Origin of the sequence: Rhizobium sp. AN73, assembly GCF_030757975.1 — a bacterium.
GTDB lineage: Bacteria > Pseudomonadota > Alphaproteobacteria > Rhizobiales > Rhizobiaceae > Agrobacterium > Agrobacterium arsenijevicii.
In genome coordinates this window covers 1,175,515-1,233,185 of sequence record NZ_JARWME010000001.1, presented here as the reverse complement: position 1 = coordinate 1,233,185, position 57,671 = coordinate 1,175,515, and the positions used below count along the sequence as shown (strand labels likewise).

46 protein-coding genes and 2 pseudogenes (2 of these 48 only partly in view) are annotated in these 57,671 nt (G+C 59.4%); 15 read left to right on the top strand and 33 right to left on the bottom strand.

Translation table 11 applies throughout. The annotated features are described in order from the left end of the window. Window positions 1-385: the beginning of a GGDEF domain-containing protein gene (locus RBH10_RS05435; protein ID WP_281038817.1), read on the bottom strand. The gene continues 524 nt to the left of window position 1, outside the view; only the first 385 of its 909 coding nucleotides appear in the window; the start codon lies at window positions 383-385; the stop codon falls past the left edge of the window. A 341-nt stretch (window positions 386-726) separates the two neighbouring features. Between RBH10_RS05435 and RBH10_RS05430 the strand changes: the two genes are divergently transcribed. The 6 genes from RBH10_RS05430 (at window position 727) to RBH10_RS05405 (ending at window position 7,820) form a co-directional block, all read left to right on the top strand. Next, window positions 727-2,172, top strand: a complete 1,446-nt coding sequence (locus RBH10_RS05430) for a homospermidine synthase (protein WP_281038816.1) — start codon at window positions 727-729, stop codon at window positions 2,170-2,172. A 148-nt stretch (window positions 2,173-2,320) separates the two neighbouring features. After that, entirely contained in the window at window positions 2,321-2,695 is a 375-nt protein-coding gene (omp10, locus tag RBH10_RS05425; protein WP_003511448.1) for an outer membrane lipoprotein Omp10, read from the top strand. A gap of 216 nt (window positions 2,696-2,911) precedes the next feature. Further along, window positions 2,912-4,849: a 5'-nucleotidase C-terminal domain-containing protein gene (locus RBH10_RS05420; RefSeq protein WP_281038815.1), complete on the top strand. Its 1,938-nt coding sequence runs from the start codon at window positions 2,912-2,914 to the stop codon at window positions 4,847-4,849. A 357-nt stretch (window positions 4,850-5,206) separates the two neighbouring features. Next, window positions 5,207-6,241 (top strand): ferrochelatase, encoded by a 1,035-nt coding sequence (hemH, locus tag RBH10_RS05415; protein ID WP_281038814.1) that lies wholly within the window; start codon window positions 5,207-5,209, stop codon window positions 6,239-6,241. Between the two features lie 59 nt (window positions 6,242-6,300). Next, the gene (locus RBH10_RS05410; RefSeq protein ID WP_045023695.1) at window positions 6,301-7,350 is read left to right on the top strand and encodes an SPFH domain-containing protein; all 1,050 of its coding nucleotides are present in this window, start codon (window positions 6,301-6,303) and stop codon (window positions 7,348-7,350) included. A gap of 2 nt (window positions 7,351-7,352) precedes the next feature. Next, a complete protein-coding gene (locus tag RBH10_RS05405; RefSeq protein ID WP_281038813.1) occupies window positions 7,353-7,820 on the top strand; it encodes an NfeD family protein in 468 nt (155 codons plus the stop codon). Between the two features lie 3 nt (window positions 7,821-7,823). On the opposite strand, the gene RBH10_RS05400 is transcribed toward RBH10_RS05405, so the two are convergent. Next, window positions 7,824-8,819, bottom strand: a complete 996-nt coding sequence (locus RBH10_RS05400; RefSeq protein WP_281038812.1) for an SIS domain-containing protein — start codon at window positions 8,817-8,819, stop codon at window positions 7,824-7,826. A gap of 61 nt (window positions 8,820-8,880) precedes the next feature. Next, complete coding sequence (locus RBH10_RS05395; RefSeq protein WP_281038811.1) at window positions 8,881-9,246, bottom strand: PAS domain-containing protein; 366 nt, start codon at window positions 9,244-9,246, stop codon at window positions 8,881-8,883. 419 nt (window positions 9,247-9,665) lie between these two features. On the opposite strand from RBH10_RS05395, the pseudogene uppP reads away from it, so the two are divergent. Further along, window positions 9,666-11,142: pseudogene (uppP, locus tag RBH10_RS05390) on the top strand (polysaccharide biosynthesis protein UppP). A 60-nt stretch (window positions 11,143-11,202) separates the two neighbouring features. Here the strand turns inward: uppP and galU are convergent. Beyond that, on the bottom strand, window positions 11,203-12,090 hold the full coding sequence (gene galU, locus RBH10_RS05385) for a UTP--glucose-1-phosphate uridylyltransferase GalU (protein ID WP_281038809.1): 888 nt from the start codon (window positions 12,088-12,090) through the stop codon (window positions 11,203-11,205). Between the two features lie 195 nt (window positions 12,091-12,285). On the opposite strand from galU, the gene RBH10_RS05380 reads away from it, so the two are divergent. The 4 genes from RBH10_RS05380 to RBH10_RS05365 all read left to right on the top strand — a co-directional run bounded on the left by RBH10_RS05380 (window position 12,286) and on the right by RBH10_RS05365 (window position 17,035). Then, window positions 12,286-13,509, top strand: coding sequence for a lytic murein transglycosylase (locus tag RBH10_RS05380; RefSeq protein WP_045023777.1), 1,224 nt, complete (start codon window positions 12,286-12,288; stop codon window positions 13,507-13,509). Between the two features lie 64 nt (window positions 13,510-13,573). After that, window positions 13,574-14,806 (top strand): SGNH family hydrolase, encoded by a 1,233-nt coding sequence (locus RBH10_RS05375; RefSeq protein ID WP_281038808.1) that lies wholly within the window; start codon window positions 13,574-13,576, stop codon window positions 14,804-14,806. Between the two features lie 202 nt (window positions 14,807-15,008). Beyond that, complete coding sequence (locus RBH10_RS05370) at window positions 15,009-15,683, top strand: response regulator transcription factor (RefSeq protein ID WP_281038807.1); 675 nt, start codon at window positions 15,009-15,011, stop codon at window positions 15,681-15,683. Continuing rightward, entirely contained in the window at window positions 15,680-17,035 is a 1,356-nt protein-coding gene (locus tag RBH10_RS05365) for a HAMP domain-containing sensor histidine kinase (protein WP_281038806.1), read from the top strand. Before RBH10_RS05370 ends, RBH10_RS05365 begins: the two co-directional genes overlap by 4 nt. A gap of 113 nt (window positions 17,036-17,148) precedes the next feature. On the opposite strand, the gene RBH10_RS05360 is transcribed toward RBH10_RS05365, so the two are convergent. From RBH10_RS05360 to gltB, 3 genes are read right to left on the bottom strand one after another with little or no spacing between them, the layout of a single operon-like run. After that, window positions 17,149-18,603, bottom strand: coding sequence for a glutamate synthase subunit beta (locus tag RBH10_RS05360; RefSeq protein WP_281038805.1), 1,455 nt, complete (start codon window positions 18,601-18,603; stop codon window positions 17,149-17,151). A gap of 15 nt (window positions 18,604-18,618) precedes the next feature. Beyond that, window positions 18,619-18,777 (bottom strand): hypothetical protein, encoded by a 159-nt coding sequence (locus RBH10_RS05355; protein WP_281038804.1) that lies wholly within the window; start codon window positions 18,775-18,777, stop codon window positions 18,619-18,621. A gap of 8 nt (window positions 18,778-18,785) precedes the next feature. Then, window positions 18,786-23,531: a glutamate synthase large subunit gene (gene gltB / locus RBH10_RS05350; protein ID WP_281038803.1), complete on the bottom strand. Its 4,746-nt coding sequence runs from the start codon at window positions 23,529-23,531 to the stop codon at window positions 18,786-18,788. Window positions 23,532-23,904: 373 nt separating this feature from the next. On the opposite strand from gltB, the gene RBH10_RS05345 reads away from it, so the two are divergent. Further along, window positions 23,905-24,957 carry a low specificity L-threonine aldolase gene (locus tag RBH10_RS05345; protein ID WP_281038802.1) on the top strand — a complete coding sequence of 351 codons (1,053 nt, stop codon included), beginning with the start codon at window positions 23,905-23,907 and terminating at the stop codon, window positions 24,955-24,957. A 36-nt stretch (window positions 24,958-24,993) separates the two neighbouring features. On the opposite strand, the gene RBH10_RS05340 is transcribed toward RBH10_RS05345, so the two are convergent. From RBH10_RS05340 to RBH10_RS05295, 10 genes are all read right to left on the bottom strand, one after another. Continuing rightward, complete coding sequence (locus RBH10_RS05340) at window positions 24,994-25,683, bottom strand: response regulator transcription factor (RefSeq protein ID WP_045023675.1); 690 nt, start codon at window positions 25,681-25,683, stop codon at window positions 24,994-24,996. A gap of 60 nt (window positions 25,684-25,743) precedes the next feature. Then, entirely contained in the window at window positions 25,744-28,446 is a 2,703-nt protein-coding gene (locus RBH10_RS05335) for a sensor histidine kinase KdpD (protein ID WP_281038801.1), read from the bottom strand. 55 nt (window positions 28,447-28,501) lie between these two features. Then, window positions 28,502-29,068 (bottom strand): potassium-transporting ATPase subunit KdpC, encoded by a 567-nt coding sequence (gene kdpC, locus RBH10_RS05330; protein WP_281038800.1) that lies wholly within the window; start codon window positions 29,066-29,068, stop codon window positions 28,502-28,504. Between the two features lie 12 nt (window positions 29,069-29,080). After that, on the bottom strand, window positions 29,081-31,165 hold the full coding sequence (gene kdpB, locus RBH10_RS05325; RefSeq protein ID WP_281038799.1) for a potassium-transporting ATPase subunit KdpB: 2,085 nt from the start codon (window positions 31,163-31,165) through the stop codon (window positions 29,081-29,083). A gap of 44 nt (window positions 31,166-31,209) precedes the next feature. Further along, window positions 31,210-31,374 carry a hypothetical protein gene (locus RBH10_RS05320; RefSeq protein WP_281038798.1) on the bottom strand — a complete coding sequence of 55 codons (165 nt, stop codon included), beginning with the start codon at window positions 31,372-31,374 and terminating at the stop codon, window positions 31,210-31,212. Window positions 31,375-31,383: 9 nt separating this feature from the next. After that, window positions 31,384-33,087: a potassium-transporting ATPase subunit KdpA gene (gene kdpA / locus RBH10_RS05315; protein WP_281038797.1), complete on the bottom strand. Its 1,704-nt coding sequence runs from the start codon at window positions 33,085-33,087 to the stop codon at window positions 31,384-31,386. Window positions 33,088-33,171: 84 nt separating this feature from the next. After that, window positions 33,172-33,261 (bottom strand): K(+)-transporting ATPase subunit F, encoded by a 90-nt coding sequence (kdpF, locus tag RBH10_RS05310; protein WP_006313429.1) that lies wholly within the window; start codon window positions 33,259-33,261, stop codon window positions 33,172-33,174. A 12-nt stretch (window positions 33,262-33,273) separates the two neighbouring features. Then, window positions 33,274-33,411, bottom strand: coding sequence for a hypothetical protein (locus RBH10_RS05305; protein WP_281038796.1), 138 nt, complete (start codon window positions 33,409-33,411; stop codon window positions 33,274-33,276). A 167-nt stretch (window positions 33,412-33,578) separates the two neighbouring features. After that, window positions 33,579-34,532: an asparaginase gene (locus RBH10_RS05300; RefSeq protein ID WP_281038795.1), complete on the bottom strand. Its 954-nt coding sequence runs from the start codon at window positions 34,530-34,532 to the stop codon at window positions 33,579-33,581. Further along, the gene (locus RBH10_RS05295; protein ID WP_045020051.1) at window positions 34,529-35,989 is read right to left on the bottom strand and encodes an amino acid permease; all 1,461 of its coding nucleotides are present in this window, start codon (window positions 35,987-35,989) and stop codon (window positions 34,529-34,531) included. The genes RBH10_RS05300 and RBH10_RS05295 overlap by 4 nt, the downstream gene beginning before the upstream one ends. A gap of 273 nt (window positions 35,990-36,262) precedes the next feature. On the opposite strand from RBH10_RS05295, the gene RBH10_RS05290 reads away from it, so the two are divergent. Continuing rightward, window positions 36,263-37,690, top strand: a complete 1,428-nt coding sequence (locus tag RBH10_RS05290) for an aspartate ammonia-lyase (protein WP_281038794.1) — start codon at window positions 36,263-36,265, stop codon at window positions 37,688-37,690. Here RBH10_RS05290 and RBH10_RS05285 read toward each other — a convergent pair. The 4 genes from RBH10_RS05285 to RBH10_RS05270 form a co-directional block, all read right to left on the bottom strand. Continuing rightward, complete coding sequence (locus tag RBH10_RS05285) at window positions 37,659-38,375, bottom strand: FadR/GntR family transcriptional regulator (RefSeq protein WP_281038793.1); 717 nt, start codon at window positions 38,373-38,375, stop codon at window positions 37,659-37,661. The two genes, RBH10_RS05290 and RBH10_RS05285, sit on opposite strands and share 32 nt — an antisense overlap. Before the next feature lie 212 nt (window positions 38,376-38,587). Continuing rightward, entirely contained in the window at window positions 38,588-41,659 is a 3,072-nt protein-coding gene (locus RBH10_RS05280; protein ID WP_281038792.1) for an efflux RND transporter permease subunit, read from the bottom strand. Further along, window positions 41,656-42,741 carry an efflux RND transporter periplasmic adaptor subunit gene (locus tag RBH10_RS05275; RefSeq protein WP_281038791.1) on the bottom strand — a complete coding sequence of 362 codons (1,086 nt, stop codon included), beginning with the start codon at window positions 42,739-42,741 and terminating at the stop codon, window positions 41,656-41,658. The genes RBH10_RS05280 and RBH10_RS05275 overlap by 4 nt, the downstream gene beginning before the upstream one ends. Further along, window positions 42,741-43,817, bottom strand: a complete 1,077-nt coding sequence (locus RBH10_RS05270; RefSeq protein ID WP_281038790.1) for an efflux RND transporter periplasmic adaptor subunit — start codon at window positions 43,815-43,817, stop codon at window positions 42,741-42,743. Before RBH10_RS05270 ends, RBH10_RS05275 begins: the two co-directional genes overlap by 1 nt. Before the next feature lie 305 nt (window positions 43,818-44,122). On the opposite strand from RBH10_RS05270, the gene RBH10_RS05265 reads away from it, so the two are divergent. Continuing rightward, entirely contained in the window at window positions 44,123-44,737 is a 615-nt protein-coding gene (locus RBH10_RS05265) for a TetR/AcrR family transcriptional regulator (RefSeq protein WP_045020039.1), read from the top strand. A 118-nt stretch (window positions 44,738-44,855) separates the two neighbouring features. On the opposite strand, the gene glnT is transcribed toward RBH10_RS05265, so the two are convergent. From glnT to RBH10_RS05220, 9 genes are all read right to left on the bottom strand, one after another. Continuing rightward, window positions 44,856-46,163, bottom strand: coding sequence for a type III glutamate--ammonia ligase (gene glnT, locus RBH10_RS05260; protein ID WP_281038789.1), 1,308 nt, complete (start codon window positions 46,161-46,163; stop codon window positions 44,856-44,858). 89 nt (window positions 46,164-46,252) lie between these two features. Next, complete coding sequence (locus RBH10_RS05255) at window positions 46,253-47,581, bottom strand: FMN-binding glutamate synthase family protein (protein WP_281038788.1); 1,329 nt, start codon at window positions 47,579-47,581, stop codon at window positions 46,253-46,255. A 16-nt stretch (window positions 47,582-47,597) separates the two neighbouring features. After that, window positions 47,598-48,284 (bottom strand): GXGXG domain-containing protein, encoded by a 687-nt coding sequence (locus RBH10_RS05250; protein WP_281038787.1) that lies wholly within the window; start codon window positions 48,282-48,284, stop codon window positions 47,598-47,600. A gap of 36 nt (window positions 48,285-48,320) precedes the next feature. Then, the gene (locus tag RBH10_RS05245) at window positions 48,321-49,226 is read right to left on the bottom strand and encodes a glutamine amidotransferase family protein (RefSeq protein WP_281038786.1); all 906 of its coding nucleotides are present in this window, start codon (window positions 49,224-49,226) and stop codon (window positions 48,321-48,323) included. A 95-nt stretch (window positions 49,227-49,321) separates the two neighbouring features. Beyond that, on the bottom strand, window positions 49,322-49,999 hold the full coding sequence (locus RBH10_RS05240; RefSeq protein WP_045020031.1) for an XRE family transcriptional regulator: 678 nt from the start codon (window positions 49,997-49,999) through the stop codon (window positions 49,322-49,324). A 172-nt stretch (window positions 50,000-50,171) separates the two neighbouring features. Further along, on the bottom strand, window positions 50,172-51,680 hold the full coding sequence (gene hutH / locus RBH10_RS05235; RefSeq protein ID WP_281038882.1) for a histidine ammonia-lyase: 1,509 nt from the start codon (window positions 51,678-51,680) through the stop codon (window positions 50,172-50,174). Beyond that, window positions 51,673-52,515, bottom strand: a complete 843-nt coding sequence (locus tag RBH10_RS05230; protein WP_281038785.1) for a glycine betaine/L-proline ABC transporter ATP-binding protein — start codon at window positions 52,513-52,515, stop codon at window positions 51,673-51,675. Before RBH10_RS05230 ends, hutH begins: the two co-directional genes overlap by 8 nt. Beyond that, on the bottom strand, window positions 52,508-53,365 hold the full coding sequence (locus RBH10_RS05225) for a proline/glycine betaine ABC transporter permease (RefSeq protein ID WP_045020029.1): 858 nt from the start codon (window positions 53,363-53,365) through the stop codon (window positions 52,508-52,510). The genes RBH10_RS05230 and RBH10_RS05225 overlap by 8 nt, the downstream gene beginning before the upstream one ends. A gap of 105 nt (window positions 53,366-53,470) precedes the next feature. After that, window positions 53,471-54,508, bottom strand: a complete 1,038-nt coding sequence (locus RBH10_RS05220; protein WP_372339769.1) for an ABC transporter substrate-binding protein — start codon at window positions 54,506-54,508, stop codon at window positions 53,471-53,473. 703 nt (window positions 54,509-55,211) lie between these two features. Between RBH10_RS05220 and hutC the strand changes: the two genes are divergently transcribed. Then, window positions 55,212-55,952, top strand: a complete 741-nt coding sequence (hutC, locus tag RBH10_RS05215; protein WP_281038784.1) for a histidine utilization repressor — start codon at window positions 55,212-55,214, stop codon at window positions 55,950-55,952. Window positions 55,953-55,974: 22 nt separating this feature from the next. Here the strand turns inward: hutC and RBH10_RS05210 are convergent, their stop codons facing one another. The 3 genes and pseudogenes from RBH10_RS05210 to RBH10_RS05200 form a co-directional block, all read right to left on the bottom strand. Then, complete coding sequence (locus RBH10_RS05210; RefSeq protein ID WP_281038783.1) at window positions 55,975-56,256, bottom strand: DUF3858 domain-containing protein; 282 nt, start codon at window positions 56,254-56,256, stop codon at window positions 55,975-55,977. Between the two features lie 130 nt (window positions 56,257-56,386). Beyond that, window positions 56,387-57,085 carry an SDR family NAD(P)-dependent oxidoreductase gene (locus RBH10_RS05205; protein ID WP_306180454.1) on the bottom strand — a complete coding sequence of 233 codons (699 nt, stop codon included), beginning with the start codon at window positions 57,083-57,085 and terminating at the stop codon, window positions 56,387-56,389. A gap of 19 nt (window positions 57,086-57,104) precedes the next feature. Next, window positions 57,105-57,671 (bottom strand): annotated as a pseudogene (locus RBH10_RS05200) (NAD(P)/FAD-dependent oxidoreductase); it runs 757 nt beyond the window's last position.

Genomic DNA, 57,671 nt, shown 5'->3' with positions numbered 1-57,671 from the left:
GCAGGGTTCTGTAACCCTGACGCAATTCGGTGACATCACTTGCGACACACAGCATCCAGCCATCCTGCTGCACCGTCTCCGTCATCCAGAACCAGCGACCGTCATACATGTCCATCTCAAAGGCACGGTACGGCAGCTTGCCGCGCCTTGACTGCGCCGACAGGAGCCATCCCTCGAAATCATTGTTTCTGACCACAACGCCTGTGCGCAGACGGTGGTTCATGCGCATGATATCCGCCCAGGTCGAAAAATCATCGGCAGCAAGCTGAAAGCTTTCCCGAAACGACGGATTGGCATGCCGCAACCGGTCCTCGGAATCGTAAAGCGCAATAAGAACGGGGGTGGCACTCTGAAGCGCTGCGACACGCTCGATAAGACTGTTCAACAGGCAACACTCCTGTGATGGCGAAAAGCCCCCCTTTCGTCATCCAGCCAAAACCCCCAAGTCTCTGGACATATACACGAAAAGAAGAACTTAATTATAAACGTACTCTCTAAAATGCGAAGAGGCAGAATGCGGTCGGAAGGTCGCACCTTCAATCTCGCCAGATCTTAAGCCCGCAGAACGGGATCATCACACGCAAACCGATCGCAATTTTCACATCCCCGTCTTGTTTCACATCCTCGTCTTGCGCCACCGTCATATGTCCGTCATCCACCTGCCCTTTATTGTGGCACGCTTTTATGATCTAGCTTACTTATTGGCTTAAAAAGGAAAAATGACGAATGACGGACGCAAACCATCCGATTTACGGCGATATTGACGGCCCCATCATCATGATCGGCTTCGGCTCCATCGGGCGCGGCACTCTTCCGTTGATCGAACGTCATTTCAACTTCGACAAGACCCGGCTCGTCGTTATCGACCCGCGCGAGGATATCGCAGCGTATCTGGCCGAGCGGAACATTCGTCATATCCGCACGCATCTGACCAAGGAAAACTACAAGGAAGTGCTCAAGCCGCTCCTTAAAGGGGTCCAGGGCCAGGGCTTCTGCGTCAATCTTTCGGTCGATGCCGCATCAGTCGATCTGATGAGGCTCTGCCGCAAACATGGCATGCTCTACATCGACACCGTGGTGGAGCCATGGCCCGGCTTTTATTTCGATGCCGATGCCGACAATGCCTCAAGAACCAATTATTCGCTGCGCGAGACCCTGCTGAAAGAAAAGGCGCGCAAACCGGGCGGTGCAACGGCGGTTTCCACCTGCGGCGCAAATCCGGGCATGGTATCCTGGTTCGTGAAACAGGCGCTGATCAATCTCGCCAAGGATACCGGCCTCGAGATCGAAGAGCCGCAACCGCATGACCAGCAGGCATGGGCAAAGCTCATGCAACAGCTCGGCGTCAAGGGCGTGCATGTGGCCGAGCGCGATACGCAGCGTGCAAAGGAGCCAAAGCCTTTCGGCGCTTTCTGGAACACCTGGTCCGTCGAAGGTTTTATCGCCGAAGGTTTTCAACCCGCCGAACTTGGCTGGGGGACGCATGAAAACTGGCTGCCGAAAAACGCGAAAAAGCAGAAAAAGGGCAGCAAGGCGGCAATCTATCTCGATCAGCCTGGCGCCAACACCCGGGTGCGGACATGGTGTCCGGGTCAGGGCCCGCAATATGGCTTTCTGGTCACCCACAACGAAGCCATCTCGATTTCTGACTATTTCACCGTCCGCAATGACGATGGCGGCGTGATCTACCGCCCCACCTGTCATTATGCGTATCACCCCTGCAACGACGCCATTCTTTCCCTGCACGAACTCTTCGGCAATGGCGGCACACCGCAGGCGATCCAGCATGTGCTTGGCGAAGACGAGCTTGTCGATGGCGCCGACGAGCTGGGCGTTCTTCTCTATGGTCATGACAAAAACGCCTATTGGTACGGTTCGCGGTTGACCTTGCAGGAGGCACGCTCGCTTGCCCCCAGCCAGAACGCGACCGGATTGCAGGTCAGCTCCGCCGTGCTGGCCGGAATGGTCTGGGCGCTTGAAAATCCGCAAGTGGGCATCGTCGAGGCGGATGAAATGGATTATCGCCGTTGCCTTGAAGTGCAGCGTCCCTATCTCGGCCCGGTCGAGGGACATTATACGGACTGGACGCCGCTCGACGGCCGCCCGGGCCTGTTTCCCGACAATATCGACACCTCGGACCCCTGGCAGTTCCGCAACATCCTCGTGCGCTAAGGGCATGGCGTCTCATATTTGTCACGCCGGTGTTTTCATACGGGACGTCAGGAACCCGGGAGAGCAAACAACGTTGCCTTGAAATAAATAACGCTTCACGGCATGGTCGAAGCATAAGGGTTTCATCGGATCGCAGGAGAACAGGCTCATGAACTTCAAGACAAGCGCTGCTTTGCTTTGTGCCGCAATCGCGGTGTCTTCATGCGTCGCGCCGGGTCCCTCCCAGCAGACGTCGATGGCCCCCTCGCTTGCCCGCGGGCCGGCCGTGGACGGCCGCTGGATCGACCGCAACGGCATCGTATCGACGTTCCAGAACGGCGCTTTCTCTACCCGTTCGACCGATACCAACACGCTTCTGGCCTCCGGCACCTATGTCACGATCTCGCCGACGCTCTATGAAATCAACATGACGTCGCTGGTGCGCAACACGCAATCTCGCGTCAACTGCGCGCTCGTCTCCCCGTCACAATTGAACTGCACGACAGACAGCAACAGCCAGTTCTCGCTGACACGTCAAGGCTGATAACATCACCTTTTCAATGAGATGACCTTCTGGAACGCACGCTTTACGCGTGCGTTTTTCTTTATTGCGCGCCTGTCATAATTTCACTTGCGGCAGCTGCCGCTAAATGGAAACATCGCGCATTGAAAGACTGACATACTTTCAGATTAGAGAATGAGCACGGCCGGATGATGATCGACCAGCCGGGGCTTCCGCTTTGAACAGGAGAGAGGGACCATGAAGAAAATTTTGGGACTGGGCATGCTGAGCGTTTCGGCGATAACGCTTTCGGCCGGAGCGGCTCTGGCCGATTACGAACTCAACATTCTTCACATCAACGATTTTCACTCCCGTATCGAATCAATCAATAAATTCGACTCGACCTGCTCGGCGGAAGAGGAAGGCAAAAACGAATGCTTCGGCGGTGCTGCGCGCCTCCTGACCGCAATCAACCAGACCCGTGACGCGCTCAAGGCTCAAGGCAAGAACGTTCTCCTGCTCAATGCCGGCGACAATTTTCAAGGATCGCTGTTTTACACCACCTACAAGGGCACTGTTGAAGCCGAGGTGCTGAACGCCATGAAGTTCGACGCCATGACCGTCGGCAACCATGAGTTCGACGACAGTGAAGACGGGCTTGCCGGCTTCCTCGACAAGGTTCAGTTTCCGGTCGTAACCGCCAACGTGGTTGCCAGCGCCGCCTCGAAAATCGGCGATCGCGTCAAGCCTTCCATCGTACTTGAAGTCGGTGGACAGAAAATCGGCATCGTCGGCGCCGTTGCCAACGACACGGCGGAACTTGCAACGCCCGGTCCCAATATCACCATTGCCGAAGACGTCGCGAAAATCACCGAACAGGTTCAGAAGCTGAAACAGGAGGGGGTCAACAAGATCATCGCCCTCACCCACGTCGGATATCCGCGCGACCTCGAATTCATTGCCAAGATTCCGGATGTGGATGTCGTGGTCGGCGGCCACTCGCATACGCTGCTCTCCAACACCGACCAGAAAGCCGAAGGGCCTTATCCGACACTCGTCGACAATCCCGGCGGCTACAAGGTTCCGGTCGTTCAGGCCGGGCAGTACAGCAAATATCTGGGCGACCTGCGCGTCGTCTTCGACGACAGCGGCGTTGTGAAGGAAAGCAAGGGTGATCCCATCCTGATCGACTCGTCGTTCAAACCCGATGAAGCTACGCTCAAGCGCATCGATGAGTTGAAGGCGCCGATCGAGGCACTGAAAACCAAGGTCGTCGGCTCTTCTGAAGGCCCGATCGAAGGGGACCGCAAGATTTGCCGCGTCAAGGAATGCTCGATGGGCAATCTGGTCGCGGATGCGACGCTTGCCCGCGTCAAGGACCAGGGCGTTACCATCGCTTTCGCAAACAGCGGCGGCCTGCGCTCCTCCATCGATAGCGGTGACGTTTCTATGGGCGAGGTTCTGACGGTTCTGCCGTTCCAGAACACCGTTGCGACCTTCCAGCTGAAGGGCGAGGATATTCGCGCTGCGCTGGAAAACGGCGTCAGCCAGATCGACGACGGTGCTGGCCGTTTCATGCAGGTTTCCGGTATGAAATATTCCTTCGACCGCTCGAAGCCGGCAGGCAGCCGCGTCGTATCGGTCGAGGTCAAAGAAGGTGACGCCTTCGTGCCGCTCGACCCGGCAAAGATCTATATCGTCGCGGCCAATAATTACGTGCGCACCGGCGGTGACGGCTTCAAGGTTTTTGCGACCAAAGCAATCAACGCCTATGACTTCGGACCCAACCTCGAAGAGGCTGTAGCCGCCTATATCGCCGCCAACAGCCCCTACAAGCCCTTCACGGACGGCCGTATCAGCGAAGTGACCCCGGCCGGTTACGTGGCTCCGGCAAAACCCGCAGCACCGGCACCGGCAGCAAGTGCACCAGCGCCGGCTGCAAGTGCACCCGCTCCGGCCGCCACACCGGCCCCGGTTCCCGCAGCACCTGCGGCGAACGCACCTGCCACCACCACGCCCGCAGCAGCTGCTGCTGCCGCCAGCAAATATGTCGTCGAAAAGGACGATTCGCTCTGGAAGATCGCGGCGGAGAAGTATGGCGACGGCGCGCTTTGGACGAGGATCGCCAAGGCGAACACGCTGAAGCATCCGAACCATATCGAGATCGGTGAGGAGTTGGAGGTTCCGGCTCAATAAGCCGGGAACGGACAGACAGGGCAATTTGCCGCAGATAGGAAGCCGGCCCTCAAAAATGGGGGCCGGCTTGTTATTTATCCATTAAATACAGTTCGTTACCGGCGGCTTGTTGTCAAAAAACATCGCGCCCGGCCGCCAATCTCGGAAATCACCCGCGCTGGTGGTTCAATCCTGAAAAATTTCGTCTAGAACACGTGAACCAATTGACGGCACGAGCGTATAGCTTGAGCATTTCCGGCAAAACCGCGCCACGGCTTGGCGTCCGGCCATGCATAAAAACAAAAGATGGAGCGTTTCCGCCCTTTATCCGAAACGGAAACGCTCTCACGCAACCAGTCCGAGTTTCAGGTGTCATTGATGACGACAGAACTATCCGCGCTTCCCGCAAACCATCCCCGCACAAGTTTTGGCAAGGTCGGCGTACTGCTCGTCAATCTTGGAACGCCTGATGGTACCGACTACTGGCCGATGCGCCGTTATCTGGCGGAATTCCTGAGCGACAAACGCGTGATCGAATGGTCACGGCTTTACTGGTATCCGATCCTTTACGGCATCGTCCTAAACAAGCGCCCGCAGAAGGTCGGCAAGGCCTATGAGGCAATCTGGAACCAGGAGCGCAACGAAAGCTATCTGCGCACCTATACCCGCAGCCAGGGCGAACTGATGGCAGAGGCGCTGAAGGATTTGCCCAATGTCGTCGTCGACTGGGCCATGCGTTACGGCCAGCCTTCCATCGCCTCGAAAATCGACGCGCTGAAGGAACAGGGATGCGAGAAAATCCTGCTTTTCCCGCTTTACCCGCAATATGCCGCATCAACCACGGCAACGGTGAACGACAAGGCTTTCGAACACCTGATGAAGCTGCGCTGGCAGCCTGCACTGCGCACCGTGCCGCCCTATCACGACGATCTGGCTTATATCGAGGCGCTTGCCACCTCCGTTCAAAACCATCTGGCAACGCTGGACTGGGAGCCGGAGATGCTGATCACCTCCTTCCACGGCATTCCGCAATCCTATTTCAAAAAGGGTGATCCCTATTATTGTCATTGCCAGAAAACCGCCCGCCTGCTGCGGGAAGCGTTGGGACGGACAGACAAGAACTTCATGATCACCTTCCAGTCACGTTTCGGACCGGAAGAATGGCTGCAGCCCTATACCGACAAGACCGTGGAAAAGCTGGCATCCGAGGGCATCAAACGCATCGCCGTCATGAATCCCGGTTTTGTATCGGATTGTCTTGAGACGCTGGAGGAAATAGCCGGTGAAGCCGGTGAGATTTTCCTGCATAATGGTGGCGAAAAATTTACCCATATCCCGTGCCTGAACGACAGCGTCGAAGGTATAAATGTTCTCGAAAAGGTTGTACGACGGGAGTTACAAGGCTGGGTGTAATCTTGCCATGACGATGCTGGGGTAAAATCCCGGACGGTTCTTACCCTGGAGGAAAAGTGATGATTGCATTGGGCGGTTTCGATATTGTCGTTCTGGTGGCGGTGGTTCTGGTCATTCTGGTGCTGTTTGCCGGTATCAAGACCGTACCGCAAGGCAACCGCTATACGGTGGAGCGGTTCGGACGCTACGTCCGCACGCTGGAGCCGGGCCTCAACCTGATCGTGCCATTCTTCGAACGGACCGGCGCACGCATGAATGTCATGGAGCAGGTGCTGACCATTCCGACCCAGGAAGTCATTACCCGCGACAACGCCAGCGTTTCGGCCGATGCCATCGCCTTCTACCAAGTGCTGAACGCCGCCCAGGCCGCCTACCAGATTTCCAACCTGGAGGGCGCCATCCAGAACCTGACCATGACCAACATCCGCTCGGTCATGGGTTCCATGGATCTCGACGAGTTGCTGTCAAACCGCGACACCATCAACGAGCGGTTGCTGCGCGTGGTGGACGAAGCTGTCGGCCCATGGGGCATTAAGGTCACCCGCATCGAGATCAAGGACATCGCGCCGCCGAAGGATCTGGTCAACGCCATGGCGCGCCAGATGAAGGCCGAGCGCGAAAAGCGCGCCCAGGTGCTGGAAGCGGAAGGCGCACGCAATGCGCAGATCCTGCGCGCCGAAGGCACGAAGCAGTCGGCCATTCTGGAAGCCGAAGGCCAGCGCGAGGCCGCCTTTCGCAATGCCGAGGCCCGCGAACGCCTCGCCGAGGCCGAAGCACAGGCGACGCGCATGGTTTCTGAAGCCATCGCCGCTGGCAATGTCCATGCCATCAACTACTTCGTCGCCCAGAAATATACCGAAGCACTCTCCAATATCGGCACAGCCAAAAATTCGAAAATCGTGTTGATGCCGATGGAGGCTTCCGCGTTGATCGGTTCGCTCGGCGGTATAGGGGCAATCGCCCGCGACGTCTTTGGCGACAAGGGCGATACGCCATCCACTCCGGCGCCACCCTCATCGCCCCGCTCGGTGCCGACGACGCGCCCCTCAGGCCAGCCCATCAAAGTGGCGGCTCCCGGTAATCCCTTCGGCTCTTCATCGGAGGAATGACGATGCTGCAACGGCTTGCCTCAGAACTCGGGCCATGGAGCTGGTGGATCGTCGGTTTCGTTCTGCTGGCCGCCGAGCTTGTCGCTCCGGGCGTGTTCCTGATCTGGATCGGCCTTGCCGCGCTGGTGATCGGTGCAGCCTCCCTGCTGTTGTGGGACACGGCATTCTGGGTATGGCAGTTGCAGCTTGTCTTGTTTGCCGCACTCTCCATCGCTTTCGCCCTGCTTGGCCGGAGGTATTTCGCACGGAATGGTGAGACAAGCGACGAACCCTTCCTCAATCAGCGGGAAGCAAGCCTTATCGGCCGCACCGCGACCCTGCAGGAGCCAATCGTTGAAGGACGCGGCCGGATACGGCTTGATGACACCTGGTGGTCCGTCAACGGCGAGGATATGCCGGCAGGAACGCGCGTCAGGATCGCGGCAGCGCGTGGCCGCACCCTGACGATAGAGCCGCTCGACCGGTCATAACAATTAGGCGACGCCAATCCTCAGAAGATCGTGGAAGTGCACCAGCCCGATCGGTCGGTTATCGTCATCGACCACGATCAGCGCACCGATGTGGAATTTTTCCAGCGTCGCCAGAGCGCCGGTCGCCAGCACCGATTTTTTGACCGTTTTCGGGTTGCGGGTCATGATGTCGTCCACCGTCAATTCGGCGAGATTGCGCGACAGGTTTCGCGCCATATCGCCCTCGGTGATAATGCCGCAGAGACGGCCATCCTCATCCAGAATGCCAACGCAGCCGAAATGCTTGCGAGAGAGAACACCGACTGCTTCCGGCATGGCCGTTCCCTTGCCGACAAGCGGCACCCGGTCGCCGATATGCATGATATCGCTGACCAGCGTGAGGCCGGCACCCAGTTTGCCACCGGGGTGAAACACCTTGAAATCGCCCGCAGTGAAATTGCGCGCTTCCAGAAGCGCAACGGCAAGGGCATCGCCAAGTGCCAGTTGCATCAGGGTGGAGGTGGTGGGCGCAAGACCGAGCGGGCAGGCTTCCTGTTCATTGGGAACCAGAAGCACGACATCGGAGGCTTTCGCTAGCGATGAATTCTCGGAACAGGTAAGCGCGATCAGCGGAATGGAGAAGCGGCGCGAATAATTGATGATGCTGCGCAGCTCAGCACTTTCGCCGCCTTTGGAGATCGCCAACACCACATCGTCACCGCCAATCATGCCCAGATCGCCGTGGTTGGCCTCCGCCGCATGCACAAAGAACGCAGGCGTTCCCGTGGAGGCGAAAGTCGCCGCAAGCTTGGCGCCTATGTGGCCGCTTTTGCCGACACCGGTAATGATAAGGCGGCCATTCGACTGGCCAATCGTCTCGATCGCCTTGCAGAAAGGCTCGGAAAGACCGCTCCTGAGAGCCTCTTCAAGAGCGGCAAGGCCAGCCCGCTCCATCGAAATCGTCCGCACGGCGGATTCGATGGCATTGTCTTCGACGAGTTTGACGGCGCGCGTAATCATGGCCGACTGTTACTATTTCAACCGGAATAAGTCTACTCTTCAGCCGGAAGAGTGCCGTGTTTTAGTGGCGACGGTCTGGCGGAGAAATTTCCTCCATCGTTCCCAACCGCTTGAAAGGGATGTTTTCTTCGTCAACCAGATATCGCCCGACCGTCCTTACCCATGAGATCGAGCCATCGTTACGGCGCACGGCATATTCCTGGCTGTAAAAGCTTGCGGCCTTCAGAGTGGTCAGGGCGGTTTCGATGACATGGTTTCGATGACCAATGTCCACTTTTTCGAGCATCTGGAAAATGCTGATGCCCTGCATCGCCTGCCTCAGCGGAATGCCGAAAAGTTCAGCGCATACTTCGTCTAGATAGAATCGGTCATTGGTAATATCCCAGCAATAAAAACCGACATGCTTGATGTTCAAAACGGGATTCATGAAACGACGCTGTGACACAATATAAGAAATTAATGGATTGCTAAAGTAACTGGATCAGTTGAGCTCAATTATAGGACAATTCCGTGCCAAATTGAAACGTTTAAATCTGATCATATTAGAAATATTTTGAATTGCGGCATATTTGCTCCAGTACTCCAGCAGAAGAAATGCGACTTACGGACTGGATAGTAAGGGTTGCTGATTTCTTCAGCCGTCACCGGCGCGCTGAAATTTCGGCAATCTTTATCAACTGTTAACCATAAAAATCCTATTGTTAAAGCGATGTTAAAACTTGCGTCGCGTGTCTGGTCCCTCAGTTTGTCCACGTCATTTCATCGGTCCGCCGCTCATTCGGCCCCAAGGAAATGCTTAGACGGACTTTCGATCCGGCATCGGCCAAATGCGCCGGGTGAAGAGGAATGATTGTGAAGGGCACCGCCACACGTCTGCCGACGTCGCGGAAAGCAGCAACCCTGCTGCTGCTCGCCTGCACGCTTCTTTACACCCCGGGAACTGCTTTCGCGCAGACTGCGGCCACGCGGCTGCCGGTCGCGGTTCCATCCAGCGACGAAACACCACCGCCAGAGAACCCGGCGACGGAAACCGAGGCAGGTGCGGTGCGAGCGGCACCCGCTCAGCAACTATGGCGTCCCTCGAACAATCCCGGCGACGCAATCTCCGAACAGCAGGAAGATGCGGGCCAGCCTTATGCCGACGCCGACAACCCCTATGAGCCGACGGTAGACGGCGGTGAAAATCCGCGAATAGCGACCGAACCCGGCCAAACGCCAGGTATCAGGATCGGCACATTCCTGCTGCGGCCTTCGATCAGCCAGACGATCAATACGGAAAAGCAGACGAACACCGGCGGTCCCTCCAGACGCAACTATCTGACGACGGGCATCCGTGGCACGCTGACCAGTGACTGGTCCCGCCACGCGCTGACGGTGACAGGCGACAGCGCCTGGGAGAAAAATTTCGGCAGCAAGAATGGCGAAGAGCCGAGGGCGAGGGTAGAAGCCGATCTGCGCCTCGACCTCGGCGAAGAAACGAGGGCCAATCTCAAGGCCGGTTACGAATTCAGTCGTGAAGGCACGACGGACCCCAACGCTTTGACCGGCGCTTCCGTGCAGGGCGGAGAACACCGCTTCACGACAGGCGCATCGATCCAACGGGATTTCGGCAAGCTGCGCGGGCTGGCGGCACTCGATCTCTCGCGCACGGTCTACACGGATGCAAAGGGCGTAAACGGCCAGCCGATCAGCCTCAGCGATCGTGACCAGAATGGCGCAAACCTGCGCGGTCGCATCGGCTACGAATTGTCGCCGGCCCTGATCCCGTTCCTCGAACTGAACGCGGGAACGACCAAATATGACAAGCGTCTGGACAATACCGGTTACGCCAGGTCTTCGAATTCCTACGGCGCGAAGATCGGAGCCGAGGTCGATCTTGGCGAGAAGACCCGTGGCGAGGCCGCCATCGGTTATTTGCGCAAGCAATATGACGACGACCGCATCGCTTCCATCGGCGCGTTGACACTGGACGGCGAACTGAACTGGTCGCCCCAGCGCGGCACCAACGTTAATCTCGGCCTGCGTACGATGATAGAGGATTTCGCTGGCGGACCGCAGGGCGGCTGGGTTTCCTATCGGCTGGATGCCGGGCTGACCCACGAATTGCGCAGCAACCTCGTCGCGCGACTGACGGGACAGATCGTGCACCGGACATTCCCCCTCCTCCGACATTGAGAATGCCGTGGAATATACCGCAGGCGCGGGCCTGACCTGGGGGCTGAACCGCTATCTCGATCTGACGGCTGATGTCAGTTATCAGTGGACGCCGGTTTATGACAGCAACGAGCTGCGCGTCGGCGCGGGGCTTGTTCTGAAACGATAACGTTGCCCGAAACAGAAATCCCGGCGCGAAGGCCGGGATCCCGTCGTATATTCTGGTGAATTACTTCAGCCCGTCGATCAAAGCCTTGATCGGCTCCTCGATCGCGGGGCGGATATCGGCGCGTTCGAGAGCGAAGGCGACGTTGGCAAGAATGAAACCATCCTTAGCGCCGCAATCGAATGTCTGGCCACGGAAATGATAGCCGGCGAATTCCTGCGACTTGGCAAGCGTCAACATGCCGTCCGTCAGCTGGATTTCGTTGCCGGCGCCCCGTTCCTGATTTTCGAGAATATCGAAAATCTCGGGCTGAAGGATGTAGCGACCGTTGATGTAGAAATTCGACGGTGCCGTACCCTTGGCAGGCTTCTCGACCATTTCGGTGATCTTGAAACCTTCGCCCACGGCGTTACCCACGCCAACAATGCCGTATTTATGCGTCTGATCAGGGGCGCATTCCTGCACCGCGATGACGTTGCCGGCGGTCTGGTCGTAAAGTTCGACCATGCCCTTGAGGCAGCTTTTCTGCGAGTGCATGATCATGTCAGGCAACAGCACGGCGAAAGGCTCGTCGCCGACGATATCACGCGCACACCAGACCGCATGGCCAAGACCAAGCGGCACCTGCTGGCGCGTGAAGCTTGCCGTGCCCGCCTTGGGCAGAAGGCCGGCCAGCAATGTCAGCTCGGCATTCTTGTTGCGCTCGCGCAGCATTTGTTCGAGTTCAAATTGAATATCAAAATAATCTTCGATCACCGCCTTGCCGCGGCCGGTGACAAATACAAAATGCTCGATGCCCGCTTCCGCCGCCTCGTCGACGACGTATTGAATGACCGGCTTGTCAACGACAGTGAGCATTTCTTTCGGAACCGCCTTGGTTGCAGGCAGGAAACGTGTACCGAGACCTGCGACCGGAAATACGGCCTTCCGAATTTTCTTCTGTTCTACCACATATCCCTCCTGAGAGATAAAACTTGATCACAATCCCCGCACGACGTTGTTATTTCAAAAATAACAACGTTTTGTAAAGGGTGACGCTACCATCTATTAATGGTAAAGAATTTGTTGACATTCTTTTGTTATCCATGACGACGCCCGATGCGTTTTCGCAATCGAAATGATATTCGAGAGAACGAAAGACTGACGATGACAAAGACGATCCTTTCAAATGTCCGCAAATTCGGCTGCATGATGGTTGCAGGTCTGGCGATCTCGCTGGCCCCCGTCTCGGCCCGGGCCGATGCAGGGTTCAAGCAGTGGATCAACCAGTTCTACGCAACAGCCGCCAAAGAAGGCATTAGCAAGGCGACCTACCAGAAAGCCTTTGCCGGCGTCAGCGAACCGGATCCGGACGCGCTGCGCAAGGCGACCTTCCAGCCGGAATTCACCACCCAGATCTGGGATTATCTCGATTCCCGCGTCAACCCGTACACGGTGCGCATCGGCCGGGAAATGAAGATGAAACACGCGACGACGCTCAACTGGATCGAGCGCAACTTCAACGTCGACAAACATATCATTCTCGCCATCTGGTCGATGGAATCGAATTACGGCGCGGTTCTCGAAAAGCCGGAGCGCCTGCACAATATTCCGCAGGCACTCGCCACACTCGCCTATTCCGACCCCAAACGCGCCAAGTTCGCGCGCACGCAATTGATCGCCGCGCTCAAAATCCTTCAGGCGGGCGATGTGACGCCAAAGCAGCTGACGGGTTCCTGGGCAGGCGCGATGGGCCACACCCAGTTCATTCCGACCAGCTACCTGCTTTATGCTGTGGATGCTGATGGCAACGGCAAGCGCGACATCTGGCACTCGGTTCCGGACGCACTGGCGACGGCCGCCAATCTTCTCGCGAAGAACGGTTGGGAGCCAGGCCGGACCTGGGGTTATGAAACCGCTGTGCCGCGTGGCGGCGCCCGTTACGAGGGGCAGACGAAGTCCATCGCAGAGTGGACGAAGCTCGGTTTCGCCCGCCCGAACGGCAAGAATTTCACGCGCGGCTCCGATCGCGCCATGCTGAAACTGCAGGGTGGAGCAAACGGCCCCGGTTTCCTGATGATGAAAAACTTCTTCACCATCAAGAAATACAATGCATCCGACAGCTATGCGCTGGCCGTCGGCCTGCTCGCGGATGAGATTGCCGGTTATGGCGGCATGCAGCAGAAATGGCCGCGTCCGGATGGCACGCTGGATATTCGTGAAAAATTCGAACTCCAGACCCGCATGAAGGAACTGGGCTATTACGACGGCGAGGTTGACGGCAATTTCGGCTCCGGTTCAAAGGCCGCCATCAGCGCCATCCAGTCGCGCATGGGCCTGGAAACCGACGGTCAACCGTCGCAGCGATTGCTGAGAGCCCTGCGCAATTGATAATGTGCCGGCGAATTCGGTGACGGTCATCAACGCCGCCGAACCATCCGGAAAGGTCGATATCATGAGTGGGAAACCTGCGGTAAAAAGCGGAAAGACGAGCTGGCGCGTCTGCGTCATCCTTCTTTGTGCTGCCTTGTGCACGCCGCTCGTCCCTTCGCAAACCTTTGCCCAGGAACGGCGCACCCTGTTCGAAATGCTGTTCGGCAGGCCCGTAGGCCGGGAGGATGCGCCCAGCCGCGACTATCAGCCCCGCAGCCGCCGGGATTTCCCTGCGGCCCCACGCGAAAGATCGATCACCCGCCCGCAGCCCACGAGGAAAGCCCCTTCGGTGGTTCAGATGCGAACCATAAAACCGGAGCCGACCGCCAAGCTTGAAAACGCAAGGCGCGTTCTGGTCATCGGTGATTTTTTGGCCGGCGGCATGGGGGAAGAACTGGTCAACGCCTTTGCCGGTTCGCCGGCCATTACCGTCGATGTGCGCGCAAACGGTTCCTCCGGCCTCGTTCGCACGGATTATTACGACTGGTTCGTCAACCTGCCGCAATTCATCACCGAGACCAATCCCGCCACCATCGTCATCATGATGGGATCGAACGATCGCCAGCAGATGCAGATCGGTGATATCAGGGAAAAATTCGGCACCGATGTCTGGTTCAAGGAGTATGAGCGGCGGATCGATGAACTTCTGACCCTTGCCGGCCGGCCGAAGGTGCCGCTGCTGTGGGTTGGCCTGCCCGCCTTCCAGTCGCCGTCGCTCACGGCCGATCTCGTCGGTTTCAACCGGCTTTATCGCAACCACGTCGAAAAATACGGCGGCGAATTCGTGGACGTCTGGGACGGCTTCGTCGACGAGGCGGGAAAATTCGTCATCACCGGTTACGACATGAACGGCCAGCAGGCCCGCCTGCGCGAGGCGGATGGCGTCGGCATGACGCAGGCCGGCAAACGCAAGCTTGCTTTCTACGTCGAGAAATTCGTGCGCAGGCACCTCGACAGCGCCGGGCCGGACCTCGTGAAACTGGACGGCAGCAATCTGCCAGCGCTCACCTCCCTACCCGCACTCGGCATCGATGCGGGGCTGGTGCGCACGCAGCCGATCAGCCTGACCGATCCAGCGCTTGATGGCGGCGACAAGCTGCTTGGCGATGTTCCTCCGACCGCCGGACCGTCTCGCGTGTCGGTGGTGGAATCGCCACGCGAACGTTTGACCAAACGGGGCGAGATGGCTGACGCCCCGGCGGGTCGTATTGATGACTACCGCGTGGTCCCGGATACGGCACAGGCCCGGCAATAAGGCCCCTTCTCTGCGCATAACGTCCCGACGGGCGTAATGTTTAGGCAATCCGGCAATGGCAGGATAAGCACATCTTTGCAGGAATGCGGGGGCGGCCACTTGCCTTCTCCTGCCCGACCTTTCCTGCATGGTGATATTTATCTGACGCCCCGCGTCCCTTCCGGCCCGGAAGGTCCACGCCAGACATTGCCGAGACGAATTCATGCGCCTGCTGCTTGTTGAAGACGAACGCGAAATGGCAGCAGCCCTTTCCGCCGCCCTGCACCGGTTCGATATCATCGTGGATAATGTCGGCACACTCGACCTTGCCCGTCATGCGATCATGGACAGCGTTCACGATCTAGTCGTGCTTGACCGGCAATTGCCGGATGGCGACGGCATCCAGCTTATAGAAGACCTGCGTTTGTTGCCCGTTACCCCGCCCGTTATCGTGTTGACGGCACAGGGCACGCTTGCGGATCGGGTGAACGGCCTGAACCTTGGCGCGGACGATTATCTGGCCAAGCCGTTTGCCGTCGAGGAGCTTCTTGCCCGCATCCGCGCCCTGATGCGACGGCCGGCCGGCTCCGTGACGATGACGGCAAAGCTGGGCAAGCTGGAATTTTGCTTCGAAACCCGCGAAGTGCGCATCAAGGGCGAGTTTCTTCCCCTGACCAGACGCGAATTGCTCATTCTCGAAGCCCTGTTGCGGCGGCAAGGCAGGACAGTGTTGCGGTCGGTGCTGGAAGAGGCCGTCTATAATTTCGACGACGAAATCCAGTCCAATGCGCTCGATTCCCATATTTCCCGTCTGCGCCGCAAATTGCAGGCCGCAGATGCGGGTCTTGAGGTTCACGGCATTCGTGGCGTTGGGTATCTTCTGAGGGCGGCCTCATGAAGTTGACCAGGAGGAAATCGCTCAAGCGCCGCCTGACCATTCAATTGCTGCTGTTCCAGATCGGTAGCCTCTTCATCGTCACCGCAGCCATCATCACCTATATGTCAAGTGGCGGTGCGGGCAGCGCGCTGCTCAGTCCCGAGGCAGCCCAGATAACCGCCAACGCAATCGTGCGTGATGAAGATAATCGGCTGGTTCTCAAAGAAACACCTGAGTTCATCAACCTGCGCAGCAGCACCTCCGATTTCTGGTTCGTCGCGGTCAGCGAAAAAGGCGAGATCGTGCAGGGCGGGCAGGTGCCTGAAGCATTCAGCAACATGGATCAGCAACTTAGCGACGTCAGGGTCTCCGACGTGCGCGACGCGGCGCTTTCCTATTCCTATCTTGCCGTGGTGCGCATCGCCGTCGTTCGCCGTGCTTCCGGGCCAGCCGGAGAATTCGTCATGGTCGGCAAAGGTGGCCCGTTCAGCATGACCTTCCCCGTTCTGCTGTTCTCCAACATATTGATCATGCCGGTCCTCATTCTCATGTCCATAGTCACGATCGTGACCATTCCGTGGATCATCCGCAGGGAGTTTCTCGCCCTTTCCTCCATTGCGCGGACGGCTGAAAGCATCGACATCGACAGACGCGGATATCGACTGCCGGATGACGACATTCCAAGAGAAGTGCAACCGCTCGTGCATGCCGTCAACGGCGCGTTGCAACGGCTGGACGATGGTTACGAGCGGCACAAGCGCTTCATTCTCGACGCCGCCCATGAATTGCGAACCCCGGTCGCCATTCTCCAGACCCGCGTTGAAACGCTGCTGGACGGCCCGGCCCGGAGCAGGATATTGGCGGATGCCAGCCGTATCGCCGTGTTGGCCGAACAATTGCTCGATCTGCAACGTCTTGGCGGACAAAAGGCGCCGCTCATTCCGCTTGATCTTGTCAACCTGTGCAGGTCCGTCGTCGCGGATATGGCCCCGCTTGCAATCTCTCAAGGCTACGAGATTTCGTTCGAACCGGAAGAGGAACCGATCCTTGCCCTTGCCGACGAAGCCTCACTGCAACGCGCCCTTATGAACATCGTTCAAAATGCCATCGAACATGGCGGCAATCGCGGCACGATCACCATAAAAGTCGCGGTGAACCGCGTGATCGACATATGCGACGAAGGCAACGGAATTGCCGAAGCGGACAGGGAGCTTGTATTCGACGCTTTCCACAGACTGAAGCCGAAGGATCGCGGCACCGGGCTTGGTCTCAACCTCGTTCAGGAAATCGTCCGCTACCACGGCGGCGAGATTTCCATCAGCGATTCCACCACCGGCGGCGCTTGCTTCCGCATCAGCCTCCCCTATTGCTGAAACAGCGCCTTCGCAGTTTTCGCTACGGTTTCCAGTCAAACAAAAGGCCTGTTGTATCACTCACAACAGGCCTTTCGCTTTTGGTCATGGCGGCTTGCGCCGCCTCAACTCCCTCAGCGCGGCAGGACGGTTGCGCCCATCAGCTCTTCGTCGATCGCACGCGCCGCCTGACGGCCTTCGCGGATCGCCCAGACCACCAGCGACTGGCCACGGCGAACGTCACCCGCCGCCCACAGCTTATCAACGGAGGTCTTGTAGTCCGTTTCGTTGGCGATCACGTTGGTGGAGCCGCGACGATCGGTATTGAGCGACAGCTTGCCGTCCATTTCCTTCAGCACGCCATCCGTGAAAGGACCGGAGAAACCGATGGCGATGAAGGCGAGATCGGCCTTGATGATGAATTCCGTGCCGGCGATGGGCTTGCGACGATCATCCACCTGACAGCACTTTACGCCGGTCAGAACGCCGTCTTCGCCAACGAATTCAAGCGTGGCGACCTGGAACTCGCGAACGGCACCTTCGGCCTGCGAGGACGAGGTGCGCATCTTGGTTGCCCAGAAGGGCCAGACCGCGAGCTTGTCTTCCTTTTCCGGCGGCATCGGGCGGATGTCGAGCTGCGTGACTTTCACCGCACCCTGACGGAAAGCCGTGCCAACGCAGTCAGAGGCCGTGTCACCACCACCAACGACGACAACATGTTTGCCGCCGGCGAGGATCGGATCGGCCGGCCAGCCGATGCTGTCGATGTTTTCACGGCCGACGCGACGGTTCTGCTGCACGAGATAAGGCATGGCGTCATAAACGCCATTGAAATCGGCACCGCCGATACCGGCCGGGCGCGGGGTTTCCGAACCGCCGCAATAAAGAACTGCATCGTGATCGGCCAGAAGCGCTTCAACCGTCACATCCACGCCGACATTAACGCCGCAATGGAAGGTAACGCCTTCACCCTTGATCTGCTCGACACGGCGGTCGATGAAGTTCTTCTCCATCTTGAAATCCGGAATGCCGTAACGCAGCAACCCGCCGGGCTTTGTCTCCCGCTCATAGACATGAACCTCATGACCGGCGCGGCCAAGCTGCTGCGCAGCCGCCATGCCGGACGGGCCGGAACCGATGATGGCGACCTTCTTGCCGGTATGGATCGTCGCCGGCTTCGGCACGATGAAGCCCAATTCGTAAGCCTTGTCGGCGATCGCCTGTTCGACGGTCTTGATCGCGACCGGCGCATCCTCGAGGTTCAGCGTACAGGCTTCCTCGCAGGGTGCGGGACAGACGCGACCGGTGAATTCCGGGAAGTTGTTGGTGGAGTGGAGGTTGCGGATCGCCTCTTCCCAGTTGTTGTTATAGACCAGATCGTTCCAGTCGGGGATCTGGTTGTGCACGGGACAGCCCGTCGGGCCGTGACAGTATGGAATGCCGCAATCCATGCAGCGTGCCGCCTGCTTCTGCACCTCGGCATCCGACATCGGAATGGTGAATTCGCGGAAATGGCGGATACGATCCGATGCGGGCTGATACTTGCCCACCTGCCGGTCGATTTCCAGAAAACCTGTTACCTTGCCCACGTATATGTCCTCACATCAAAGCGGAGCGCCTGTCGGGCCCCAGTACCAGGTGGCGAAACCAATAACCGCCCCCAATACGATGAACTCAAATCCGGTCTCGCCGCTTGTCCAATAGATCGCCGCGGGAACGGCGACCGCGATCATCAGCGAGACCAGTTGGTGTAGTGTCCTCACGCGGCGGATTACTCCGCCGCCACGCCCATGCGCATGCGCTCCATTTCCTCAAGCGCACGACGGTATTCGACCGGCATGACCTTGCGGAACTTCGGACGGAACTCGCTCCAGCGATCGAGTATATCCTTGGCACGCGACGAATTCGTGTAGTGGAAGTGGTTGGAGATGAGCTGATAAAGACGCTCCTCGTCGTGGCGCGTCATGTCCTCGGAGACGTCAACACGTCCCTTGTGCATGAGGTCGCCGCCGTGATGGTGCAGCTTCTCAAGCATGTCGTCCTCTTCCGGAACCGGCTCGAGCTCGACCATGGCCATGTTGCAGCGGGTGGCGAAATCGCCCTTCTCGTCGAGAACGTAAGCCACGCCACCGGACATGCCGGCCGCGAAGTTACGGCCCGTTTCACCGAGAACGACCACGATGCCGCCCGTCATGTATTCGCAACCATGATCGCCGACACCTTCGACAACAGCGACGGCGCCGGAGTTGCGCACCGCAAAGCGCTCACCCGCAACACCGCGGAAATAGCACTCGCCGGTGATCGCACCATAGAGAACGGTGTTGCCGACGATGATCGAGTTTTCCGCAACGATACGGGTATTTTCCGGCGGGCGCACGATGATGCGGCCACCCGACAGACCCTTGCCGACATAGTCGTTGCCGTCGCCTACCAGATCGAAAGTGATGCCGCGAGCCAGGAACGCGCCGAAGGACTGTCCCGCCGTGCCGCGCAGCGTCACGTGGATCGTGTCGTCCTTCAGGCCCTTGTGGCCCCAACGCTTGGCAAGCGCGCCTGATAGCATGGCGCCGGCGGAGCGGTCGACGTTCCGGATCGGCACTTCGAACACCACGGGTTCGCGGTTTTCCAGCGACGGCAGGGACTTTTCGATCAGCTTGCGATCGAGAATGTCGTCGATCGGGTGCTTCTGGCGCTCGGTCCAGAAGGTCGCGTCTTTCGGAGCCTCGACCTTGTGGAAGATGCGGCTGAAATCCAGACCCTTGGCCTTCCAGTGCGCCAGCATCTCATCCTTTTCGAGCAGTTCGGAAGCGCCGATGATCTCGTCCAGCTTGGTAACGCCAAGCGAGGCCAGAATTTCGCGCACTTCTTCGGCAACGAAGAAGAAGTAGTTGATGACGTGTTCCGGCGTGCCCTTGAAGCGCTTGCGCAGAACCGGGTCCTGCGTGGCGACGCCGACGGGGCAGGTGTTGAGGTGGCACTTGCGCATCATGATGCAGCCGGCCGCAATCAGCGGCGCGGTGGCAAAGCCGAATTCATCCGCACCGAGCAGCGCGCCGATGATGACGTCGCGGCCGGTCTTCAGACCGCCGTCCACCTGTAGCGCAACACGCGAGCGAAGGCCGTTCAGCACCAGCGTCTGCTGGGTTTCGGCGAGGCCGATTTCCCACGGCGAACCCGCGTGCTTCAGCGAGGTGAGCGGCGAAGCGCCCGTACCGCCATCGAAACCGGAAACGGTGATATGGTCGGCGCGTGCCTTGGCCACACCGGCCGCAACCGTACCGACACCCACTTCCGATACCAGCTTCACCGAAACATCGGCTTCCGGGTTAACGTTCTTCAGATCGTAGATCAGCTGCGCCAGATCTTCGATGGAGTAGATATCGTGATGCGGCGGCGGCGAGATGAGGCCGACGCCCGGCGTCGAATGCCGGGTCTTGGCGACAGTCGCATCCACCTTGTGGCCGGGCAACTGTCCGCCCTCACCGGGCTTGGCACCCTGTGCCACCTTGATCTGCAACATGTCGGCATTGACCAGATATTCGGTCGTCACGCCAAAGCGGCCGGATGCGATCTGCTTGATGGCAGAGCGTTCCGGGTTCGGCTTGCCGTTCAGCAGCGGCAGGTAGCGGTCGGATTCTTCGCCGCCCTCACCGGTGTTGGACTTGCCGCCGATGCGGTTCATGGCGATAGCGAGCGTCGTATGCGCCTCACGGCTGATGGAGCCGAAGGACATGGCGCCGGTGGAGAACCGCTTGACGATGTCCGTCGCCGACTCGACCTCATCGATGGAGATCGGCTTGCGGCCGAGCGCTTCCGCCGACTTCACCTTGAACAGGCCGCGAATGGTGTTCATGCGCAGCGCCGTCTCGTTCACCATGACGGCAAATTCGCGGTAGCGATCCTGGCTGTTGCCACGCACGGCGTGCTGCAGCGAAGCAACGGCATCCGGCGTCCAGGCGTGGCTTTCGCCGCGTATGCGATAGGCATATTCGCCGCCGATATCGAGCGTGGTGGCGAGGATCGGATCCTTGCCGAAGGCCGCCGTGTGGCGCGTTACCGTTTCTTCGGCGATTTCGGTCAAGCCGACGCCCTCGATAGAGGTGGCGGTGCCGAAGAAGTACTTCTCTACGAATTCCGAAGACAGGCCGATGGCGTCGAAAATCTGCGCGCCGCAATAGGACTGGTAGGTGGAAATGCCCATCTTGGACATGACCTTGAGGATACCCTTACCAACCGCCTTGATGTAGCGATAAACGACTTCGTCGTCGGACACTTCCTTCGGGAACGCACCGTGCTTATGCATGTCGAGAAGCGTATCGAAAGCGAGATAGGGGTTGATTGCCTCCGCGCCATAACCGGCGAGCAGACAGAAATGGTGGATTTCGCGCGGTTCACCGGTTTCGACCACGAGACCGACCGAGGTGCGCAGACCCTTGCGGATGAGGTGATGGTGCACGGCGGCCGTCGCCAGAAGCGCCGGGATCGCAATGCGGTCCGGGCCGAGCTGGCGGTCGGAAAGAACGATGATGTTGTAGCCACCACGAACGGCGGATTCAGCCCGCTCGCACAGGCGGTCGAGCATGTCAGGCATGCCTTCCGCACCGCGCTCCACATCATAGGTGAAGTCGAGCGTTTTGGTGTCGAAACGGTCTTCCGTGTGGCCAATGGAGCGGATCTTTTCCAGATCACCATTGGTCAGGATCGGCTGGCGCACTTCCAGACGCTTGGCGCGGGCCGCACCTTCGTGATCGAGAAGGTTCGGGCGCGGGCCGATGAACGAGACGAGGCTCATCACCAGCTCTTCGCGGATCGGGTCGATCGGCGGATTGGTGACCTGCGCGAAGTTCTGCTTGAAATAGGTGTAAAGCAGCTTCGACTTGTCCGACATCGCCGAAATCGGCGTATCGGTGCCCATCGAGCCGATGCCTTCCTGGCCCGTCGTCGCCATCGGCGACATCAAGAGCTTCGTATCTTCGCTGGTGTAACCGAAGGCCTGCTGACGATCGAGCAGCGACACGTCGCGGCGCAGCGCGCGCGGCTCCACGGGCTTCAGATCCTCAAGAATGAGCTGCGTGCGGTCGAGCCAGGTGCGGTAAGGATGCTTGGCGGCAAGTTCGTGCTTCACATCCTCATCGGAAATGATCGAGCCCTTTTCCATGTCGATCAGCAGCATCTTGCCCGGCTGCAAACGCCACTTCTTGATGATCCGCTCCTCCGGCACCGGCAGTGTGCCGGCTTCGGATGCCATGATGACACGATCGTCGTCGGTGACGAGATAACGCGCCGGGCGCAGGCCGTTACGATCGAGCGTCGCGCCGATCTGCTTGCCATCGGTGAAGGCAACGGCGGCGGGGCCGTCCCACGGCTCCATCAGCGCAGCATGATATTCGTAAAACGCCTTGCGCTCCGCCGACATGGACAGGTTGCCCGACCAGGCTTCCGGGATCAGCATCATCACGGCATGCGCCATGGAGTAACCGCCGCGCACGAGGAATTCGAGCGCGTTGTCGAAGCAGGCGGTATCCGACTGGCCTTCATAGGAGATCGGCCAGAGCTTGGAGATGTCGTCGCCGAACAGCGCCGACGAAACGGATGCCTGACGCGCCGCCATCCAGTTGACGTTGCCGCGCAGCGTGTTGATCTCGCCGTTATGGGCGACCATGCGGTAAGGATGCGCCAGCTTCCACGAGGGGAAGGTGTTGGTGGAGAAACGCTGATGCACCAGCGCAACTGCAGATTCGAAACGCGGGTCCGCCAGATCCTTGTAATAGGCGCCAACCTGATAGGCGAGGAACATGCCCTTGTAGACGATGGTGGAGGAGGACAGCGAGACGGGATAGAAATCCTGCGTTTCCTTGCCGCCGCCCTCGTCATAGATGCGGTTGGAGAGAACCTTGCGGATGAGGAACAGCTTGCGCTCGAAGTCATGATTGGTCGCGGCATCGCGGCCGGCGCCGATGAAGACCTGAACGTGGTGCGGTTCGGTCCCGGCAATGTCGGGCGCCCTGGAAAGCGAGGAATTGTCGACCGGAACGTCACGGAAGCCGAGGAACTGCTGCCCCTCCTCGCCGATGACGTCGATGATGACCTTCTTATAGTGTTCGATGCGGGCCGGATCGCGCGGCATGAAGATGTGGCCGACAGCGTATTCGCCAGCCTTTGGCAGCGTCACGCCCTGCGCCGCCATTTCTTCGCGGAAGAAGCGGTCGGGGATCTGCACGAGAATGCCAGCACCATCGCCCATCAACGGGTCGGCACCGACAGCACCACGGTGCGTCAGGTTTTCGAGGATGAACAGGCCGTCCTTGACGATCTGGTGCGACTTGACGCCCTTCATATGGGCAACGAAGCCGACGCCGCAGGCATCATGTTCATTGGCCGGATCGTAAAGACCCTGCTTTTCCGGCAAACCGCCCGCGAAACGCCCCTTCGCAGAAACGGGTGCGGCCGCAGCCGCGGTGGGACAGTCAGTGGTCAGGGCGGCGGCTGCAATCTCTGCCTGCGGCTTGTTCATCATTTTTGTCCCTCCTGCAAAATTACTTGCATGGTTTCATGCAAAGATCCGGCTCGACACGAATTTTCGCTTCCCGCAAAATCCGCACTCAATCCGGCTTGGTCAAATTTAGGACAGCAAAGCTGTCTCAATTCAGTAGGATTTTGGCAGAAACGGGCGGATTTAGCAAGGGTGCGAATCCAATTAGTCGATAGGCCCTTTTGCAGCGAAGTTTCGATACTGACCTATTGCGCGAAACTTTCTTGTCGCAAATCGTGCCGACCCGTTGCTTTCATTGCCGGATTTGCCAATCGCAATGTTAGGTCATAGAACTTTGCCGAACATCGTCCCATGCATTTTCAAAACCAGAACCCCAGCCATCGGAAAGCCTACAGAGATGTTTTTTGCTTCAGACAATTGGGCTGGCGCCCACCCTGCCATCAACGAACGGCTTTCGCGGGAATCCACCCGGTTTGCGGCCGCCTATGGCACCAGCGCCCTCGACCTTTCCATAGAAAAGCGCTTCAACGAAATATTCGAACGCGAAGTGGCGGTGTTCTTCGTCGCCACCGGCACTGCGGCCAACTCGCTTTCGCTGGCGAGCATCGCCCGCCCCGGCGGCCTGACCTTCTGTCATTCCGAAGCTCATGTGATCGAGGACGAGTGCGGCGCACCGGATTTCTTCTCCGGCATGCGCATGGTCGCCGTCGAAGGGCCTGATGGCAAGATGTTGCCGGAAAACCTGATTGAACGTATCGCGCGCTATCCGCAGGACGCCGTTCACCATGGGCGCGCCGCAGCGATTACGATGACGCAGGCAACCGAGGCCGGCACGGTCTATACGCTCGATGAAATCGACGCGATCGCCAAAATCGCCAAGGAGAACGGCTTGCCGCTGCACATGGACGGCGCGCGCTTCGCCAATGCGCTTGCAGCGCTCGGCACCACGCCTGCGGAAATGACCTGGAAGCGCGGCGTCGACGTCCTGTCTTTTGGCGGCACGAAAAACGGCTGCTGGTGCGCGGAAGCCATCGTGTTTTTCGATCCCGCACTTGCCAAAGACTTCGCCTTCCTGCGCAAGCGCACCGCACAGCTTTTTTCGAAATCGCGCTTCATCGCCGCGCAATTCGAAGCTTATCTGCAGGACGATCTGTGGCTGGGTCTCGCAAGCCATGCCAATGCCATGGCCAACCGGCTGCGCGCCGGTTTCGCCTCGCTCAACAGCGCCCGTTTGGCATGGCCGACCACGGCGAACGAGGTTTTCGCCATTTTGCCGAAAGCCGCCGCCGAGGCCGCCACGGAAAAGGGTGCCAAGTTCTACGACTGGCTGGTGCCGCGCGACATGCCTGAAAAGGTCGGAAAGGACGAAGTACTGATCCGCATGGTCACCAGCTTCGCGACAACCGAGGCAGACGTGGACGAATTCCTGTCGATCTGCGCCGCCGTCTGACAAAATCCCTGCGGGCGTCGTATCCTGACGGCGCCCTCAGACCTCCTGAAGCCGGTAACCGACGCCGGTTTCCGTCAGGATGTAGCGCGGCTGATCCGGAGTTTTTTCGATCTTCTGGCGAAGCTGGCGCACGTAGACCCGCAAATATTGCACGTCGGTCAGTTCATCCCACGCATGTTCCAGCAGAAAACGATGCGTCAGCACCTTGCCCGCATGCTGGACCAGAACCCTGAGGATGTCATATTCCTTGGGCGAGAGCTTCACCTCCCGGTCCTCCACCTTGACGATACGCCTGACGAGATCCACCGACAGGTCTCCGGTCTGAAACACCGGCCTTTCCCCTTGCGTCTGCAGGCGATGGCGCAAGGCGACGCGAATGCGGGCGACAAGCTCGTTCATGCCAAAAGGCTTGGTGATGTAATCATCCGCCCCCAGTTCCAGCGCCTTGACGATACCCGCCTCGTCCGTTCGGCTGGAAAGGATGATGACGGGCAGGGCCAGCCCCTCGCCCCGCCATTTTGCCAGGAGATCATGGCCCGACATATCCGGCAGGCCGAGATCGAGAACCACGAGATCGGGCTTGTCCTCATTCACCAGTTCCATCGCGACGCGGGCATTCATCGCTTCGCTGACCGCATAGTCCTGCGTCGAGAGGCCCACCCGCAACAGCTTGCGGATCGGCGGCTCGTCATCGACGATCAGAATGCGGACGGCGGAATTGGTCATTCCCGATCTCCTTTAGCGGCTCGGTGAAGCAGATGAGTGATTCTCTCCTGAAATCGCGCCCTAATCATGATCTATCACAGGTGCCTCATTGGGAACCGGCAAGCTGATGGTAAACTGCGCACCTGAACGGCCCGATCTGTTTTCCGCGCGGATCGACCCGCCCATGGCCTCGATGAACCCCTTGCAGATGGAAAGCCCGAGACCCGTTCCGGCCTGCACATGATCCGCCTTGCGCACCCGGTAGAAACTGTCGAACACCCGCTCCGTATCATCAGGGGGAATCCCCGGCCCTTCATCCGCAACGGACAGGAAGACATGTCTGCCCAGCCGCCAGCCACGAATCTCGATTGCGGTTTGTTCGGGTGCGTATTTGGCCGCATTGTCGATGAGATTGAACAGAACCTGCTCGAAGAGCACCGGATCGACCTTCAGCATCGGCAGGTCGGAGGGAATATCCAGAACGATCTCGTGCCTGACAACGATTTTCGCCGCGCGGGAAAGTGCTGTCCCGACCATGTCGCCGATGAAATGCAGCCCGTAATTCGGCTCCATAGCGCCCGAACCGATCCGCGTCATGTCGAGCAGGTTGGCGATGAAGCGGTTCAGCCGCTCGGATTCTTCGACGATGGTTGAAAGCAGTTCGGTGCGCGCATCGGGCGGAATGTCGTCGGCAAAATCCTTCAGCGTTCCGGCCGACCCCAGAATGGCGGCGAGCGGCGTCTTGAGGTCATGCGAGATGGAGGTCAGAAGCGCGGTGCGCAGCCGGTCGGTTTCGGCGGCAAGCCTTGCCCGGTCGACATCCGAGACGAGCTGGATGCGCTCGATAGCGAGTGCCGCCTGATCGGACAGTGCATCGAACATGCGCTGCTGCTCCGGTGTCAGAAGCGGGCCGAGCCGGTCGTCGTCCAGTCCCACCACGCCGACTGCGCCGCTACCGGTGCGCAGCGGCAGATAAAGGCGTTTCGCACCGGGCAACGTATCCGCGCCCCTGCCGGCGGCCTTGTTGTGTTCCCACGCCCATTGGGCCGCCGCAATATCCGCATCCACCAGCGTATCGTCAGGGGGATAACCTGCCTTGACGACTATCGTATTGTTTTCCGGTAAAAGCAGGACGACCCGGACGTTCAGCATTGACGCCATCTGGAAAGCGGTTGCCCACAACACGTCGTCCAGCGTGCCGGTGCCCGCCAGCTTTTTGGAAAACAGATAAAGGTCTTCGGTGGTTCGCGCCCTTGCCCGCGCAGATGCTGCCTGCCGCTGCACGGCGACCGTCAGGTTGGAACCGATAAGCGCCACGCCAAAATAAAACAGCAGGGCAACGACGCTGTCAGGTGCACTTACCGTCAGCGTGTAACGCGGCTCCAGAAAGAAGAAGTTGAAGGCGACGGCACCGAGCACCGATGCATAAAGCGCCGGCCCCAACCCGCCGCGCACGGCAGCGGCCAGAACCGCCATCAGGAAGACGAGCGCCAGATTCTGGACGTCGAGCGTCTGATCCAGCACGATGCCGGCCACTATCGCCAGCCCGACGAACAGGGTGCTGTTGAGATAGGCCCGCAGCGACTGGCGCGATGGCGGCGACGCAAGCTTCGCGCTCTGCGCCGGCTTTTCCTCTTTTTTATCGCCGGAAATGACATGCACGCTGATATCGCCGGCATGGTCGATCAAATCATGCGTCAGCGATCGCTGCAGAATTCTCTGCCACCAGGATTTTCTGGGACGGCCGATGATGATGTGGGTGAAATTATTGGCGTTGGCGTAGGAGATGATCTCTCGCGTCAGATCGAGCGCCGGCAAGGTCACTGTCTCGCCGCCGAGCTGCTGGGCGAGCCGCATGGTGCCGGCCAACCGGTCCTTGTCCACTTCCGACAGTTGCTGCGAGCGGGGCGTGTCGAGATGCAGCGCCGTCCAAGGCGCGCGCAGACGATCCGCCTGCCGACGGGCATATCGCACCAGACCCGGACCGTTGCCGCCATGATCGAGGCAGACCAGAACCCTGTCACCTGCCGCCCATGGGCCGGAAATGGCGTGCGACTGCATGTGGTTGAGCAATTGCTCGTCGACCCGCTGGGCCGTGCGCCGCAGCGCAAGTTCACGCAAAGCCGTCAGATTGCCGCGCGAAAAATAGTTCTCGATGGCGCGCCGCGCGGTGCGGGGCATGTAGACCTTGCCGTCCTGCAGGCGCTTTATCAGATCGTCGGGGGTAATATCGATGATTTCAACATCGTCGGCGCGGTCGATGATACTGTCCGGCACCGTTTCACGCACGCGGATACGGGTGATCTGCGCCACGACATCGTTCAGGCTTTCGACATGCTGGATGTTGAGCGTCGTATAGACATCAATACCCTGCGCGAGGATTTCCTGAACATCCATATAACGCTTGGGGTGGCGGCTGCCGGCGGCATTGGTATGGGCCAGCTCATCGACAAGCACCAGAGAGGGGCGACGGGCGAGGATGGCATCGATATCCATCTCTTCCAGCACCTGGCCGCGATAATCGATGCGCCTGCGCGCAATGATTTCGAAACCCTGCACCAGCGTTTCGGTTTCCTTGCGGCCATGCGTTTCCACAACACCGATGATGGTGTCGACGCCATCCGCAAGCTTTGCCCGGCCGGACATCAGCATTTCATAGGTCTTGCCGACGCCGGGGGCTGCGCCAAGAAAAATCTTCAGCCGGCCCCGCGCCTCGCGCCGGGCGTTTTCCAGCAACGCATCCGGCGACGGTCTGCTCGGCATATCGCGATTATCATCAGGCATTTAACCCACCAGTGGTCGAGGCTATGGCCTCCAAAGAAGCCATAGCCATTTCAGGTCATGAGCCGGCTGCGTCAAGAGCCATGTTGAGAGCCAGAACATTTACGACTGGTTCGCCCATGAAACCGAGTTCCGGCCCTTCGACGTGGCGTTCGACGATGGCGCGCAACGATGCCTCATCCACGCCCCTTGCCTTGGCGACGCGGGAAACCTGAAAATAGGCGGCCTGCGGCGATACATGCGGGTCGAGACCGCTACCGGACGCCGTCACCAGATCGGCCGGAACCTCGGCTGCGGGATTTTCGGCCTTTGCGGCCTCATAATCCTGCTTCACCCGGTCGATGAGCTTGGCGCTCGTCGGTCCGAGATTGGAGCCGGAAGACGAAGCGGCATTGTAGCCGTCGCCGGCGGCGGAAGGCCTGCCGTGGAAATATTTCTCGCCGGTGAAGGCCTGCCCGATCAATTGCGACCCCACCACCGTGCCGCCCTTCTCGACAAGACTGCCATTCGCCTGGAAGGGAAAGATCGCCTGCGCGAGGCCCGTCATCCCCAGAGGATAGGCAAGGCCGGTTATGGCGGTGGTGGCGAGGATCAAGACCAGTGCGGGACGTAGCTGTTTCAACATTTTCTTTACTCCTCAGACGAGACCGAGTGCCGTAATGGCGAGATCGATGGCCTTGATGCCGATGAAGGGCACGACGATGCCGCCGAAACCATAGATAACCAGATTGCGCGAGAGCAACGCGCCGGCGCCGATCGGGCGGTATTTGACGCCCTTCAGCGAGAGCGGAATGAGCGCGATGATGATAAGCGCGTTGAAGATGATGGCCGACAGGATCGCGCTTTGCGGCGTCGAAAGACCCATCACATTCAGCACGCCGAGCTGCGGATAAAAGGCCAGGAACATCGCCGGGATGATGGCAAAATATTTGGCGATGTCGTTGGCGATGGAGAATGTGGTCAGCGCGCCGCGCGTCATCAGCAATTGCTTGCCGATTTCCACGATCTCAATGAGCTTGGTCGGGTCGCTGTCGAGATCGACCATATTGCCCGCCTCACGTGCCGCAACCGTGCCGGTATTCATGGCAACGCCAACATCGGCCTGCGCCAGCGCCGGTGCGTCGTTCGTGCCATCGCCGCACATGGCGACGAGCTTGCCCTTTGCCTGTTCCTCGCGGATGAGGTCCAGCTTGTTTTCCGGCGTCGCCTGGGCGAGGAAATCGTCCACGCCAGCCTCGGCCGCGATGGCCGCAGCGGTCATCGGATTATCACCGGTGATCATCACCGTGCGGATGCCCATGCGGCGGAGCTCGGCGAAACGTTCGCGAATGCCGCCCTTGACGATATCCTTCAGCTGCACGACGCCGAGCAGCTTTCCATCCCGCACCACGGCAAGCGGCGTGCCGCCGGTCTTGGCGATCTCTTCCGCGATCGCACGAATGTCGCGCGTGGCATCTGTTTCGTTTTTAACGGCCAGCGCCACATTGCCCTGTTGCGGAACACCGCCATCGATATAGGAAAGAACGGCATCGACCGCCCCCTTGCGGATGGAGGAGCCTTCGAAATCAACACCGCTCATGCGGGTCTGGGCGGTAAACGGCACGAAGGTGGCGTGCAACTTCTGCATGTCGCGGGCGCGGATACCGTATTTCTCCTTGGCGAGAACCACGATGGAACGACCTTCCGGCGTCTCGTCGGCAAGCGATGCAAGCTGTGCCGCATCGGCCAGATCCTGTGCGGAAACACCGGTGACGGGGCGAAATTCGGTGGCCTGCCGGTTGCCGAGCGTGATGGTGCCGGTCTTGTCGAGCAGCAGCGTATCGACGTCGCCGGCGGCTTCGACAGCGCGGCCAGACATGGCAAGCACATTGAAGCGCACCAGCCTGTCCATGCCGGCAATGCCGATGGCCGACAGAAGGGCGCCGATCGTCGTTGGGATTAGCGTCACGAACAGCGCCACCAGCACGATGATCGGGATCGAACCACCGGCATAGGCCGCAAAGCTCGGGATTGTCGCCGTGGCCAGAACGAAGATCAGCGTCATGCCTGCAAGCAGAATGTTGAGCGCGATTTCGTTCGGCGTCTTCTGGCGTTCAGCGCCTTCGACGAGCGAAATCATCCGGTCGAGGAAGGTGGAGCCTGCAGCTGCGGTAATGCGAACCCTTATCCAGTCCGACAGGACCTGCGTGCCGCCCGTGACGGCCGAGCGGTCGCCGCCGGATTCGCGAATGACGGGGGCGGATTCGCCTGTTATCGCCGCCTCGTTGACGGAGGCGACACCTTCGATGACTTCACCATCCGAGGGGATGATATCGCCGGCCTCGACGAGAACGACATCGTTCACCTTCAGGCTGGTGCCCGCCACCATCTTATATTGGCCGCGGTCATCGCCAGTCAGCAGCTTCGCCTGGGTTTCCGTGCGGGCTTTGCGCAGCGAATCCGCCTGCGCCTTGCCGCGCCCTTCGGCAACTGCCTCGGCGAAATTGGCGAAGAGCACGGTGAACCAGAGCCAGAGATTGATCTGGAAGGAAAAGCCGAGATTTGCGTTGCCGACGATGAGATCGCGGATGAACAGCACGGTCGTCAGCACGGACACGGTCGCCACGACAAACATGACCGGATTGCGCGCAAGCGTGCGCGGATTGAGCTTTTTAAATGCATCGGCAAGGGCCGGGACGAGGATGCGAGAATCGAGGATGCTCGCTTGTTTGGAATGGCTCATGAAGAGACTCCAGCGTTTGAAACAGGGCGACCGATGAGGGTCGATCAGCCCGTGAGAACTTCGAGAGCGCAGACGACGGCGAACAGGGCCGCCATCATCGCAAGAATGAGATTGGATGCGCACCAGCCGCCGGGACCGGCGCTCCTGTTGACAGGAGCACCAGTGCGAGCCGGAAGGGTGCGGTTATGTCGGGAAGGGTCCTTCGTCATATCGCCACCTCAAAAGACCTGACCGGCTGCCATGACCAGATGCTCCACGACCGGACCGAGCGCCAGGGCCGGCAGGAAGGTAAGGCCACCGACGATAAGGATCGTGCCGACGAGCAGACCAACGAACAGCGGACCATCCGTGGGAAAGGTGCCCGCCGATGCCGGAACGGTCTTCTTGGCAACCAGCGAACCGGCAATTGCCAGTGCGGGGATGATCACCAGAAAGCGTCCCATCAACATGCCGAAACCAAGCGTGATGTTGTACCAGGTCGTATTGCCCGTGAGACCGCCGAAGCCAGAACCGTTATTGGCGGCAGCCGACGTGTAGGCATAGAGGATCTCGGAGAACCCGTGCGGGCCCGCCGTGCCGATCGACGCGACAGCCGAGGGCAGGATGGTGGCTGTGGCGGTGAAGGCAAGCATGGCGAGCGGCAGGCAGAGAATGGCCAGAACCGCCATTTTCATTTCCTTGGCCTCGATCTTCTTACCTAGATATTCCGGTGTGCGCCCAACCATCAGTCCCGCCACGAAAATGGCGATGATGATGAACAGGAGAATACCGTAGAAACCTGCACCGACGCCGCCGACGATCACCTCACCCAGCTGCATGTTGATGAGCGGCACAAGGCCGCCGAGCGCCGTGAAGCTGCCATGCATGGCGTTGACCGCACCGCAGGATGCGGCGGTGGTGATGACCGCAAAGAGCGACGAAAGCGCCACGCCGAAGCGAGCTTCCTTGCCTTCCATGTTGCCGCCGGCCAGGCCGAAGCTATGCATGATCGGGTTTCCGGCCGCTTCCGCCCAATAGGTGATGGCAACGCCGGCGATGAACAGAACGCCCATGGCAGCGAGGATCGCCCAGCCCTGACGAGCATTGCCGACCATGCGGCCAAAAACGTTGGTGAAGGCCGCGCCGATCGCGAAGATCGACACCATCTGGATCATGTTGGAAATGGCATCAGGGTTTTCGAACGGATGCGCCGAATTGGCATTAAAGAAGCCGCCGCCATTGGTGCCGAGCATCTTGATCGCCAGCTGTGACGCAACGGGGCCGACGGCGATCGTCTGCCGCGCACCTTCGAGCGTCTGGGCACCGACATAAGCGCCAAGCGTCTGCGGCACGCCGAGCCATACGTAAACCAGGGTCAGCACGATGCAGGCGGGCAGCAGGATGTAGAGCGTCGAGCGCACCATATCCACCCAGAAATTGCCGATGGCCTTGCCAGACGCGCGCGCGAAAGCGCGGATAAGGCCGATGGCGATCGCCATGCCGGTCGCGGCGGAAACGAAATTCTGCACGGTGAAACCGGCCATCTGGGTCAGATAGGACATGGTGCTTTCGCCGCCATAATTCTGCCAGTTGGTATTGGTGACGAAGCTGACTGCCGTGTTGAACGACAGTTCAGGTCCAACTGCTGCCATTCCTTCCGGATTATATGGCAGCACGCCCTGGAAGCGCATCAGCGCATAAAGCAGGGCAAAGCCGAAGAGGTTGAAGAGGAGCATGGAAACCGCATAGGTCGTCCAGTGCTGTTCCTCGCGCTCGCTCGTCCCGGCAAGGGCGTAAAGGCCACGCTCGACGGGGGCAAGAACCGGCGAAAGCAGGGTGCGTTCGCCACTATAAACACGCGCCATATAGAAGCCGAGCGGCTTCACCAGCGCGACAACGATCCCGCAGAAAAGCAGAACCTGAAACCATCCATTGAGGGTCATGGTATTGAACTTTCAATAAAGCATCGGACCGAAAAATGTCATGCGGTTTTCGGAAAATCCGATGCTCGAACGGCCGCTTCCCGATCAGAAGCGTTCGGGGCGAATGAGAGCATATGTGAGATAGGCGGCGACAAAGACGGTCACGGCACCGCTCAGAACATAATCGAATATCATCTCGACCTCCGCCTAAAGCCGGTCGCAGGCGCGCGTATAGACAAAGCAGAGCGCAAAGAACAACGTCGCCGCGCCGATCAGAATAATGTCCATCATCGATGGGACTCCTTTTTTCACCGAGGAGCCGGACAGGAAGAAAAGCGCCGTCATGTGGGACGTCGCTTTTCATTCTTTCTGGCTGAGAAGGGAACACCATCGCTTCTCACATGGGAGAATGCGCCCAAACCGCATAAAGGTTCGAGACGGCCGCAGATGGAATAAAATAGGAATCCCATAGGAATTCTGGTGCCCGCCAGCGCGGGCACCGTTGCCGCTACTTAGGAGAGCGGGCTGTCCTTGAAAGCGGAAATGATCTTTTCCGCAGGAGTTTTACCGGCAAGCAATGCGGCCAGCAGGATGCGCGCCTGACCCGGACGAAGCGTGGACGAATGGATGGCACCGGCTGCGACGAGATCGTGACCGCCGCCACCGCCGCCGTAACTCGCCACCAGCAGGCCTTCCGGCACCCGGCTGGAAACAACAACGGGCACGCCGCGCTCGGCACAGCGCTTCACGGCCGCCGCGATGCCCGGATTGGCATTGCCGGAACCAAGTGCGGCAAGCACGATGCCGCCGGCACCCGCCTGCAGGCTCGCATCGATATGGGTGGCATCGCAGCCGGGATGAATGGCAACGATATCGACCCGCATAGCGGTGACGGGAGCGGCGAAGTTCAGCCCGCCACCATGCGCCACAGGTCGCGCGGAACGGAAGGCATCCGCAGCATCCGCGCTGCGCTTATAAAGCCCCCATGCCGGCAGACAGCGGCCACCAAAGGATAGGAGCACGCCGCGTTCGACACTCTTCCGATCGAGCGCGGTTTCTATGGCCTGTGCCAGATTGGCCGGCCCGTCCGCATCCGGATGGTCGGCGGTAAACTGTGCGCCGGTGAAGACAACCGGCTTGCTGATGACGTGCTGCAGATGCACGAGCAGCGAGGATTCCTCCATCGCGTCGGTTCCATGCAGAATGACAACGCCCGCCACGGCGGGATCATTCAGCTCGACGCCAACCGCATCGCTGATGCGCTGCATGTCGGCCAAGGTCAGGCTGGAAGAGTCCTTCGCCATCAGATCAACCGGCTTCAGCCGTGCACTGATCTGCGGAACCAGTGCCAGCAGGTCCTCGCCTGAAAGGCTGGGCGTGCTGGCGCCATCGGCGCCACGCCTGCTGGCAATGGTGCCACCGGTGGCGATGACCGCCACCAATGGAGCTTCACCCTGCCCGCTCAATGCGATGCTCCCGCGCCTGCCGCACGCTCACCGGCCAGACGATGGATACGGTCACGCAGCAGATACCAGCCGATTACCAGCGCCGGGATGATGACCAGCAGCGATGCGATCGTCCACGAGCCGATAGGATAGTCAAAAGCCATCAGCACCAGCACACCGAACAGGAAAATGAGCGTGAGGATGCCGGTGTAAGGCGCGCCGAACATGCGGAAATCCGGACGCACCAACTCGCCGCGCTGGGAAAGCTGCCAGAGCTTCAACTGGCAGAGCACGATAACGGCCCATGCGCAGATGATGCCGAGCGCCGAGAGGTTGAGCGCAATTTCGAAGGCGGCGGCAGGTACCACGGCGTTCAGTGCCACACCGAGAACGGTCACGACCGCTGTCACCGCGATGCCGCCATAGGGCACGCCAGCCTTGTTCATCTTCGCAAGCGCTGCCGGAGCCGATCCGGAAACCGCCATCGAATGGAGAATACGACCGGTGGAATAAAGTCCGGCATTGAGCGAGGACAGCACGGCGGTCAGAACGACGAGGTTCATGATCACATCCGCGCCCTGCACGCCGATGGAACCGAAGAAGGTTACGAACGGGCTCTCACCCGCCTTGTAGGCGGTGTAAGGCAGAAGCAGCGTGAACAGCAGCACCGAGCCGACATAGAACACCACGAGACGCAGGACCACGGCGCGGATGGCGCGGGGCATCACCTTGCGCGGGTCTTCGGTTTCGCCAGCCGCCGTACCGATCAGCTCGATCGAGGCATAAGCGAACACCACGCCCTGAATGATGACGAAGGCCGGAAGAATACCGTTCGGGAAGAAGCCGCCATTGTCGGTGATGATGCTGAAGCCGGTAACATGGCCTTCGATGGGCGTGCCGAAGATGACGAAATAAACACCGACGACAAGGAAAATGGCAAGCGCCAGCACCTTGATCAGGCTGAACCAGAATTCCAGTTCGCCGAACACCTTCACCGACAGCATGTTCATCGCCAGCACCACCAGAAGTGCTGTCATCGCAAATACCCACTGGTCGATACCGGCCAGCCACGGAACATATTGCTTGAAGAAATTCATGTAGAGCGCAACAGCGGTCACGTCTGCCACCGACGTCATCGCCCAGTTCAGCCAGTACATCCAGCCGGCGGCGAAGGCCATTTTCTCGCCGTAGAACTCGCGGGCATACGAAACGAAGGAACCGGAACTCGGGCGGTGCATGATAAGTTCGCCGAGCGCGCGCAGCACGAGAAACGCGAAGAAGCCGCAAAGCGCATAAACGAAAACCAGTGCGGGGCCTGCCTGCGCCAGCCGACCACCAGCGCCGAGGAACAGCCCGGTTCCGATCGCGCCGCCGATAGCGATCATCTGGATCTGGCGCGGTTTGAGAGCCTTATGGTAGCCGAGGTCTTCCTCGGCAAAAACCTCTCGTTCGGCGGGCACCTTTTTCACGGATTGCATCGATATTTCTCCTCCCGATGAATTTGCTTTGCAGCCGGCATTACGCCGGAAATCAGAATGGGAACTGGCACAGTCCGCGCTGGGAATATGGCCAGCATGCTCATGCACGCTGTAAAGCTGCATGACAGATTTTTGTCCTCATAATTGCAGATACTGCCATTCGTCAAGGGGATCCGATCATTATTGACCTTCGCAGGACGAGGGACTAAGGTCGAAAAATCTGTAAGACAGCTTTACAGATTTAGATAACGCTTTGAGCCATTGGAGGAAAAAGTGGGCGTGACGCGCAGGGAGCATGATTTGCTCGGAACCAAGGAAATTCCGGCAGATGTTTATTGGGGCGTGCACACGGCGCGCGCGGTGGAAAACTTTCAGATCACGGGCGTGACCATCGGCCACAACCCCTATCTCATCAGGGGATTGGCCTATGTGAAGGAAGCAGCCGCGCTCGCAAATCACGAATTGGGACTGCTCGACAGCGAGCGGATGGAAGCAATTGCCAAGGCCTGCCGCGAAATCCGTGCCGGCGCGCTTCACGATCAGTTCGTGGTCGATGAAATTCAGGGCGGAGCCGGTACCTCCACCAACATGAATGCCAACGAGGTCATCGCCAACCGGGCGCTTGAACTGCTTGGCCACGCCAAGGGCGATTATGCCCACCTTCACCCGAACGATCACGTCAATCTCAGCCAGTCGACCAACGACGCCTATCCGACCGCGATCAATGTCGGGACGATTGAGGCGATCGACGATCTCGCGGCCTCCATGGGCGTGCTGAAAGACGCCTTCGACCGCAAGGCACAGGAATTTTCCGGCTTCATCAAGCTGGGGCGCACGCAGTTGCAGGATGCCGTGCCGATGACACTCGGTCAGGAATTCCGCACTTTCGTGGTGATGCTCGGCGAAGATCAGGCCCGCCTCATCGAATCCGCCGCACTGCTGCATGAGATCAATCTCGGTGCCACCGCCATCGGCACCGGGCTCAATGCACCGCGCGGTTATGCGGCTCTGGCGTGCCAGCATCTGGCCAAGCTGACCGGTCGACCGCTGGTGACGGCGGCTGACTTGATCGAAGCGACGCAGGATCCGGGCGCATTCGTTCACCTCTCCGGCGTGTTGAAACGCGTCGCCGTCAAATTGTCGAAGACCTGCAACGACCTTCGCCTGCTCTCTTCGGGCCCGCGCGCGGGCATCGGCGAAATCACCCTGCCCTCCGTTCAGGCGGGTTCTAGCATCATGCCGGGCAAGATCAATCCGGTCATTCCCGAAGTGGTCAATCAGGTGGCCTATGCGGTGATCGGCAACGATATCACCATCACCATGGCCGCCGAGGCAGGACAGCTTCAGCTAAACGCTTTTGAGCCGATCATCGTGCGCGCCCTTTCCCAGAGCATCAGCCAGCTCAGTGCCGCCTGCCGGACACTGGCGGAACGCTGCGTCGACGGCATCGTGGCCAATCCAGCCATCATGGCGCAGCGTGTGGAGGAATCGATCGGTCTCGCAACCGCGCTTAATCCGCTGATTGGTTATTATGCGGCGACAGAGGTTGCGAAAGAGGCGCTCGCCAGCGGCCGCACCGTGCCGCAGGTGGCTCTGGAGCGCGGGTACCTGACAGCCGAGGAACTGCAGCGGGCGCTGAGCCCCCGGCACCTAGCCAACCTGCCCGCTCTTACGGGTGGCGAGGCCGATCCTCTCCAATGATCGTCGTCACCACCTGCTTCACCTGGCCCAGGTGAAGTTCCATCGCCTCGCGCGCCTCTGGCGCAGAACCCCGCCGGATTGCTTCAACGATCCGGCGGTGCTCGACATTCGATGCGACACGGCGGCCTGCCATCAGGTTCACCATTTCGGACTGCTGGGATAAGGCTTCACGGGCATCGGCCACGACCTTGGCAAACAGCCCGTTGGCCGAAGCTTCCGCAATCGCGCAATGGAATTGCCCGTCCAGCAACACCCAGGGGTGCGGCCTCTCTTCGGCTTCCATCCGGTCACATAGTTCCAGCAGAATCTCCAGTTGGGCGTCGGTGCGCCGCAGCGCCGCCCAGCCGGCAGCCGGCACCTCGATGAAGGGGCGGGCCTCGGTCAGATCGCGGGCGGAATAGGCGCCGTAACTCAGTTCGGAAGGCGGCGTCACCGTCATGACGTAGGTGCCGCTTCCCGTGCGGGTCTGCGTTAACCCCAGAGTCTGGAGAGAGCGCAGCGCCTCGCGGACGATCGGCCGGCTGACGCCATATCGTTCCGCCAGATGGGTTTCGGACGGCAGCCGGGTTCCAACCGCAAGCTGCCCTGAGGTAATGGCGGAGCGGATATCCTCGAACACCACTTCCGCGGCATTCTTGCGATTGATCGGCTTTGCATCCGCAAGCCAATCCGAAAACCCGCCCATATTGCAACCCTCCGGCACCTGTGACCTGTCCTTACCATGGGAGAAGCAGCCGTTTGCAGAATGGCGCTGCTCCCACAGCTAAGCCGATCTTCCTAACACTATCCGCACCGGGGGAACAACGATGGCGGGCATATTTACGGAATTTAGGCGGAAAGCCCTCTATGCCTGCGCCACACCCTCGCGATTGCAAGGGTGTGGCTGTTTATCGGATATCACGCCTTGATTTCCTGTCCTTCCGGCTTGTCATCTTCGCGCGGAATGCGGAACCACGCGACATAGAGCGCCGGCAGGAAAAGCAGCGTGAGCGCCGTGCCGACCACAATGCCGCCCATCATCGCATAGGCCATCGGCCCCCAGAAAATCTCCCGCGATATGGGGATGAGAGCAAGTGTGGCCGCCGCAGCCGTCAGCATGATCGGCCGCATGCGGTGCTCGGTTGCCTCGACAACGGCGCGCCATGCCGAGACCCCCTCGCTTCTCAGATGTTCGATCTGGACGACGAGAATGACCGAGTTGCGGATCAGAATACCGATCAGCGCCAGCACGCCGAGAATGGCGACGAAGCCCATCGGCGCATTGGAGAGCAGCAGCGCCACCACCACGCCGATAAGAGCGGTAGGCGCCACGGCGAAGACGAGAAACAGCCTGCTAAAGCTTTGCAGCTGCAGCATCAGAATGGTCGCCATCGCAAACAGCATCAGCGGCACCACGGCAACGATCGGCGCTTGCGAATCCGCGCTGGATTCCACCGAACCCCCCGTTTCCAGCTTGTAGCCGACGGGAAGCGTTTTCTGGAACGCCTCTATCTTCGGCTTCAATTCCTCCACGATCGTGGCGGGCTGCGTCGGGCCGATAATGGCAGCCTTGACCGTGATCGTCGGAATTCTGTCACGGCGCCAGATGGTCGGTTGTTCCAGCTCGTAACGGAAATTGGCGATAGCCGAGAGCGGCACGGCCTTGCCGTTGGTCGCCGGCAATTGCAGGTTCTGCAATGTTTCGATGGAGCCACGCTCCGCCATCTGCGCCCGCGCCACCACATTGACGAGATAGATGTCATCCCTGACCTGCGTCACCGTGGAACCCTCGACAATGCTGTTCATGGCATTGGCGATATCTTCCGACGAGACGCCGAGCTGGCGGGCCTTGTCCTGCAGCACGTCCACCTTGACCACACGCGTCGGCTCGTTCCAGTCCATGACCATGTTGGACAGCAGCTGATGTTCGCCGACGATGCCCGACAATTGTTGCCCAAGCTCACGAACCTTCTGGATATCAGGACCGCTTAGGCGATATTGCACCGGTTTCCCGACCGGCGGGCCGATATCGAGCAACTTCACGAAGGCGTCAGTGCCGGTAAATGTGCGGTTCAGATAATCCTGCAACTCGGCGCGGACCTTGTCACGCACATCCAGCCCCTTGGTGACGATGACCGTCTGGCCGAAGGTGACGTCAGGTGTCTGTACGTCGAAGGAGAGGATGAAACGCGGCGCGCCTTCACCGACATAGGTAGTCCAATGGTCGATATCCGCGTTCTTCGCCAGCGCTTCCTGCTCGAACTGTGCCATCTGCCGGTTGGTTTCGGCAATCGAGCTGTTCTGCGGCAGGTTCCAGTCAACGATCAGTTCCACGCGGTCTGAGGCCGGGAAGAATTGCTGCTGCACAAGGCTCATGCCGCCGACGGAAAGGCCGAACAGCGCAATCGTGAGAATGATCGTGACCCAGCGCCAGCGCAGCGCCCTGCCCAGAAGCCAGGAGAAGGCGGAGGCAAAACGGCCCTTCTTCTCGTGGTGCGATTTCATCACCTTCGGCAATATCGCGACACCAAGCAGCGGCGTGAACACAACTGCGACGATCCACGACACGATCAGCGAAACGGCGATCACCACGAACAGGGTGAATGTGAATTCGCCTGCCGCGCTGTTGTTGAGGCCGACGGGAATGAAGCCGGCGACGGTGACCAGCGTACCGGTCAGCATCGGGAAAGCTGTCGAAGTATAAACATAGGTCGCCGCTTTTCTGAGATCGTCGCCGACCTCAAGGCGCGCGACCATCATCTCGACGGCGATCATCGCATCGTCGACGAGAAGCCCGAGCGCGATAATGAGGGCGCCCAAGGAGATGCGTTGCAGCGAAATGCCGGTATATTCCATGTAAACGAAGGTGATCGCCAGCACGAGCGGGATCGAGACGGCAACCACCATGCCCGCCCGCAGCCCGAGGCTGATGAAGCTGATGACGAGCACGATGGCAATCGCCTCGAACAGGGCCGAAGTGAAACCGGAGACCGCCTCATCGACCACGGCCGGCTGATCGGATACCCGGTGCACATCGACGCCAACAGGCAAATCCGCCACGATGCGTTTTATCTGCGCATCCAGCTCCTCGCCGAAATGCACGAGGTTCGCACCGGTTTTCATGCCTATGGCAAGGCCGATGGCCGGTTGCCCGTTGAAGCGGAACAGCGAGGACGGCGGATCGACATAACCGCGCCGGATCGTCGCCACTTCCGTCAGTGGGAAGAACCGGTTGTTGACGCGCAGGTTGATGGCCCGCAGGCTGTCTTCCGAGGTGAACTGGCCGCTGACGCGCAGCGCCACGCGCTCCGGCCCGGCATTGACGAAACCGGATTGGGTGACGGCGTTCTGGGATTGCAGCGTCTTGATGATCGATTGCTGATCGATACCGAGCGCTGCGATCTGCCGCGTGGAAAACTCCAGATAGATCGCCTCGTCCTGCGCGCCGATGACATCGACCTTGCCGATATTGTCGACGGTCAGAACCTTCGCGCGTGCATCTTCCACCAGATCGCGCAATTGCCGCTGGCTGAGACCATCGCTGGTGAAGGCGTAGATATTGCCATAGACATCGCCGAAACGGTCGTTGAAGAACGGGCCCACGACGCCCGAGGGAAACTCACCCTTGATGTCCCCGATCATGTTGCGCACCCGCACCCATGTCGGCTCTACATTCTTCGCCTTGGTTTCCGGCACGAGTTCAACGAAAATCGTCGTCCGGCCAGCCACCGTCTGGCTGCGCAGATGATCGAGGCTGTCGAGTTCCTCGAGCTTCTTCTCGATCCTGTCCGTCACCTGCCGGGCCACTTCTTCCGCCGAGGCGCCGGGCCATTGGGCGCTGATCACCATCGTCTTGATGGTGAAATTCGGATCTTCCTCACGCCCGAGGTTGAGGTAGGAGAAAACGCCGGCAAGAACGAAGACCAGCATGAAATACCAGACGAGCGAACGGTGCTCGAGCGCCCAGTCGGAGAGATTGAATTTCTTCACAGACGGACCTCCTGATCGATCCTGATGGCTTGTCCATCCCTAAGCTTGTGGACGCCGGCGCTGGCGACACGTTCGCCGGGCTTGACGCCGCCGGTGATGCGCACGCTGCCGCCTTCAACGGGTTCGCCCTCCAGTGTGACCGGACGCAAAGTCACCGTGGCGGTGTCGGTATTGACGATCCAGACACCCCATCCACTATCGGTTTTCAGCAGGGCTGAGGAAGGAAGCTCGATCTGCGGTTCGGATGCGGCAAGTGCCGAGGCCGTGACGACGGATCCGAGCCGGAATGCCGGCGGCGCATCCTGCAGGCTGATTTTCGTGCGGCGCGTGCGCGTCGCCGTTTCTGCTTCCGGTGCGATCTCACGCACCACGCCGGTCGTGTGTATTTTCGGATCGAGCTGCAAGGCGATCTCGAAGGTCGATCCGATCTCCAGCCTCTGCGCCGCAAATTGCGGAACGTCGATCACCACATCGCGCACTTCCGGGCGGGCGATGGTTACAACCGTCTGGCCAGCCGAGACGACCTGACCGATTTCGCCTGACGTTGCGGTTACCACGCCGTCGAATTCCGCATGCAGCTGCGTATAACCCAGCTGCTCTTCGGCCTTGTCCAGATTTGCACGGGCTTTGGCGACGGCGGCATTCGCAGTTCGTGTGGCCTGTTCGGCCTCTTCAAGTGCTGCTTCCGTGCCGCTGCGCGCCTCCGCCAGCACGCGCTGGCGCTGCTCGGTCGTCACCGCATTCGCCAATTGCGCTTCGGCATTGGAGAGGTCCGATTGCGCACTCTTCACCGAAAGTTCGAGCGCGAGCGGATCGATCGACGCCACCACATCACCTTTCTTGACCAGATCGGCCACATCGACGTTGCGGGCAATGATCCGGCCAAGAACACGAAAACCGAGATCGGTCTGAATGCGCGACTCCACCGTGCCGGTCAGCCGCAACGCATCGGCGGGCTTCTCTTCCACAACGACGGAAAGAACCGGGCGCGGCGCTTCAGCCGGGGCTTCCTGCTTTTCCTGACAGGACGAGAGTGCGACCACCGGAATCAGCAGAAACAAGCTTCTGTTTATCTTGAACATTATTGTGCCTGCCCCTTTTCATAGGCGACCTTTTCACCGGTGCGGAGAAATTTGGTCCCGCTGGTCACGACGAGATCGCCGGGAAGAAGCCCTCCCGCGACGACGAATTGACCCGTCTCGTAATCGGCGACCTCGACCCTGCGCATGGCGATTTCCGAGGATTGCGGATCGACCACCCAGACGGCAGGAAGGCCGTTCTGCGACGCCATTGCCGACCAGGGAAGCTCGATCGCATCGACCTGTTTGAAGCGGAAATGGCCTGAGACCGGCGCGCCGAGCGGCATGGTCAGATCACCGTTGAGGCCAACCTTGACCCTGATCGTTCCATTGTCCGGATCGATCGTCGGGGAAACCTCCCGCACCGGCGCCTCGACGCTGCGGGTGGGGTCCGACAGGAGGCTGACATTGACGAGATTGTCGATGTCGCGCTCGAGGAACAGGGACTCGTAGACATCGAAAACCGCATCACGCGGCCCGTCATGCGCAAGCGTGAAGACGAGCTGGGCCGCCTGCGCCACCTGACCAACCTCGACATTGCGCGCCGTGATCACGCCATCCGCATCTGCCCTGAGCTCGGTATAGGACAGTGCATCGCGCGCCGTATCCAGCTGCGCCTGTGCCGATCTGACCGCCCCTTGCGTGGTGAGCAGGGTTTCCTGCGCCTTGTCGACCGCGGAGCGCGAAGTTACCTGCGTCTTGAAAAGGCTTTGCTGGCGGTCGAATGCCAGCTGCGCCTGCGTCATCTGCGCTTCGGCGGATTGCAGGTTGGCGAGAGCAACGTCGATATCCGCCTTCTGTTCCTCAGGGTCGATGCGGGCGAGCAATTGGCCGGTCTTTACCCCCGCGCCCACATCCACCAGCCGCTCGGTAATCTTGCCGCTGACCCGGAAGGACAGGTCCGTCTGAACCCGCGCCCTCACCTCACCGGTGATGACGCTGCCGCGATCGACCGGCTTTTTCGTCGCCGCGACGACATCGACGGTACGCAGCGGCTTTTCGGCGGGCGGCTCTTCATTGCTGCAGGACGACAAGGCGAAAATGCTGCCGACCGCCACTGCCAAAAGAATGCTTTTCATGGTGACCTCTTGATCTTCGCCCCATCCTATAATATTTGACTGACTGAATAGTCAATGAAATTCTTATGCCACCAATCGGGAACTGTCCGGACGTCAAACCGGGCTCCCCGAATGATCATTCCGACTTTGCCCGGCGCGCGCCTTCGGACGCATCGGGGGATGCTCTGACATACTGAACCACGCACCGCGTCTTGTAAAAATCGATTCCGGTTTTTACGGCGGTGCTGTAGGCAAGCCACCTGTCATTTCCGCCGATTGCGACGGACAAAAGGGCACGCGCCGAAAAATACGCAAGGATCCGGGTTATGGCGAAAGCAAAACTGACACGCGCAGAACAGAAGATACAACGTCCGTTGCAAATTCTCGATGCCGCATTCGAGGAATTCACCAAAAGGGGATTTACGGCGACCCGGGTCGAGGACATTGCCGAGCGAGTAGGGGTGACGAAAGGTACGGTCTACGTCTATTTCGAAACCAAGGAAGCGCTTTTCGAGGCAATGATCGAGCACGTCTCCGCGCCGTTCCAGGAGGAATTCAGGGCCTATGCCCGCACTTCCGACGATCCCGTCGAGGAACTTCGCCTGCTGCTCGAATTCCTGTTCGACGCCTTCGTCGACAACAGAAGAATGCGGGAACTCTTCCGCTTCGTCGTCGCGGAAGGTGCAAAGTTTCCTGATCTCATCGACCGACACCACGATGTGTTGATGGCGCCGGTGCTGGCACACATCGACGCGATCCTAGAGAAAGGCGTGGCGAAGAAAAAGTTTAAAGCCAACCCCACCGAACTCGCCAAGGTCGTCTTGTCACCCATCATCGGGACCTTGGTTTTCAGGCTGATTTTCGACGACCGGCGCACTCTGGACAGGCAGGCGGTTCTGGAGATTCACCTCGAACTGATCATGCGCGGGCTATTGGAATAATTGGCACTCTCTTGCCGAACAGAGCGAGGACCGAGAACTTCTCCGACCCGTTGCCCAAGCCAGCGGCATCGATATTGAAAAACCCCGCGCTGTTTGCCGAGCGCGGGGGAAACCGAACTTAGACGTCCAGCGTGGTCTGATGCTCCCAGGCGGTGAACTGCGAGCAATAGCTGTTCCATTCACCCTGCTTGAGCTTCAGATAGGCCTTCGAGAATTCGACGCCCAGCGCCTGCTGCAATTCCGTATCCTTCTCATATTCGCGTAGCGCATCGAGAAGATTGAGCGGCAGTTTCGGTGCATTCGTCACCTTATGGCCTTCACGATACATGTCGATATCATGATGCGGACCGGGATCGGCCTGCGAGCGGACACCGGAGAGGCCGGCGGCGATGATGATGGCCTGCAGCAGATAGGGGTTCACGGCGCCATCCGGCAGGCGCAGTTCGAAACGCCCCGGCCCCGGCACGCGCACCATGTGGGTGCGGTTATTGCCGGTCCAGGTGACCGTGTTCGGTGCCCAGGTCGCACCAGAAATGGTGCGCGGTGCGTTGATGCGCTTGTAGGAATTGACCGTCGGATTGGTGACGGCCGCAAGAGCGGACGCATGTTTCATGATGCCGCCGAGAAACGTCTTGCCCTTGGCCGACAGGCCAAAAGGCATTGCCTTGTCGGCGAAGGCGTTGACCTTGCCGTCGAGATCCCAGACCGAAATATGGGCATGGCAGCCATTGCCCGTCAGCCCCTTGAAAGGCTTCGGCATGAAGGTGGCGCGCAGCCCATGCTTTTCGGCAACGGATTTGACCATGAACTTGAAGAAGGAATGTTTGTCTGCGGTCTGGAGCGCATCGTCATATTCCCAGTTCATCTCGAACTGGCCGTTCGCATCCTCATGGTCGTTCTGGTAGGGCTTCCAGCCAAGCTCCAGCATATAATCGCAAATCTCGGCGATCACGTCGTAACGGCGCATCACCGCCTGCTGGTCGTAGCACGGCTTTTCCGCCGTATCGTATTCGTCGGAGATTTTGGTGCCATCCGGTGAAATCAGGAAGAACTCCGGTTCCACGCCGGTTTTGACCCGCAGCCCTTCTCCGGCCGCTTCGGCGATGAGTTTTTTCAGAACGACACGCGGCGCCTGCTCCACCGGCTGGTCTTCCATGACACAATCGGCGGCGACCCAGGCGACATCTTTTTTCCAGGGAAGCTGGATGACCGAAGAGGCATCCGGCACGGCGAAAAGATCGGGATGCGCCGGCGTCAGATCGAACCATGTGGCGAAACCGGCAAAACCCGCGCCGTCTTTCTGCATATCGCCGATGGCTTCTGCGGGAACCAGCTTGGCGCGCTGGCCACCGAAGAGATCAGTATAGCTGATCATGAAATATTTGATGCCTTTTTCGGCAGCAAATGTGGAGAGGTCCAGTGTCACGTCATTCCCCTTTTTTTGAATATCAGACACTTCATCGAAAAAGGACGGGCACATCCTCCCAAATGTGCCCGCCCGTCTGTTCAGTATTTTTAAAAGCTGCCTTTCCCCGGGAACCAGTTTGTTCCCGCCAGCGGCACCTGTGCCATTGCAGCAGCCTCCATCGTCAGCGCCACCAGATCTTCCGGCTCCAGATTGTGGAGGTGGTTCTTGCCGCAGGCGCGCGCGATGGTCTGCGCTTCCAGCGTCATCACCTTCAGATAGTTGGCAAGGCGGCGACCGGCCGCGATTGGATCGAGACGCGCGGCAAGTTCCGGGTCCTGTGTGGTGATGCCGGCGGGGTCTTTGCCCTCGTGCCAGTCATCATAAGCGCCGGCGGTGGTGCCAAGCTTCCGGTACTCATCTTCCCAATGTGGATCGTTATCACCCAGCGCCACCAGCGCCGCCGTTCCGATGGCGACTGCATCTGCACCGAGCGCCAGCGCCTTGGCGACATCAGCACCTGAGCGAATACCGCCGGAGACGATCAACTGCACCTTGCGGTGCATGCCCAGATCCTGAAGCGCCTGCACGGCAGGGCGAATGCAGGCAAGTGTGGGCATGCCGACATTTTCGATAAAGACATCCTGCGTGGCCGCCGTTCCGCCCTGCATGCCATCAAGCACCACCACATCGGCACCGGCCTTCACCGCCAGCGCCGTGTCATAATAAGGGCGCGCACCGCCGACCTTGATGTAGATCGGCTTTTCCCAATCGGTGATTTCGCGCAGTTCGAGTATCTTGATTTCCAGATCGTCCGGCCCGGTCCAATCAGGATGACGGCAGGCGGAACGCTGGTCGATGCCCTTCGGCAGGTTGCGCATATTGGCGACACGATCGGAAATCTTCTGGCCAAGCAGCATGCCGCCGCCGCCCGGTTTCGCGCCCTGGCCGACAACGACCTCGACGGCGTCCGCACGGCGCAAATCCCTAGGGTTCATGCCGTAACGCGATGGCAGATACTGGTAAACCAGCGTCTGGCTGTGGCCCCGCTCCTCATCCGTCATGCCGCCATCACCCGTCGTGGTGGAGGTGCCGGCAATCGTCGCACCGCGGCCAAGCGCCTCCTTGGCGTTGCCGGAAAGCGCACCGAAGCTCATGCCGGCGATTGTGATCGGGGTTTTCAGCGTGATCGGCTTCTTGGCGAAGCGCGTTCCCAGCGTGACGGTCGTGTCGCATTTCTCGCGGTAACCTTCGAGCGGATAACGCGAGATGGAAGCACCGAGAAACAGCAGGTCGTCGAAATGCGGAACCTTGCGCTTGGTGCCCGCGCCGCGAATATCGTAAATGCCGGTCGCCGCCGCACGGCGGATTTCCGCCAGCGTATGATCATCAAAGGTTGCGGATTTACGCGGTGGGGTGAAGGGGTTGTGATAGCTCATCGGAAAATCCCTCGCCTCAATACGCGTCGGCGTTGTCGATGTTGAAATTGTAGAGCGTGCGGGCCGAACCGTAGCGTTTGAACTCACTCGGGCTGACATCGGTGACGCCAGCCTTTTCGAGAAGTTCGGCTAGTTTCTCCAGATGTTCGGGCCGCATTTCCTTTTCGATGCAATCGGCACCCAGGCTTTTCACCGAGCCACGCACAAAGAGCTTCGCCTCATAAAGGGAATCGCCGAGCGCATCGCCCGCGTCACCACAGACGACGAGATGGCCGGACTGGCCCATGAAAGCGGACATGTGGCCGATATTGCCCTTCACGACGATATCGATGCCCTTCATGGAAATACCGCAGCGGGAGGCGGCATTGCCCTTGATGACGAGAAGCCCACCACGACCGGTGGCGCCGGCATATTGCGAGGCGTCGCCTTCAATGACGACAGTGCCGGACATCATGTTTTCTGCGACACCCGGTCCGGCCGAGCCGTGAACCGTGACAGTGCCACCATCATTCATGCCGGCGCAATAATAACCGACCGAACCGCGCACATCGACGATCACGGGGCTGTCGATGCCGACAGCGACGGCATGGTGACCGCGCGGATTGACGACTTCGAATTGGGTGTCGTTTACGCCGGAGGAAAGGCCGTGCAGCGCACTGTTGAGTTCACGCAGCGGCGCGTGGGAGAGATCAAAAACTGGCATGGATTATGACTTTCGCAATATGCGCCAATGACGGTTTCAGGCAGCCTTTTCATGGTCCCAGAAATAGACGGTCGCCGGTTCCGGCTCCCAGACGCGGGCATTTTCAATACCGGGCAGATTGACCAGCGCGCGGTATTCGGAGCCGAAAGCAACATATTGGTCGGTCTCGGCCATCACTGCCGGCTTGCAGGCGATGGGATCGCGCACCACGCCGAAACCGGATTTGGTGCCCACGACGAAGGTGAAGAAACCGTCGAGATCATCAAGCGCGCCGGTCAGCGCCTCGCCCAGGTCCTTACCCTTGGCCATTTCCGCCGTGAGGTAGGCGGCGGCTACTTCCGAGTCGTTCTGTGTCTCGAAAGTCATGCCCTCGCGCACCAACTCGCGACGCAGATTGTTATGGTTGGAGAGCGAACCGTTATGCACCAGGCACTGGTCCGCACCGGTGGAAAAGGGGTGCGCACCGAGCGTGGTTACGGCAGATTCCGTCGCCATGCGGGTGTGACCAATGCCGTGGCTGCCGGCCATGGAGCGCACGTCGAAACGGGCGACGACATCCTTCGGCAGACCGGTTTCCTTGTAGATTTCGACGCTATCGCCGGAACCCATGACCCGGATATCCGGACGGATGACGGTGAGAACCGCGCGAATGCCGTCGAGCTTATCGGAGGGAATATCCAGCACCGCATGGGTGCTTTTCACCGTGACCGAGGCCTCGACGCCATTTTCTTCCAGCGCTTCGGTCAGGCCGGAGAAATCGGTGGCAGGATCGGCCGACTGGACGGTCACCTTCGCCCTGCCATCGGCAACGCTTCCATAGATGGCGATGCCGGCAGAGTCCGGCCCGCGATCCGTCATGGTGACGAGCATGTCCGAAAGCAGCTCACCCAGCTGTGGTTCGAGGCTTTTGTCTTTCAGGAATAGTCCAACAATGCCGCACATCGACAGGCACCTCCATTCGTTTCTGAATGAAGGGCTAACATGCGAAATTTCACAAATCAACTATCAGGAATATTTTTTTCTTCTAAGGCAACTTATCAATCATTGGCCAGCCGCCTTTGTGGATAGGAAATGATCGACAGATAGCGGGCGGGGAGTTTCACCAGCTCCTCCGGCCCATGCGGCGCATCGGCATCGAAAAACAGGCTGTCGCCGGCCTGCATGGTGAAAAGCTGCTCGCCATGGCGATAAACCACCTCTCCCTCCAGCATGTAGAGAAACTCCATGCCCTCATGCTGGAAGGTCGGAAACACGTCCGAGTCTTTCGTCAGAGTGATGAGATAGGGCTCGACCGTCACGCCGCTGGTATTGTTGTCGATATGGCCCAGCAGGCTGTATTGATGGCCGGCGCGGGTGCCTCTGCGTTCGATGTTCACCCCTTGCCCCGCCTTGACGAAGGTGGCGCTGCGCGGCTCCTCGAAGCCGCGAAAGAACGCGGTGATCGGCACGCCCAATGCCCTCGAGAGAGTCTGCAACGTGGTGAGCGACGGGGAGATATTGCCGTTTTCGATCTTTGAGAGCATGCCCACGGATACGCCGGTAGCGGATGCGAGATCGGTGACCGTGATACCGAGCTTCTTGCGATAGGCACGCACCTCATGGCCGATCGCCATTTCGAGATTATTGACCCTCGGCTCGCGAACCGCATGCGGGTCCTGCGATAGAAGCGCAGGCTCGGTCTTCGTGCTGTCCTTTGCCATGGGGTCCTCCGGCATGAAGTGTTTTCCCTTCTTTATAGGAAAACTATTTTAATTCGGAGGAAATCTTTGCCGCACCACATTGGCAAAATCCCCTGGGCGGCAATAGTCGCCTTGCCGCTGGAAAGATCAAAGACGGCGCGGGTAGAAAACGAACACTCCTCCGATGCCAGCCCCCAGGCATCCCCACTTACGACCAGGGTGTCTCCATTTGAGGGGTGGTGGTGTGCAGCATGTTCCCTATGACGGCAAGCAGGCGGTTAAGTGGCCGATCATCACGATAGAACGGGACCACAGCACGAACACGCCGATAGAGCGCATCGGTGCCCGGCGCCATGCCACATTTTTCCGGTTGGATGTCATAAGCCTGCGCAGCGCTCATGATCTCGATTGCGAGGATCGTTTCCAGATTGGCGACGATTGAAAGCGCCTTGTCGGCAGCCGGCGTGGCGTGGGTGAGAATGTCTTCCTGCAATGCGGAGGTTATGCCGCCATCGAGGCTTGCCGGTGCTGCCAGCCGCCGGTTTTCTGCCGCCAGGGCCGCTGCCGTATATTGAATGATCATGAAACCGGAGCAAACGCCGCTGCCTTCCGCCAGAAACGCCGGTAAGCCGCTGACCAGCGGGTTGACGAGACGATCGATCCGGCGTTCTGAAATGCTTGCCAGCTCCGCCGCGGCAACGGCGAGGCCATCCATGGCAAGCCCAAGTGCCGCACCAACGGCATGGGCCTGCGAATGCACTTCCGGCGCATCCGGCGACCCGGCGACGACCGGATTGTCCGTAACACTCGCCAATTCACGGTTCACCACGTCACCGATCTGCATGACACTATCGCGGACGGCGCCATGGATTTGCGGTACTGCACGAAGGCTGAGCGGATCCTGCGTGCGCGAACCCGCCGACCGAGCCAGCAGAGGGCTGCCCGCAAGCAAATGGCGAAGATTGTTTCCGACAAGCTGAAGCCCTGCGGAGACACGCAGAGCAAGCGGTGACGCTGCGAAGGGATCGGATTGCGCTCCGAGGTTTTCGTAGGTCATCGCGGCCGCCGCATCCGCCCAGTCCAGCAGGCTTTCCATGCGCGCCAATGCCAGACATGCAAGCCCGGTGGCACAAGGCGTTCCGTTGACGAGGCTTAAGCCCTCCTTGGCCAGAGGCACAAGCGGCAGAAGACCGACTGCCGCCAGCGCTTGTCGGCCGTCAAGTCTTTCGCCTTTATGGATCGCATCGCCTTCGCCGATCAGGACCAGCCCGATGGACGCCGCGTGCGTGAGGTATCCGACCGAGCCGCGCGAGGGGATGACAGGCAGCACATCCGCGTTCAACAGGGCAAGCAACGCTTCGACGGTTTCCACCCTTATGCCGGAGAAACCATGGGCAAAATTGACGATTTGCGCGGCCATGACGGCACGGGTTTTCTCCCGTTCCAGCGGTTCTCCGACGCCGCAGGAATGGCTGAGCAGGATGTTGCGCGACAGAGCCTGCTGCCGGTCCTCATCTACGATAACATCGCAGAGGGCGCCAACGCCGGTATTGATGCCATACCCGCGCACGCCCTTAGCAACGAGCGCCTCGACAATATCTCGCGCGGCGGAGATGCGTGCCCAGGCGGCATCCGCCAGGGAGAGCCGGGCACCTTTCGCCACGGCGGCGATATCCCGCCAGGAAGCACCGCGATCGATGACGACGGTCTCAATCATGATGGGCATGTCCGGCAGCATTTCCAGCACCGGCACGGCGCTGCACGAACCGGGCGACATAGTCGCTGGCGGGGCGATTGAGAATATCGTCCGGTGTTCCGACCTGCACCAGCTTTCCGTCCTTCAGGATCGCGATCTGTGCACCGATGCGCAGCGCCTCATCGAGATCGTGGGTGATGAAGACGATTGTTTTCGAAAGGTTCTTTTCCAGTTGCAGAAGCTGGTCCTGCATATCCGCGCGGATCAGCGGGTCGAGGGCGGAAAACGCTTCGTCCATCAGGATAACGTCGGTATCGGCGGCAAGCGCACGGGCAAGGCCGACACGCTGCTTCATGCCGCCGGAAAGCTGATGCGGCATCTTGTTCTCGTAACCGGCAAGCCCCACCGTCTCGATCCATTTCATGCCGATAGGGTCCGCTTCCGCCGTGGAAAGACCACGCACACGCTGGCCGTAGATGACGTTCTGAAGGACGGTGCGATGCGGCATCAGCCCGAAATTCTGGAACACCATGCTGACGCGGCGATTGCGGAAGCTTCGCAGGTCCTTTGGGTTCAGATCGAGCACATTGCTGCCGCCGACGAGAATTTCACCGCTTGTCGGCTCGATCAGGCGGTTGATGTGGCGAACGAGGGTCGATTTTCCGGAACCGGACAGCCCCATGATGACAAAGACGCGGCTGCCGGCGATATCGAGGCTGACATTGTCGAGGCCAACGCTGCAACCGGTCTTGGCCAATATCGCGGCCTTGTCGACACCGTCGCGGGTCATGGCGAGTGCGGTCTTCCAGTTGCTGCCGAAAATCTTGGAAACGTTACGGATTGCAATATCAGTCATCGCCGCGTTCCTTCCGGCTGGATTGGCCAAAGCCCTGCGTAATACGATCAAGCACGATTGCGAGAATGACGATGCCAAGCCCCGCTTCGAGACCCTTTCCGACATCGAGCGTCTGAATTCCGTTCAAAACCTGTTCCCCCAGTCCGCGGGCGCCGATCATGGACGCGACCACCACCATGGAAAGCGCCATCATGATCGTCTGGTTCAGACCCGCCATTATCGTCGGCGTGGCAAGCGGAAGCTCGACCCCGAACAGGATTTGCGACGGGCTGCCGCCAAAAGCGGTCGCCGCCTCCACCACTTCGCTGTCGACCTGCCGGATGCCGAGATCGGTCAGGCGTATCAATGGCGGCACGGCGTAGATGATGGTCGCGAGGACCGCCGGCACCTTGCCTAGACCAAACAGCATGATTGCCGGAATGAGATAAACGAAGCTCGGCATCGTCTGCATGACGTCGAGAACGGGTAACGTTATGCGCCGCATGATCTGGCTCTTGGCGAGCCAGATACCGACCGGCACGCCGATGACGACGGAAATCAGGCTGGCGATGAGCATCAGCGCCAATGTCTGCATCGTCAGGTCCCAGAGGCCGAGAGCGCCGACGATCAGCAACATGACCCCAACCATGAGAACGAGCGAGATTTTGCGGGCGGCAAACCATGCAAGCGCCAGAAACGCGATGAAAACCACCCACCACGGCAGACCGCGCAATATCCATTCCATGAACAGGATGACCTGCAGAATGGTCTGCGAAATCGCCTTGAACACGAAACCGTAATTGACCACCAGTGTCTGGACGAATTCGTTGATCGGGCCGCGAACGGAAATATGAAAAGTTTCAGGAAACATCGGGTAACGCCCTCGTACGTTGCCGTTTTCCGTCCTCGACGGGTTCCGGCCCTGACGGGAAAAGAAAAGGCCGCGCGCCCAAACCGGTGCGCGGCCCCGCGATTGCTACTTGACCGCCGCTTCGATACGAGTCTTGGCCTCCGGTGACACCCATGCGCCCCAGATATCGGCCTTGGTCTTGAGGAACCGCGTCGCTGCGGCAACCGCATCGGTCTTCTCGTCAACCATATAGGCGAGGCTGGAATTGACCTCGTCGAGCGGGAAAGTGGCTTTGCCGAGGACTTCCATAATATCAGGGGCGGCCTTGGCGAAATCACTGTTAACGCCGTAGGCGACCTCGACGGCCGGGAATGCGCATCCGGCCTCGCGTTTACCGTCGGCGCTCGTCAGTTCCTTCCAGCAAGCCTCGGTGTAAGCAGGCTCGGCAAGCTGCACCAGCTTGTATTTGCCCATGATCGCCGTCGGGTTCCAATAGTAGAACAGGATCGGGTCACCCTGGAGATAAGCGGAGCTGATCGCCGCATCCAGCGCCGTGCCCGTGCCGGGACGGAAGTTCACATAGGGCTTGTCGAGCTTGTAGGCCTCAAGCTTGGCGGTATTGACGCCCTCACAGGTCCAGCCCGACGGGCAATTGAGGAAACGTCCCTTGGACGGCTCTTCCGGATCCTGGAACAGCGCAACGATCTTGGGATCGGAAAGCTGCTCGACACTTTTCAAGTCGGGGGCCTTTGCCGCGATGCCCTTGGCGGCATCACCCTTAATCACGTATTCGGGAACGAACCAGCCCTCGGAGGCACCCACGAAGGTCTTGCCGACCGAAGTCACTTTCCCTGCGGCAGCGGCCTTGTTCCAGACATCGGACCGGCCGATCCACTCTTCAGCGAAAATCTGCACGTCGTTGTTGGCGGTCGCCTGTTCCAGCGTCACGGAATTGCCGGGAATGGAATCGACCTTGCAATCATATCCCTTGGACAGGATGGTCTTCATGACTTCAGTAATGAAGGAGCCGCTTTCCCAGTCGATGCCGGCAAAAGTGACGGTCTTTCCCTCTCCGCAGTAGCTGGCGGCATGGGCAGAACCCATCGGCAGCGCCGCAAGCAGGGCGGTGGTGGCAAGCGCGAATTTCAATTTTGTATTCAACATTTTATTCCCCTTTTGATTGATGATTGGCATTTCTATCGGCACAAACTTATGCGGTACCGCTACGGGTTCTCCCGGACATGTAGGCATGGAGCGATGCTGGATTAGCCGGACAAATCATGGTTTGCCCGTTCGCAATATGAGAAGCGGTGTTTCACCGGAATGTATGTGGGTTCGGGCGCTGATTCCCTGTCGACGGCGAGGAAATGCGCCATAGCGACCCAGGTTACTTACCTTAAGTTCACTATACAACTTCGCAGAAGTCACGTCGATTTCGGAGACCCGCGGCCTTATGGCCAAGTGATCTTCCAGCACTTTCCACGAGCAAAAATCGTCATCGCCCGTTCTGGATGCCTTCGCAAATCCGGCCGCCGCGGGACGAAACGAGCAAGCGCGCATAGGCGTCAATGGAAGCGTGGGCGATACGTAAAAATGCTCATTCATAGCCCGTCCCCCTTAATATCGGAGACAATGGACCTGATTTCTCCCTCAGAGCCGATTGGCATGCGAACATCCTCACCTCAGTCATCCGCGAGAAAATGTGCTCGCAAAAGATTGACCCTTCCACCCTTCATTGGGCGCCTCGCAAGTTGTATATGTAACTTTGCATGGTTTTAGAAGACAAGCAAGTGGAAAGATGATATTTTACATACGCCGCCAACTCTGATTATATTTTAGGCAGCCGACTGTTTTTTAGGGAGTTCCAATGCCGTCCGTGATCGAAAGTCGCCTTTCCGTATCCAGCGAACACCCTTCTCTGCCGCTCTATGAGCGCGTGAAAACGCAAATCAAGGAAAAGATCGCCAGCGGCGAATGGCCCTTGCACCACAGGGTTCCCTCGGAAAACGAGATGGTGGAAACGCTGGGCGTCAGCCGGATGACGGCAAACCGCGCCCTGCGGGAACTTGCCACCGAAGGCGTCATCGTGCGCGTTCAGGGGCGAGGCTCGTTCGTTGCCTTGAAAAAGCGAAGCGCCGGCATGATGGGCGTGCGCAATATCGCGGACGAGATCAAGGAACGCGGCTCTTCACACCTGCCTAATCTGATACTGGCGCAAACCGAGGTATGCGGTCCCGAACTTGCCGCCGCGCTGGAGATCGAAGTGGGATCGAAGATCTTCCACTCGATCATTGTCCATCACGAGGACGACGTGCCGATCCAGCTGGAAGACCGCTTCGTCAATGCGGAAGTCGCCCCGGAATATCTCCGGCAGGATTTCAGTTCCCTGACCCCGAATGCGTATCTGACGGCGGTGGCGCCGATCTCCCGCACCGAACAGTTCATCGAGGCCGCAGCGCCTCAACCCTGGGAATGCAAACTGCTAGCGATTGGCCGGCACGAACCCTGCCTTCAGGTGCGGCGTCGAACCTGGTCCTCCAGCCATGCGGTAACGTCCGTGCGGCTATTATATCCAGGCACCCGCTATCGGCTCGAAAGCCAGGAATAGGAAATCTCCCCGGACGCGCCTGTCACGAATGGCTTTTGCCGACATCCCCACTCACCGGTTGGGCTTCGGTTCGCGCAGCGTTCGTCGTCACGATAGCGGTAAAATCGTTCTGGGCCGCGTAGATTAGCCGTTCCAGATCCGGGTAGCCTGTCGGTTCCAGCTCTCTGGCTTTCAGGACCAGTCGACGATGAACGATAAGACGGTCGTCCTGTTTCTCGTATCCCGCCGTGTAAAAGCCGACCTCATCGCGAATGTCGACGTCTTTCGGAAGGATAGCAATGCTCATATCCGGAGGAAGCGCCACGCTGTGTCGTATCGGAAACGACGAAACCACCCTGGCTGGCGGTGGTAAGGGGAAGCGCAGCGGGATGCATCGCCATTGGCTACGGCAGGCTGGTGGCAAACAATCGAAAGCCGCTGACGTCACTGTGCGGTCAATAACACTCTTCAACGGTCCAGTTCACCGGCACTTCGGCAATACTCGCACTTGGAGGAAGCGAAAGAATCGTCCGTATCAGAATGGCGATGTCTTCCGGCCTCGTCAGTTCCTCTTCCGATGCGCTGGCAAGTCCCTGGGCCATATCGGTGGCGACATAACTTGGGCAAATGGCCGTGGACCGAATACCGCTTTCCTTGCCGCACTGGCGTAGCGCCTGCGAAAGTGCCGTAAGCGCAAACTTCGACATCCCGTAAAGACCGGCGCCTGCGGAGCGCACGCGTTTGCCTGATAGTGACGACATCACGACTATCCGGCCCGGTTTTTTCTGAAGATGAGGCCAGGCAAGTTGGCTCAGCCGCATCGGGGATTTGACGTTGACGGCGAACATCATGTCAAAGTCTTCGTCGGTGGCCTCGAGCACCGTACGCTTCATCATGATGCCGGCATTCAGCACGAGGCCGTCTATGCCGCCAAAATGCGAGATAGTCTCCGCGACCCACTCCTTCTCCGACCCCGGATCGAGCGCATCGTATCGACAGTTGAGAACCGACGCGCCGGAAAACTTCGAAACGGAAGTGTCTCGCATGCCAAGGCTGACGGCCCAGCCCGCATCCAGCATTGCCTGGGCGGCGGCGGCACCGATTCCACGCGAGGCCCCGCTGATCATGACGACCGGTTTCATGCAATCTGACATATTCCCAACCTTTGAGGCGTTATGCGGCTTTGGCGAAATTTGGCCGTAGCCGGGAGATGTGGAACGGTTTCGGATCGACGAGCGGCGTCGTTCCCATCACGATATCAGCCATCAACTGTCCCGCGCCCGGGCCGATGCCGAAGCCGTGGCCAGAGAAACCGGACGCAATATGAAAGCCGGGCACTGAAGCCACTTCGCTGATGACAGGCACGGCATCCGGCGTGACATCCATCATTCCGGCCCATTCATTGACGATCTTGGCCTTTGCAAAAGCCGGATACGCCTGCGCCAGCTTGGCGAGCGCCTTGCGATTAAAGGACTGCGCCGGAACCGGGTCGAGCGTTCTCACAGTCTCGAAAGGTGTCCGCTGATCGAGGCTCCACGACCTCGGCACAGACATTTCCTTGATAAAATCTTTCCCAACCCGAAGCTTGAGTTCGCGCCACGTCTGCACGAAGGACGGCATATATTCGGCAAACAGCCGGAAACTGTCGGGCACGATGTTGGCGATGTTGGCATTGCGCAATGCGATGGTGTAGTCGCCATCCAGACGCTTGCGGTAGGAAAAGTCGGAGGCAGCGACCGG

Excerpts from the sequence above, each read along its gene's own strand:
- RBH10_RS05430 (WP_281038816.1), top strand. The coding sequence starts at position 727 with ATGACGGACGCAAACCATCCGATTTACGGCGATATTGACGGCCCCATC.
- omp10 (WP_003511448.1), top strand. The coding sequence starts at position 2,321 with ATGAACTTCAAGACAAGCGCTGCTTTGCTTTGTGCCGCAATCGCGGTG.
- RBH10_RS05420 (WP_281038815.1), top strand. The coding sequence starts at position 2,912 with ATGAAGAAAATTTTGGGACTGGGCATGCTGAGCGTTTCGGCGATAACG.
- hemH (WP_281038814.1), top strand. The coding sequence starts at position 5,207 with ATGACGACAGAACTATCCGCGCTTCCCGCAAACCATCCCCGCACAAGT.
- RBH10_RS05410 (WP_045023695.1), top strand. The coding sequence starts at position 6,301 with ATGATTGCATTGGGCGGTTTCGATATTGTCGTTCTGGTGGCGGTGGTT.
- RBH10_RS05405 (WP_281038813.1), top strand. The coding sequence starts at position 7,353 with ATGCTGCAACGGCTTGCCTCAGAACTCGGGCCATGGAGCTGGTGGATC.
- RBH10_RS05400 (WP_281038812.1), bottom strand. The coding sequence starts at position 8,819 with ATGATTACGCGCGCCGTCAAACTCGTCGAAGACAATGCCATCGAATCC.
- RBH10_RS05395 (WP_281038811.1), bottom strand. The coding sequence starts at position 9,246 with ATGAATCCCGTTTTGAACATCAAGCATGTCGGTTTTTATTGCTGGGAT.
- RBH10_RS05380 (WP_045023777.1), top strand. The coding sequence starts at position 12,286 with ATGACAAAGACGATCCTTTCAAATGTCCGCAAATTCGGCTGCATGATG.
- RBH10_RS05375 (WP_281038808.1), top strand. The coding sequence starts at position 13,574 with ATGAGTGGGAAACCTGCGGTAAAAAGCGGAAAGACGAGCTGGCGCGTC.
- RBH10_RS05370 (WP_281038807.1), top strand. The coding sequence starts at position 15,009 with ATGCGCCTGCTGCTTGTTGAAGACGAACGCGAAATGGCAGCAGCCCTT.
- RBH10_RS05365 (WP_281038806.1), top strand. The coding sequence starts at position 15,680 with ATGAAGTTGACCAGGAGGAAATCGCTCAAGCGCCGCCTGACCATTCAA.
- gltB (WP_281038803.1), bottom strand. The coding sequence starts at position 23,531 with ATGATGAACAAGCCGCAGGCAGAGATTGCAGCCGCCGCCCTGACCACT.
- RBH10_RS05345 (WP_281038802.1), top strand. The coding sequence starts at position 23,905 with ATGTTTTTTGCTTCAGACAATTGGGCTGGCGCCCACCCTGCCATCAAC.
- RBH10_RS05340 (WP_045023675.1), bottom strand. The coding sequence starts at position 25,683 with ATGACCAATTCCGCCGTCCGCATTCTGATCGTCGATGACGAGCCGCCG.
- RBH10_RS05335 (WP_281038801.1), bottom strand. The coding sequence starts at position 28,446 with ATGCCTGATGATAATCGCGATATGCCGAGCAGACCGTCGCCGGATGCG.
- kdpC (WP_281038800.1), bottom strand. The coding sequence starts at position 29,068 with ATGTTGAAACAGCTACGTCCCGCACTGGTCTTGATCCTCGCCACCACC.
- kdpB (WP_281038799.1), bottom strand. The coding sequence starts at position 31,165 with ATGAGCCATTCCAAACAAGCGAGCATCCTCGATTCTCGCATCCTCGTC.
- RBH10_RS05320 (WP_281038798.1), bottom strand. The coding sequence starts at position 31,374 with ATGACGAAGGACCCTTCCCGACATAACCGCACCCTTCCGGCTCGCACT.
- kdpA (WP_281038797.1), bottom strand. The coding sequence starts at position 33,087 with ATGACCCTCAATGGATGGTTTCAGGTTCTGCTTTTCTGCGGGATCGTT.
- kdpF (WP_006313429.1), bottom strand. The coding sequence starts at position 33,261 with ATGATATTCGATTATGTTCTGAGCGGTGCCGTGACCGTCTTTGTCGCC.
- RBH10_RS05305 (WP_281038796.1), bottom strand. The coding sequence starts at position 33,411 with ATGACGGCGCTTTTCTTCCTGTCCGGCTCCTCGGTGAAAAAAGGAGTC.
- RBH10_RS05295 (WP_045020051.1), bottom strand. The coding sequence starts at position 35,989 with ATGCAATCCGTGAAAAAGGTGCCCGCCGAACGAGAGGTTTTTGCCGAG.
- RBH10_RS05285 (WP_281038793.1), bottom strand. The coding sequence starts at position 38,375 with ATGGGCGGGTTTTCGGATTGGCTTGCGGATGCAAAGCCGATCAATCGC.
- RBH10_RS05275 (WP_281038791.1), bottom strand. The coding sequence starts at position 42,741 with ATGTTCAAGATAAACAGAAGCTTGTTTCTGCTGATTCCGGTGGTCGCA.
- RBH10_RS05270 (WP_281038790.1), bottom strand. The coding sequence starts at position 43,817 with ATGAAAAGCATTCTTTTGGCAGTGGCGGTCGGCAGCATTTTCGCCTTG.
- RBH10_RS05265 (WP_045020039.1), top strand. The coding sequence starts at position 44,123 with ATGGCGAAAGCAAAACTGACACGCGCAGAACAGAAGATACAACGTCCG.
- RBH10_RS05255 (WP_281038788.1), bottom strand. The coding sequence starts at position 47,581 with ATGAGCTATCACAACCCCTTCACCCCACCGCGTAAATCCGCAACCTTT.
- RBH10_RS05250 (WP_281038787.1), bottom strand. The coding sequence starts at position 48,284 with ATGCCAGTTTTTGATCTCTCCCACGCGCCGCTGCGTGAACTCAACAGT.
- RBH10_RS05245 (WP_281038786.1), bottom strand. The coding sequence starts at position 49,226 with ATGTGCGGCATTGTTGGACTATTCCTGAAAGACAAAAGCCTCGAACCA.
- RBH10_RS05240 (WP_045020031.1), bottom strand. The coding sequence starts at position 49,999 with ATGCCGGAGGACCCCATGGCAAAGGACAGCACGAAGACCGAGCCTGCG.
- hutH (WP_281038882.1), bottom strand. The coding sequence starts at position 51,680 with ATGATTGAGACCGTCGTCATCGATCGCGGTGCTTCCTGGCGGGATATC.
- RBH10_RS05230 (WP_281038785.1), bottom strand. The coding sequence starts at position 52,515 with ATGACTGATATTGCAATCCGTAACGTTTCCAAGATTTTCGGCAGCAAC.
- RBH10_RS05225 (WP_045020029.1), bottom strand. The coding sequence starts at position 53,365 with ATGTTTCCTGAAACTTTTCATATTTCCGTTCGCGGCCCGATCAACGAA.
- RBH10_RS05220 (WP_372339769.1), bottom strand. The coding sequence starts at position 54,508 with ATGTTGAATACAAAATTGAAATTCGCGCTTGCCACCACCGCCCTGCTT.
- hutC (WP_281038784.1), top strand. The coding sequence starts at position 55,212 with ATGCCGTCCGTGATCGAAAGTCGCCTTTCCGTATCCAGCGAACACCCT.
- RBH10_RS05205 (WP_306180454.1), bottom strand. The coding sequence starts at position 57,085 with ATGTCAGATTGCATGAAACCGGTCGTCATGATCAGCGGGGCCTCGCGT.